Raw genomic sequence first — 56,903 nt, forward strand, 5'->3', positions numbered from 1 at the left:
GTGCAGGAGGCCCGCCTCACCCACTTCAAGCTCTACGCCGCCCTCGCCTACGCCCGGGCCAACCGGCTCAACCGCATCGTCATCGACTCCCCGGCGCCACGCCTGGGCATCATCACCGCCGGCAAGTCCTATCTGGACGTGATGCAGGCCCTGGACGAACTGGGCATCGACCAGCAGCTGGCCGCCCAGATCGGCATCCGCCTCTACAAGGTGGGCATGGTCTGGCCCCTGGAATCGGAAGGGGTGCGCCAGTTCGCCGAGGGGCTGGACGAAATCCTGGTGGTGGAAGAGAAGCGCCAGATGCTGGAATACCAGTTGAAGGAAGAGCTCTACAACTGGCGCGAGGACGTGCGCCCCCGGGTGGTGGGCAAGTTCGACGAGAAGGGCGAATGGGCCCTGCTGCCCGACGGCAAGGGCCACCTGGCCCACGGCGACTGGCTGCTGCCGGCAGCCGGCGAACTGTCCGTGGCCCAGATCGCCCGGGCCATCGCCAGCCGCATCGACCGCCACTTCACCAGCCCGGCCATCAAGGCCCGCCTGGACCTCATCGAGGCCAAGCAGAAGGCCCTGCAGACGCCCCTGATCCTCACCCAGCGCACGCCCCACTTCTGCTCCGGCTGCCCCCACAACACCTCCACCCGGGTGCCGGAAGGCTCCCGGGCCGTGGCCGGCATCGGCTGCCACTACATGGTGACCTGGATGGACCGCAGCACCTCCACCTTCACCCACATGGGCGGCGAGGGCGTCACCTGGGTCGGCCAGGCGCCCTTCACCGAAGAAAAGCACATCTTCGCCAACCTGGGGGACGGCACCTACTTCCACTCCGGCCTGCTGGCCATCCGCCAGTCTGTGGCGGCCAAAACCAACATCACCTACAAGATCCTCTACAACGACGCCGTGGCCATGACCGGCGGCCAGCCGGTGGACGGCATCCTCTCCGTGCCCCGCATCACCCGCCAGCTGGAGGCCGAAGGGGTGGGCCGGATGGTGATCGTCACCGACGAGCCGGAGAAATACGCCGAGGTGACGGACCTGGCGCCCAACGTGCCGGTGCGTCACCGGGACGAGCTGGACGCGGTGCAGCGGGAACTGCGGGAAATTCCCGGCACCACCATCCTCATCTACGACCAGACCTGCGCCACGGAAAAGCGGCGACGCCGCAAGCGGGGCAAGCTGGCCGACGTGGACCGCCGGGTCTTCATCAACGAGGCAGTGTGCGAGGGCTGCGGCGACTGCTCGATGCAGTCCAACTGCCTCTCGGTCATCCCGGTGGAAACCGATTTCGGGCGCAAGCGGGCCATCGACCAGTCCAACTGCAACAAGGATTTCTCCTGCCTCAAGGGCTTCTGCCCCTCCTTCGTCACCCTGGAATGGGCGAAGCTGAAAAAAGGCCAGGCCCTGGCCATGGACGAACAGGACTGGCCACCCCTGCCCGAGCCCGTGCTGCCGCCCACGGCGCGGCCCTACAACCTGCTGGTGACGGGGGTCGGCGGCACCGGCGTGGTGACCCTGGGCGCCCTCATCGGCATGGCCGCCCACCTGGACGGCAAGGGCGTCTCGGTGCTGGACATGACCGGTCTGGCCCAGAAATACGGCGCCGTGTTCACCCACCTGCGCTTCGCCGACCGGCCGGAGGACATCCACGCCGCCCGCATCGCCACCGGCGAGGCGGACGCCATCCTGGGCGGCGACGTGGTGGTGACGGCAGGCAACGAGGCCCTGTCCAAGATGCTGGAAGGGCGCACCCGGGCCGTGGTGAACTGCACGGAAACCCCCACCGCCGAATTCACCCGCAACCCGGACTGGCAGTTCCCCCTGGCCCGCATGCAGCAGACGGTGGCCGCCACCGTGGGCGCCGACCACGCCTGGTTCCTCGACGCCCAGGCCCTGGCCACGGCCCTCATGGGCGACGCCCTGTATACCAACATGTTCCTCCTCGGCTACGCCTGGCAGAAAGGCCTGGTGCCGGTGAGCCTGCCGGCCCTGGGCCGGGCCATCGAGCTCAACGGTACTGCCGTGGCGGCCAATCTCCAGGCCCTCGACTGGGGCCGCCGCGCCACCGTGGACGAGGCCCGGGTACGCCAGCTGGCAACGCCTGCCGCCGACACGCCGCCGCCCCGGCCTGACGCCGCCCTGGAGGAAGTGCTGGCCCTGCGGGAGCAGGAACTGACGGACTACCAGGACGCCGCCCTGGCCCGCCGCTACCGCCAGCGCATCGAAGCCCTGCGCCAGGCCGAGGCGCCCCTGGACCCGGCCCTGCCGGTGACCCTGGCCGCCGCCCGCAACTACTTCAAGGTTCTGGCCATCAAGGACGAGTACGAAGTGGCGCGACTGCATACCCGGCCCGAGTTCTTCGCCCGTCTGCGCCAGACCTTCGCCGGCGAACCGGGCAAGGACTACGCGGTGCATGTGCACCTGGCCCCGCCCCTGTGGGCCAGGCCGGACCCGCGCAGCGGCCAGATCCGCAAGCGGCAGTACGGCCCCTGGATGCTCGGCGCCCTGAAACTGCTGGCCCGCCTCAAGTTCCTGCGCGGCACGGCCCTGGACGTTTTCGGCCACACCGCCGAAAGGCGCATGGAACGGGCGTTGCAGGCCGGCTACGAGGCAGACCTGGAGCGCATTCTGGAGGCCCTGGCCGCCGGCAGCGCCCACCCGGCCCTGCTAGAACTGGCGCGGCTGCCGGAAAGCGTGCGCGGCTACGGCCACGTCAAGGCCGCCAGCGCCGAGAAAGCCCGACAGCAGCGCCAGGAGCTGCTGCGGCAACTGGAAGGGGGCGGAGCGGCCCCGGCGGTCTGAGGTCTGAGGTCTGAGGTCTGAGGTCTGAGGTCTGAGGTCTGAGGTCTGAGGTCCGAGGTCCGAGGTCCGAGGCCGGCGAGCCCGTCCGGGCCGGAACGGCGGGTCGGTTACAATGACCGACCCGCTTTTTTTCAGGCTCCGCCGTGCCCGCTTCCTCCCGCCAACTCGCCCTCCAGTTCGCCGCCGTCCTCCTGGTGCTGTCCCTGGCCTGGCCCTATTACGGCATGAAGGCCGAACTGCTGCCCTGGGATCAGGTGGCCCTGGCCATCGGCGCCACCGCCCTGATCTTCGCCACCCTCAGCCGCCAGGCCTGGTGGTGGCGCCTGATCCACGCCTGCTTCGCCCCCCTGGCCTGGGCCGTGGCCCAGCTCGACATTGCCCCGGGCTGGTTCCTGCAGGCCTTCATCCTCATGCTGCTGGTGTACAGGGGCGCCGTCTCCGGCCAGGTGCCGCTCTACCTCTCCAACCGGGAAACGGCGGCCGCCCTGGCCGACCTGGCCCGGGAGCGGGGCAGCCGGCACATCCTGGACCTGGGGGCCGGCATCGGCAGCCTGCAGGCGCCCCTGGCCCGGGCCCTGCCCGAAGTCCGGGTGGATGGCCTGGAGAACGCCCCCCTCACCTGGCTGCTGGGCCACCTGCGCCTCTCCGGCCAGGCCAATGCCGCCCTGCGCTACGGCGACATGTGGCGCACCGACCTGGCCGGCCACGACCTGGTGTACACCTTCCTTTCCCCCGAACCCATGGACTGGCTGGGCCAGAAGGCCGCCGCGGAACTGCCGGCCGACGGCCTGCTGGTGAGCAACAGCTTCCCCGTGCCCTGGGCCGAGGCGGATCGCATCATCGAAGTGGGCGACCGCCGCCGCACCCGCCTCTACTGCTACACCCCGGAGAGTCTGCGCACCCAGCTGGCCGCCGCAGTTGCCGCGGAAGACGCATCCGGGGACAATCCGGCCTAGCCTAACGTCATCAACCTTCCTACCGACAGCAGCCGCCATCTTGAAAAACTGGGGCATCCAGACCCGCATCCTCCTGCTCGCCCTGGCCCCCGCCGTGGCGGTGGCCGGCGCCCTCAGCGTCTACTTCGTCCTCGCCCTGCTCTCCGACCTGGACCGGGACCTGCGGGACCGGGGCCTGGGCCTGGCCCGGCAGCTGGCGGCCATCGCCGAGTACAGCACCTACTCCGGCGACCGCCAGACCCTGGGCAGCGTGGCCCTGGCCGCCCTGGAGGAAGCCCACGTGAACAGCGTCGAGGTCTACGACCAGGAGGGCGAGGCCCTGGCGGCCAGCGGCGCCCTGCCGGCGCCCCTCTCGCCCCTGCCGAGCCCGACCCAGAGCGACGTCATCCACGAGGATGAAGACCATCTGCGCATCGCCGCCCCGGTGCTGCGCCACCGCTTCGACATCCAGGACCCCTTCCTCGCCGAGTCCCCGGTAGCCGGCCGCCCCGAGCCGCCGCCCCTGCTCGGCTGGGTGGTGGTGGAAATGTCCCGCCAGTCCCTGGAGACCCGCCGCCAGGAAACCATCGCCTTCACCCTGACCCTGGTGCTGCTGACCGTGGCCGCCACCAGTCTGCTGGCCATGATCCTGACGCGCCAGGTGAGCCGCCCCATCGTGCGCCTGGAAAAGGCGGTGGAGCGCATCCGCGCCGGCCAGCTCAACCTGCAGCTGCCCGCCGACAGCGGCGGCGACCTGCAGCGCCTGGAGGAAGGCTTCAACACCATGGCCCAGGCCCTGCAGGAAGCCCGGGACAACCTGGAAGGCAAGATCGCCGACGCCACCCGGGAACTGGAACGCAAGCGGGCCGAGGCAGAGCGCTCCAGCCTGGCCAAGTCCCGCTTCCTGGCTGCCGCCAGCCACGACCTGCGGCAACCCCTGCACGCCCTCAACCTGTTCGCCTCCGACCTGAAGAACCACGCCCGGGGCCCGGACCAGGAAAAGCTGGCCGGCCAGATCGGCACCTCCATCCGCAGCATGTCGGAGCTGCTGGACGCCCTGCTCAACATCTCCCGCCTGGATGTGGCCGGGGTCAATCCCCAGCCCCTGGCCACGCCCCTGCAGGCCATCTTCGACAAGCTGCAGCAGACCTATGCCCGGGAAGCGGAGAACCGGGGGCTGCGCCTGCGCTTCCGCCCCACCCGGGCCTGGGCCCATACGGACCCGGCCCTGGTGGAACGGCTGCTGGGCAACCTCATCACCAATGCCCTGCGCTACACCGAGCGGGGCAGCATTCTGGTCGCCGCCCGCCGCCGGGGCCAGGCCTGGCGGGTCGAGGTGAGGGACAGCGGCGACGGCATCGCCCCCGAGTTTCAGCGGGCCGTGTTCGAGGAATTCGTCCAGGTCGGCAATGCGGAACGGGGCCAGGGCAAGGGCCTGGGCCTGGGCCTGGCCATCGTGGACCGGCTGGCCAAGGCCATGGAGGCCCCCCTGGATCTGCGCTCCGCCCTAGGCCAGGGCTCGGTGTTCGCAGTCCAGCTGCCGGCCTGCGCGGCCGTGGCGGAGACGCCCGCCGCCGAACTGGAACAACGCCCGCCTCTGGCCGCCCTGCTGGCCTACGGCCCGGGCTTCATGGCCGAAAGCGCCGAGCAGCTAGAGGCCTGGCTGCGAGAATGGGGCCTGCGCTGCCGCCGGGTGGAATCGGCCGCCGCGGCCCAGGCCCTGCTGGCCGAGATGGCCGCCGGCAGCGAAGGCCCCTTCCTCTGGCTGGCGCCGGGCAACGGCGTGACCTTGCGCGAAGTGCTGACCCTGGCGCCGGAGCGCCCGGCCGTGATCATCGGCGGGGAAGAGCAGGAGGGAATGGCGGATGGGGGCTGGTACAGCCTGCCCCATCCGGCGCGACCGGCCAAGCTGCGTGCCTTGCTGCAGCGCCTGGCCGGCGAACTGGAAAAGACGGAGAGCGCCTAGGTCAGACCTTGATGCCGAGGCGGCTGACGGCCACCAGGGCCTGGGTCCGGCTGGAAACGCCGAGGGCCTTGAAAATGGCGGTGATGTGGATTTTCACCGTGCCTTCGGAGAGGCCCAGCAGATTGGCGATGTCCCGGTTGGACTTGCCCTTGGTCATCAGCCCCAGCACCTCGGCCTGACGCTCGGTCAGACCGAATTCGGAAGCGGGCGCTTCCTGCACCGCCGGCGTGGGCGCCAGTTCGGCCCCCAGATTCACCGGCATGGTCTGCTCCGGCTTGTGGATGCTGCCCCCCAATACCTGCCGCACCGCTGCCACCAGCTTCTCGGTGGAATAGGCCTTGGGAATGAAGCCCAGGGCGCCGTGCTTGAGCGCCCGGTTAACCGTGTGGGCATCGTCGTAGGCGGAAACGACCACCACCGGAACGGCGGGGAAGCGGCTGCGGAAAAGGTCCAGGCAGGCCAGGCCATCAAGCCCCGGCAGGGCGATGTCCAGCAGCACCAAATCCAGGTCCGCTTCCTTTTCCAGCACGGCGAGGGCGGAATGGCAATCGCCAGCCTCGAAGACGGTCACCTCCGCTTCCAGCTGACGCAGCACGCGAACCAGGCCCTCCCTGACGAGTGCGTGGTCTTCGATGACGAGCAAATTGAGCATAGGGTTATGGGATGACGTTGTTGTTTTGGCGCTAATTTAGCACTCTGGCGGACTCCCGGCTATTCCGGCGCAGAAAATATTCGCTACTATGGCAGGATACGGCGCCAACAAAGGAGACCCACCATGAGCCTCAACAACGGAAGCAACGATCCCCTGGATTTCGTCAAGAACATGTGGGGCAACATGGGCTTCTCCCTCCCCGGCATGGTCACCCCCACCCTGGACACGGACGAGTTGCAAAAGCAGATCACCGACCTGAAGGCGGTGGAAGGCTGGCTGCGCATGAACCTGTCCATGCTGCAGATGACCATCCAGGGCATGGAAATGCAGCACTCCACCCTCACCGCCGTAAAGACCATGGGAGCCATGGCCGCCCAGCAGCGGGAGGAAATGGCCCAGGACACCTCGGGCACGGCCGAAGCCGCCGGTGCCGCCGCCGAAGCCGCGGCCAGCGCTTTTTCCCAGGCTGCCATGTGGCCCTGGAACATGATGAACCAGGTACAGGAACACCTGCAGCAACAGCAGGCCGCCCAGCCGGAAGCCCCGGCCGAACCACCCAAGGCAAAGGCTGCCGCCAAGACGGCAGCCAAGCCGAAAAAGCCCGCCGCCAGCAGCCGCAGCAAGAAAACCCAGTAACTTCTGGCAACAGCACCAATAAAAAAACCCGGGACTAGCCCGGGCTTTTTTATTGGCAGCGAATAGGCGGCACAACGAGGCGCCGCGACGGCAACGCTCAGGCAGCCAGGGCCTTCAGCAGCTTCTGGTGGATACCGCCGAAGCCGCCATTGCTCATCACCAGCACCTGGTCTCCCGGCCTGGCGGCGGCGGCGATGCGGGCCACCAGCCCGTCCAGGTCGTCCAGCACCACGGCCCGCTCGCCCAGGGATGCCAGGGCGGCAGCCGCATCCCAGCCCAGATCCCGGGAATAGCAGAAGACCAGATCCGCATCCACCAGGCTGCCGGCCAGCCGGTCCTTCATCACGCCCAATTTCATGGTGTTGGAGCGGGGCTCCAGCACCGCCAGGATGCGGCCGGAGCCTTTGCCCAGCTTGTGCCGCAGGCCGGCCACGGTGGTGGCGATGGCGGTCGGATGGTGGGCGAAGTCGTCCAGCACCGTGATGTCGCGCACCGTGCCCCGCACTTCCATGCGCCGCTTCACATTCTGGAAGGTGGACAGGGCCTGCAGGCCGTCCTCGGGCCGCACCCCCACGTGACGGGCAGCCAGAATGGCGGCCACGGCGTTCTGCCGGTTATGCTCGCCGGTCAGGCCCCAGGTGGTGCGGGCCACTTCCCGACCATCCTGCATCAGGACCAGGGAACCGTCACCGTCGTCGCCGATGGCGGACCAGCTGTCGCCGCCGAACCACTCCACCCCAGACCAACAGCCCCGGGCCAGCACCCGCTGCAAGCTTTCCTCCCGGGCATTGGCCACCACCAGGCCGGAACGGGGCATGGTGCGCACCAGATGGTGAAATTGTGTCTCGATCGCCGCAAGATCGGCAAAAATGTCGGCATGATCGAACTCAAGGTTGTTCAGCACGGCCGTCCGCGGCCGGTAGTGGATGAACTTGGAGCGCTTGTCGCAGAAGGCCGTGTCGTATTCATCCGCCTCGATGACGAAGAAAGGCAGGTCGGTGAGGCGGGCCGACAGGCCGAAATTCTGGGGCACGCCGCCGATGAGAAAGCCCGGGTTGAGGCCGGCGCACTCGAGAATCCAGGCCAGCATGGAACTGGTGGTGGTCTTGCCGTGGGTGCCGGCCACGCCCAGGACCCACTTGCCTTGCAGCACATGCTCGGCCAGCCACTGGGGGCCGGACACATAGGGCAGTCCCTGGTCGAGAATGGCCTCGAGCAGCGGATTGCCACGGGAAATGGCGTTACCGACGACAAAAATGTCGGGATCGACGGCGATCTGGCCGGCATCGTAGCCCTCGGTCAGTTCGATGCCCTGAGCCTCCAGCTGGGTGCTCATGGGCGGATAGACATTGGCATCGCAGCCGGTGACGCGATGGCCGGCAGCCCGGGCCAGCAGGGCGATGCCGCCCATGAAGGTGCCGCAGATGCCGAGAATGTGAATATGCATGCAATATTCCGCCGGTTAGAATGAGGCCTGATTCTAACAGCCGGGGTCTGCCATGAAGCCATCCTCTCGCCGTGCCGATGCCCAGGCCTCCCGCAACGCCCACCTGCGCCAGCTCATCGCCAGCACCGCCGCCCGCCTCATGGCGGAGGACGGCATCGCCGACTACCCATTGGCCAAGCGCAAGGCAGCCCGGCAGCTGGGCAGCCCGGATACGGACGCCCTGCCCACCAATGCCGAGGTAGAAAGCGAGCTGCGGGCCTACCAGGCCCTCTACCAGGAGCGGGAACAGAAGGAACGGATCGACGAACTGCGGGGAAAAGCGGCGGAAATGATGGAGATCATGACGCCATTCCACCCCTATCTCACCGGTTCCGTCCTGGACGGCAGCGCCGGCCGCTACGCCGAGGTGGACATTCTGCTCTACCCGGACAGCGCCAAGGAGGTGGAGATATTCCTCCTCAACCGGCAAATCCCCTTTGAACACACCACGCCCCGCCACGACCGGGTGGATGCGGTGCTGCAACTGGATATGGAAGGGGACACCATCAATCTGGTGATCTACCCGCCCCAGGACGAGCGCACCGCCGCCCGCAGCCGGGACGGCCGCCTGCGGGAGCGGGCCCGCCTGGAAGCCGTGCGCGCCCTGCTACCGGCAAATCCATGAAACCGACACGTCCCCTGTTAATGCGCCTGGCCCTGGCTATCGGCCTGGCCGCCACGGCCTTCGCCGCCGGCCTCTATTTCGGCCGGGGCGAGCACCCGGCCTTTACCCCCGAACCGCCGGCGGAGGCCGTACGGCAGCTCCTGCAACTGCAGCTGCCGACGGCTGACGGCAAACCCCAGGCCCTGGCCCAGTGGTCCGGGCAGGTGCGGGTCATCAATTACTGGGCCACCTGGTGCCCGCCCTGCCGGGAGGAAATGCCCGAGTTTTCCCGCCTGCAGCAGGAGCTGGGGAGCAAGGGGGTGCAATTTATCGGCATTGCCCTGGATTCTGCCGACAGCGTGCAGGAATTCGCCGCCAAGCAGCCAACCGCCTACCCCCTGCTGATCGCCACCCCGGAAGCCGTGGGCAACCTGAAAAATCTGGGCAACAGCCGGGGCGGCCTGCCCTTCACCCTGGTGCTGGACCGCGAGGGCCAGGCACGCCACGTACGCCTGGGCGGGCTCAACGGCGCCGAACTGGCAGCCATCCTGCAACCCCTGCTATGACTTTCGAAAGAGGCAAACTGGACAAACTGTCGCGAATTGCGGCAAACTTGCTGCCATGAAGAAGCAAACTTCATCTTCCGCCAAAGGCAAGACCCAGGCAGAACAAACCATTCCGCCGCGCCTGCTGGTCCTGCACGGCCCCAACCTGAACCTGCTCGGCACCCGGGAGCCCCAGATTTACGGGAGCACCACCCTGGCCGACATCAACCGGGCTCTGGCCGTGCGCGCCGAATCTGCCGGCGTCGAACTGGAAGCTTTCCAAAGCAACCATGAAGGCGCCCTGATCGAACGCATCCATGCGGCCCGGGAGCAGGGAGTACGCTTCATCCTCATCAACCCGGCGGCCTACACCCATACCAGCGTTGCGCTGCGGGACGCCCTGGCCGCGGTCGGCATCCCCTTCGTCGAAGTGCATCTCTCCAATGTCTTCGCCCGGGAGCCGTTCCGGCACCACTCCTATTTTTCCGATCTGGCGATCGGGGTCATCAGCGGCCTGGGGTCCGAGGGATATTCCCTGGCCCTGGAGTTCCTGCTGAGCCGACTCAACGCCGACTGAGCTGCCACGCCAGACCCGGTTTCCGGTTTTTCACATCTAGCTACTTCCACCGCCAACTCAATAGGGCGGATTTTCGAGGGAGAATTCAATGGATCTGCGTAAACTCAAAAAACTCATCGACCTGGTACAGGAATCCGGCATCTCCGAGCTGGAGGTCACCGAAGGCGAAGAAAAAGTCCGCATTGCCAAGCATGTCGCCGCCCCCATGGGCCAGCCCATGACCTACGCCGTGCCCGCCGCCGCCCCGGCTGCCGCACCGGCCCCCAGCAGCGTGAACCTGGACGACACCGACGACCTGCCGGAAGGCCACGTGGTCAAGTCGCCCATGGTCGGCACCTTCTACCGCGCCTCCTCCCCCGGCGCCGAGCCCTTCGTGCAGGTGGGCCAGACCGTCAAGCAGGGCGACACCCTGTGCATCATCGAAGCCATGAAGCTGCTCAACGAGATCGAAGCCGACGCTTCCGGCACCATCAAGGCCATCCTGCTGGACAACGGCGAACCGGTTGAATTCGGCGAACCCCTGTTCGTCATCGGCTAAGGAGTTTTCTCCATGTTCGAGAAAATCCTCATCGCCAACCGGGGCGAGATCGCCCTGCGGGTCCAGCGGGCCTGCCGTGAGCTGGGCATCAAGACCGTGGTGGTGCACTCCGAGGCCGACCGGGAAGCCAAGTATGTGAAGCTGGCGGACGAATCCGTCTGCATCGGCCCGGCCTCCTCCGCCCTCAGCTACCTCAACATCCCGGCCATCATCTCCGCCGCCGAGGTCACCGACGCCCAGGCCATTCACCCGGGCTACGGCTTCCTCTCCGAAAATGCGGACTTCGCTGAGCGGGTCGAATCCTCCGGCTTCGTCTTCATCGGCCCCCGGGCCGAAACCATCCGCCTCATGGGCGACAAGGTTTCCGCCAAGGACGCCATGAAGGCTGCGGGCGTGCCCTGCGTGCCCGGCTCCGACGGCGCCCTGCCGGAAGACCCCAAGGAAATCATCAAGATCGGCCGCGCCGTCGGCTACCCGGTGATCATCAAGGCTGCCGGCGGCGGCGGCGGTCGCGGCATGCGCGTGGTGCATACCGAAGCCGCCCTCATCAACGCCGTGGCCATGACCCGCCAGGAAGCCCAGACCGCTTTCGGCAACCCCATGGTGTACATGGAGAAGTTCCTGGAGAACCCGCGCCACGTGGAAATCCAGGTGCTGGCCGACGAGTTCAAGAACGCCGTCTACCTGGGCGAGCGGGACTGCTCCATGCAGCGCCGCCACCAGAAGGTGATCGAGGAAGCGCCGGCTCCCGGCATCCCCGCCCGCCTCATCGCCCGGGTCGGCGAACGCTGCGCCGAAGCCTGCCGCCGCATCGGCTATCGCGGCGCCGGCACCTTCGAGTTCCTCTACGAGAACGGCGAGTTCTACTTCATCGAGATGAACACCCGGGTTCAGGTGGAGCATCCGGTGACCGAACTGATCACCGGCATCGACATCGTCCAGGAACAGATCCGCATCGCCGCCGGCGAGAAGCTGCGCTTCAAGCAGCGGGATATCCAGTTCCGCGGCCACGCCATCGAATGCCGCGTGAACGCCGAAGATCCCTTCACCTTCGTGCCCTCTCCCGGCACCATCAGCTGGTGGCATCCGCCCGGCGGCCCCGGCGTGCGCGTGGATTCCCATGCCTATTCCGGCTACAAGGTGCCGCCCCACTACGATTCCATGATCGGCAAGATCATCACCTTCGGCGACACCCGGGAACAGGCCATCCGCCGCATGCGCATCGCCCTTTCCGAGACCGTGGTGCAGGGCATCAAGACCAACATCCCGCTGCATCAGGAACTGATGCAGGACGCCCGCTTCGTCGAAGGCGGCACCAGCATCCACTACCTGGAGCACAAGCTGGCCGCCAAGAACGAAGTGAAGTCGGTGGAAGGCTAAGCGCCGATGGCCTGGCTCCAGCTCCGCTGCGACACCGACGCTGCCAGCGCCGAAGCCCTCACCGACGCCCTGATGGAGGCGGGGGCCCTCTCCGCCGGCATCGAGGATGCGGATGCGGGCACGCCGGAAGAGACGCCCCAGTTCGGCGAACCGGGCATGGACATCGCGGCGGCCTGGGACCATTCCCGCATCGCCGCCCTGTTCGAGGCCGATGCGGACGCGGGGGCGGTGCTTGCCGCCTGCTGCGCCGGGCTGGGTCTGCCGACGCCCCCCTTCACCCTGGAAACGGTGGAAGAGCAGAACTGGGTGCAGCTGACCCAGTCCCAGTTCGACCCCATCCGCGTCTCCGACAAGCTGTGGATCGTGCCCTCCTGGCACGAGACCCCGGCCCCGGACGCCATCAACCTGATCCTGGACCCGGGCATGGCCTTCGGCACCGGCTCCCACCCCACCACCCGGCTCTGTCTGGAATGGCTGGAGCGCTACGTCACCGCCGATTGCAGCCTGCTCGACTACGGCTGCGGCTCCGGCATCCTGGCCATCGCCGCCGCCCGTCTCGGCGCCAACCCGGTGACCGGGGTGGACATCGATCCCCAGGCGGTGGATGCGGCCAAGGCCAATGCCGAGCGTAACGGGGTCAGCGCCCACTTCGCCGATTCCCGCGAGCCCATCGACGGCCAGTTCGACATCCTCATCGCCAACATCCTGGCCAACCCGCTCAAGGCCCTGGCCCCGGCCCTGGCCGCCCACGTCCGCCCCGGCGGCTGGCTGGCCCTGTCCGGCATCCTGGTGGAACAGGAAGAGGAACTGATGGCCATCTACAGCCCCTGGTTCGCCATGGCCGTGGCCGACCGCCGGGAAGGCTGGGTCTGCCTGGAAGGCCGCCGCATATGATCCTCACCCGCTGCCCCCAACCTGAGTGCCAGACGACCTTCCGGGTCACGCCGGAACAGCTCAAGGCCCGGGGCGGCAAGGTCCGCTGCGGCCAGTGCCAGCACGTCTTCAATGCCCTGGAGCACCTGCTGGACGAAGGCGGCGAGGAAGCCGCCTCCCTGCGCCCCGCCGCGCCGCCGGCCGGACCGGCGGAGACGGGCGAGGTGGAACTCGCCACCGCAGCCACCGCAACGAGTACTGCGCCAGCGGGCGCAGTGGAAGCCGATCTCCAGGCGGCCGTACCGGAGAACGGCGACACTCCTGACTCCCAGCCAGACACACTCGAAGACGACCGCCAGGAGCCGATCCTGGACGCCTCCGCCATCGAGGAGCCGAACGACGCGCCGGTGCTGGCCGACGCCGGCGCCGCGCCGGCCGATCTGGCCCATGACCCGGAAGACCCGATCCTGCCCCGGGAAACCACCGCCATTCCCGGCTACAGCAAATGGGCCGAGCGTCCCCTGGCCGGTGGCGGCGCCCTCATGGCCGAACCGGCGCGCAAGCCCCGCTGGCCCTTCCTGCTGGCCATCCTGATCCTCTTCTCCGTCCTCCTCGGCCAGATGGCCCACCGCTTCCGCAGCGACCTGGCCATCGCCCTGCCCTCCCTGCAGCCCCTCATGCTCGCCGCCGGCTGGGACATTCCCCTGCCGCGCAAGGCCGAGCTGGTGAGCATCGAAGCCTCCGACCTGCAGGCCGACGCCGCCAAGGGCCAGCTCATCCTGATGGCCACCCTGAAGAACCGGGCGCCCTACGTGCAGGACCTGCCGGCCCTGGAACTGGCCCTCACCGACACCCAGGATGCGGTGGTTTCCCGCCGCGTCCTGCACCCCGCCGACTATCTCACCGGCACCGCCGCCCCCGCCGGCTTCCAGGCCAACGGCGAAATCCCCGTCAAGCTGTGGATCGAGGCCAAGGATCTGGTGCCCTCGGGCTACCGCCTCTACGTCTTCTACCCGTAATCCCCCGGTAACACGGCCACGGTAGGCTCTGTGGCGTTCGGAATGTTCGGCCCTTCCTGGCGGAAGGGCTTTTTTTCATCCCCGCGCCCCGACCCCATGAGCCACGACTCCCAAAACGAAAGCCCGTTCAAGGGCAAGACCGGCCTCACCCGCCTGTGGAACGCCCTGCACTACTCCATCGACGGCCTGCGTGCCGCCTACCGCCATGAGGATGCCTTCCGCCAGGAGGTGTGGCTGGCCGTGCTGCTCATTCCCGTGGCGGTGCTGCTTCCCGGCAGCGGCATCGGCAAGGCCCTGATGATCGGCAGCGTGCTGCTGGTGCTGGTGGTGGAACTGCTCAACTCGGCGGTGGAAGCCACGGTGGACCGCATCTCCCTGGAAAACCACCGCCTCGCCAAGCGGGCCAAGGACATCGGCAGCGCCGCCGTGCTCATTTCCCTGGCCAACGTGGCCGCCGTGTGGAGCCTCGTGCTGCTGGACTAGGCATGGCCGCCTGCCGCCAACGTCAGCGAAACTTCATCGAACGGTCACACAAAAGTCACCATTGGTCGCCAGCATGGGCTCCATGCACGAAGACGACCTGCCCCCGCTCTGCGTCCACGACTACGCGCCCAGCCAGCCCCAGCTGCGCATCGCCGTGGTGACGGAAACCTACCCGCCGGAAGTCAATGGCGTGGCCATGACCCTGAGCCGCATGGTGGACGGACTGATCCGCCGCGGCCACCGCATCCAGCTGGTGCGGCCCCGCCAGCACGCCCAGGAGCGCCCGGCCAGCGGCCACGCCCTGGAGGAGGTGCTGGCCGCCGGCGTGCCCATCCCCAGCTATGCCGGCCTCAAGCTGGGCCTGCCCGCCAAGCGCGCCCTCACCCGCCTGTGGTCCCTGCAGCGGCCAGATGTGGTGCATGTGGTGACCGAAGGCCCCCTGGGCAGTTCGGCCATCGCCGCCGCGCGCAAGCTGCGCCTGCCCGTCACCTCCGACTTCCACACCAACTTCCACGCCTACAGCCACCACTACGGCATGGGCTGGCTGAAGCGCCCCATCGCCGCCTACCTGCGCCGCTTCCACAACAAGACCGACGCCACCTTTGTCCCCACCGGGCAGCTGGCCCGGGAGCTGGGCGACAACGGCTACGACAACCTGCAGGTGGTGGCCCGGGGCGTGGATACCGCCCTGTTCCACCCGGAGCGCCGCTCCGCCGAACTGCGCCGCTCCTGGGGCGCCACCGACAACAGCCTGGTGGTGCTGTCCGTGGGCCGCATGGCGCCGGAGAAAAACCTCAATCTGGTGCTGGAGGCCTTCGCCGCCATCCAGGCCCGCCAGCCGGAGGCGCGCCTGGTCTTCGTCGGCGACGGCCCGGTGCGGGCGGGGCTGCAGGCCCGCCATCCGCAGCACGTCTTCGCCGGCATGCGCAGCGGGTCCGACCTGGCCAGCCACTACGCCTCCGGCGACCTGTTCCTCTTCCCCAGCCTCACCGAGACCTTCGGCAACGTCACCCAGGAGGCCCTGGCCTCCGGCCTGCCGGTGGTGGCCTACGACTACGCGGCGGCCTCGGAACTGATCGTGCCCGGCCGCAACGGCCTGCTGGCCCCGGCCGGCGACGCGACCGCCTTCGTCACCGCCGCCCGGGAGGCGGCCGAACCCAATACCCTCCGGGTGCTGCGTAACCACGCCCGCATGAGCGTGGTGGGCAACGACTGGGAGCACATCCACGACGCCTTCGCCGCCGCCCTCGGCCAGGCCGTGCGCAGCCACGAGCGCCGCTACCAGGCCGCCACCGCCATCGTCATGGCGCCGGACTAGGGCCGGGCCGCCGGGCGGCGGCCCGGGTATAATTGCGGGCTTAATCCATTTTCCCGACGATTCCCATGCGCGCACTCATCTGCGGTTCCATCGCCTACGACAACATCATGGTCTTTCCGGACCGCTTCAAGAACCACATCCTGCCGGAACAGATCCATATCCTGAACGTGGCCTTCCTGGTGCCCGAACTGCGCCGCGAATTCGGCGGCTGCGCCGGCAACATCGCCTACAGCCTCAAGCTGCTGGGCGGCGAGCCGGTCATCATGGCCACCGTCGGCGAAGATGCCGCCCCCTACCTGAAGCGCCTCGACGACCTGGGCCTGTCCCGGGAGCACGTGCGCCCCGTGGCCAACAGCTACACCGCCCAGGCCTTCATCACCACCGACCTGGACGACAACCAGATCACCGCCTTCCACCCCGGTGCCATGACCTTCTCCCACCTCAACAGCGTGGGCGAAGCCAAGGACATCGGCCTGGGCATCGTCGCCCCGGACGGCCGCGACGGCATGATCGGCCATGCCAAGCAGTTCGCCGAAGCCGGCATCCCCTTCATCTTCGATCCGGGCCAGGGCATGCCCATGTTCTCCGGCCACGAACTGCTGGATTTCCTGGCCCAGGCCGAATACGCCACCTTCAACGACTACGAGGCCAAGCTGCTCACCGACCGCACCGGCAAGTCCTTGGAAGAGCTGGCCAAGCTGGTCAAGGCCCTGGTAGTGACCCGGGGCGGCGAAGGCTCCCATATCTACGTCGGCGGTCAACGCCTGGATATTCCCTGCGTTAAGGCAGAAGAGGTGGTCGATCCCACGGGCTGCGGCGACGCCTACCGCGCCGGTCTGCTCTACGGTATCGCCAACGGCATGGACTGGGACCAGATCGGCCGCCTCGCCGCCCTCGTCGGCGCCATCAAGATCGCCCGTTCCGGCCCCCAGAACCACACCTTCACCCGTGAAGAAATCGGCGAGCAATACCACCAGGCCTTCGGCAGCCGCCTGTGGTAAGCCCCGCCGGCAAGGAGAAAGCATGACCCGTATCCCCTCCCTCGCCATCGCCGGCCTGGCCGGCCTGCTGCTGCTCGGCAGCCTGGCCGGCTGTGCCAACAGCCAGTCCGGCAGTTCCTACGGCCGCAGCAGCACCCGTCAGGAAATGACCGTGCGCCAGGGCGTCGTCGAATCCGTGCGCAAGGTCACCATCGAAGGCGGCAACACCCCGGTGGGCACCGTCGCCGGTGCCGCCATCGGCGGCATGGCCGGCAGCAACGTCGGTAGCGGCCGCGGCAGCACCGTCGGCGCCATCCTCGGCGCCGTCGCCGGCGGCATGGCCGGCAGCGCCCTGGAAGAGAAGATCAGCAAGAAGGACGGCGTCGAAATCACCGTCAAGCTGGACAACGGCAACCTGGTGGCCATCGTCCAGGAAGCCGACGAGGAATTCCACCCGGGCGAACGGGTCCGCATCCTCTCCGGCAACGGCAGCAGCCGCGTCAGCCACTGAGTCCGACCCCGTGCCGGCGCCATGCCGGCACGGCCCCGCTTCATCCAAACTTCACCACGGCGCAACCTCGGCGTAACAGACGCTCTCTAGATTCTGTCCTCATGACTCAAGGAGGACAGACCATGCAGAACGAACAGACGTCGCTGGAACAAAGCCGCCGCATCTACGCCCGCAACCTTTCCGTCGGCCTGGCCGAGAGCGAACGGGAAATCCTCGAAGCCCAAAAACTGCGTTACCGCGTCTTCGGCCAGGAGATGGGCGCCAAGCTGCCCAGCCGGGTGCCGGGCGTGGATCAGGACATCTACGACCCCTATTGCGACCACCTGGTGTGCCGCAACGAGGACAGCGGCGAGATCATCGGCACCTACCGCATCCTGTCGCCGGAAAAGGCCCGCAAGATCGGCGGCTACTACACCGAAAACGAATTCGACCTGACCCGCCTGCAGCACCTGCGCCCGCGCCTGGTGGAAGTGGGCCGCTCCTGCGTCCATCCGGATTACCGCACCGGCGCCACCATCACCCTGCTGTGGTCCGGCCTGGCCCGCTACATGCTGGAAAACGGCCACGAGTACCTGGTGGGCTGCGCCTCCATCAGCATGGCCGACGGCGGCCACGCCGCGGCGGCTCTGTATAATCAGCTGCAGGACCACCTGAGCCCCCTGGAGTACCGCGTCTTCCCCCGCTGCCCCCTGCCCCTGGAGGCCCTGCGCAACGAGGTGAAGGCCGAGACCCCGCCCCTGATCAAGGGCTACCTGCGGGCCGGCGCCTGGATCTGCGGCGAACCAGCCTGGGACCCGGACTTCAACACCGCCGACCTGCCGGTGCTGCTGCCCATGTCCAAGGTGGACGCCCGCTACGCCAAACACTTTCTGGGACGTTGAAACTGGATACATCGCCACCCCGCTGCGGGGCTGAAGCCCATCCCCTGCCCCGCCCCATCCGCTGGTTCCGCCTGTCCCGCCTGATGCTGCACCTGGTGCACGGCATCCTGGTGGTGGCCCTGTGGTATCCCCTGATCGGCACGGAACGGCGCCTGCGCCTGAAGCAGGCCTGGTCGGAGAAGCTGCTCAACATCCTCGGCGTGCACCTGCAGGCCCAGCTACAGGGTCTGCCCCCGGGCAGCCTGCTGGTGGCCAATCATGTCTCCTGGCTGGACGTCTATCTGATCAACGCCGCCCAGCCGGCCGCCTTCGTCTCCAAGGCCGAAGTGCGGCAGTGGCCCGTCATCGGCTGGCTCTCAGCGCGCACCGATACCATTTTCCTGCGCCGCGGCAGCCGCGGCCATGCCCGGATCATCAACGAGGAAATCGGCGCCATCCTGGGCCGGGGCCACATGGTGGCCCTCTTCCCGGAAGGCACCACCACCGACGGCGGCAGCCTGCTGCACTTCCACGGCGCCCTGCTGCAACCGGCCATCGCGGCCGAACGCCCCATCGTTCCCCTGGCCCTCTCCTACCATGACCGCAACGGCCGGCGCAGCACCGCTGCCGCCTACGTGGGGGAGACCAGCCTGTGGCAATGCCTGCAATCCATCCTGGCGGCTGGCTGGCTGGAAGGCCGGGTGGAGGCATGCCCGCCCCTCACCGTGGAGGCCGCGGGAGGGCGCAAGGAACTGGCCCAGCAGGCCCGCCAGCAGATCGCCACGCGCCTCATGCTGGGCAGCAACGAGACAGGGGCAGTCGCGCCCCTGCAGCACGCCGCCTAGGCCAGCCCCAACGTCACCGCTGTCTGCTGCCAGCGCCAGGTGTCGCGGCACGAAGGACATAGATCGTCGAGATATCGAAATAAGCGTGCCACTTACTCAGGCAACGGCGCCTTAGTACTCATTCCTGGAACAGGGGCACAGCCTCGTCGGCGGCGCAGTCCACCTGGAACAGGGCCCGGTCCTCCAGACGCAGGGCGGACAGCTTGCCGCCCCACAGGCAGCCGGAGTCCAGGGCCAGCAGATTGGGCTCCAGGCGCAGCCCCAGGGCCGACCAGTGGCCGGTCACCAGGACCGTCGCGGCGCTACGCCGGCCCGGCACCTCGAACCAGGGCAGATAGCCGGCCGGCGCCTGGCTCAGTTCGCCCTTGGCCTTGAAGTCCATTTCCCCGGCCGGGGAGCAGAAGCGCATGCGGGTCATGGCATTGACGATCACCCGCAAGCGGGGCCAACCGGTCAGGCTGGAGTCCCAGGCTCCCGGTTCGCTGCCCCACATGTTCGCCAGGAACTCCCGGTAATTCTCCGCCTGCAGGGCCTGCTCCACCTCGCCCGCCAGGGCCCGGGCCTCGGCCACGGACCACGCCGGCAGGAGCCCCGCATGCACCATGGCGTAGTCGCCCTGCACATGCATCAGGCGCTGGTACCGCAGCCAGTGGAGCAGTTCGTCCCGATCCGGGGCGGCAAGGATGTCATCGATGGTGTCGCTGCGATGGCGCTTGCCGAAACCCTCCGCGGCCATGAGCAGGGAGAGGTCGTGATTGCCCAGCACCGTGACGGCCCGGTCGCCCAGGCCTTTGACGAAGCGCAGGGTCTCGAGGGAGCGGGGCCCCCGGTTCACCAGGTCTCCCACCAGCCACAGGCGGTCGAATTCGGGGGAAAAGCTGCACTTCTCCAGGAGCGCCTGCAAGGAGGCGAAGCAGCCCTGGATGTCGCCGACGGCGTAGGTGGCCATGTTACTGGGGCCGGTATTCCGGCACGAAACGGGCAAGCCCGGCCTTGATCCCGGCCACGTCCGCCGGCGGGGTTTCCAGCCAGCGGGCCAGGTCGCCGATCCACGCCTCTTCCGGCGCGCTTTCGGCCTTGGCCACCCGCAGCTTGGCGTGGGGGGTGGGCAGGGTCATTTCATTGTCGGCAAGCAGTTCCTCATAGAGTTTCTCGCCGGGACGCAGCCCGGTGAACTCGATGGGAATTTCCTCCTCCGTGAAACCGGACAGCCGGATCAGGTCCCGGGCCAGATCGACGATCTTCACCGGCTCCCCCATGTCCAGCACGAAAATCTCGCCGCCGTTGCCCATCAGACCGGCCTGCAACACCAGCTGGGCTGCCTCCGGGATGAGCATGAAATAGCGGATGATGTCCGGATGGGTCACAGTGACGGGGCCGCCCCGGGCAATCTGTTCGCGGAAGGTGGGAATGACCGAGCCGTTGCTGCCCAGGACGTTGCCGAAGCGCACCACGATGAACTGGGTACCGCCGCCGGCCTGCTCCAGGGACTGCACCACCCGCTCCGCCATGCGCTTGGTGGTGCCCATGACGTTGGTGGGATTGACCGCCTTGTCGGTGGAAATCAGGACCATCTTCTCCACCCCCGCCTGGCGCGCCGCCATGGCCACCCGCCAGGTGCCGAGGACGTTGTTGCGCACCGCCTCCCAGGCATTGGCGCTCTCCATCAGGGGCACGTGCTTGTAGGCGGCGGCATGGAACACCAGAGCCGGCCGGTAGGCGGCGAAGACCTGCTGCAGCCGCGCTTCGTCCTTGACGTCGCCAACGACGCAGACCACATCGAGGCCAGGGAAAGTACGACGGAATTCCTGCTCGATCTGGTACAGGGCGAATTCGGACACTTCGAACAACACCAGCTGGCGCGGCGCAAAACGGGCAATCTGCCGGGCCAGTTCGGAACCGATGGAGCCGCCCGCCCCCGTCACCAGGATCGTGCGCTCGGCGATGAGGCGACTGAGGCCGGCATCGTCCAGCTGCACCGGCTCCCGCCCCAGGATATCCTCCAGTTCCACCTGGCGGATCTGGGACAGGGACACCCGGCCCGACAGCAGGTCGTCGAGGGCCGGCACGGTCAGCACCTTGAGCCCGGCCTGCACGGCCTGCTCCATGGCCCCGCGGCGCACGGCGGCGCTGACGCTGGGCATGGCAACGATGACGTGGCCAACTTCCAACTCCTTGGCCCAATGCACCATGCTGGCGATATCACCCCGGATTTTCACCCCATGCACTTCCCGCCCATGCTTGGCCGGATCGTTGTCCAGCAGGCCAGCCACCCGCCATTGGTGGGACCGTTGCAACTCACGAATCAGACGTTCTCCAGCTTCCTCGGCTCCAAGAATCAGCACCGACTCACCAGACAGGGCGAGGTGGCCGTAGAGACAGCGGTCCTTCCAGGCACGGTAGAGGAAACGGCCACCCCCCATCGCCAGAATCAACAGGATCGGATGCAGCACCAGAACTGAACGGGGCACCCCCGGCATGCCGGTCATGAACACCGCCACCGCCGTGATCAGCCCCCCCAAACTGACAGACACGATGATCCGACGCAAGTCCATGAGACTGGCGTAACGCCAGATACCTCGGTACAGGCCACTGAGCCAAAACAAGGGGACATAGACCGGCACGAGAAGGAGCAGGGAAAACAGACCTATCCACAGGTAATCGTCCGGCAGGGAGAGGTTGAAACGCAGCCAGTATGCAGCCAGCCAACAGACGACCAGGACGGCCAAATCATAGGCGAAAGCAACAAAACGTCGGAGAATGAGGCCCAGAAGGGCCTTCTGGGCGGAATCGCCCTGGTGGGAGTCAGGCATCGGATCATTGTCTTGAGATATGCCGCCATTTTACTGCACCGCGACGCTCTGCACAGCGTCGGGACGACGGAAGGGGCTACGGCCCTGGCCCAGACGGGAACGGGCCGACACCGGGACCGACTTACCGGTAGTAATCCCGGTACCAGCGGACAAACTGGCCAACCCCGTCCTGCACCGAGGTCTTGGGGGCGAAGCCGACGGCCTGGCCCAGCAGGGCCGTATCGGCCCAGGTTGCCGGCACATCACCATCCTGCAGCGGCAGGAGGCGCTTGTTGGCGACCTGACCCAAGGCACCTTCCAGGGCCTCGATGAAGGCCAGGAGATCCACCGGCTGGTCGTTGCCGATATTGAACAAGCAGTAGGGCACATTGCTGCAGGCCGAATCGGGCGCAAGCCCGTCGAAGGACTCGCTGGCCCGGGCCGGTTGGTCGAGGACGCGCACCACCCCTTCGACGATATCGTCGATATAGGTGAAATCCCGCTGCATCTTGCCGTGGTTGAAAACGTCGATGGGTCTCCCCTCGAGAATGGCCCGGGTGAACAGGAACAGGGCCATGTCGGGGCGCCCCCAGGGGCCGTAGACGGTGAAGAAGCGCAGCCCGGTGGTGGGCAGACCGAACAGGTGGCTGTAGGTGTGGGCCATCAGTTCGTTGGACTTCTTGGTGGCGGCATAAAGGCTCACCGGGTGATCCACGGCATCGTGCTCGGAGAAGGGCATCTTCCTGTTGCCGCCATAGACGCTGGAACTGCTGGCATAGACCAGATGCTCCACCTGGGCGTGCCGACATCCCTCCAGGACGTTCACGAAACCCACCAGGTTGGACTGTGCGTAGGCGTGGGGATTGGCCAGGGAATAGCGCACACCGGCCTGGGCGGCCAGATACACCACCCGCTGGAAGCCCTCGGCGGCAAAAAGCTCCTGCATGCCCTGGCTGTCGGCGATGTCGAGGCGGACGAAGCGGAAATTCGGATAGGCGGCCAGGCGTGCCAGGCGTGCTTCCTTGAGGGATACCTCGTAGTAGTCGTTCAGGCTGTCCACGCCCACCACTTCGTCGCCCCGCTCGATGAGGCGCTGGGCGGTGTGCATGCCGATGAAGCCGGCGGCGCCGGTAACCAGGATTTACATGGGAATTCCAGAAGAAAGCTCAGCGCCCGGAGCGCCGCTGCAGGTCGATCATTTTCGCATACTTGGCAAAGCTGTTCGTGCAGCCGATCAGGGTATGCACCAGGCCCGGCAGGCCGTCCAGGAAGCCCCGCCGCACCAGGTAGAACTTGATGAAGCGGAACAGGGGCGACAGCAGCAGACGGCCGCTGCCGGCCCGCTTGCCGGCGCGATGGGCGGCCTCGGCCGCCAGGGTTGTGTAGCGGTTCTGTTTGGCCAGGTAGCTATCCAGGGTTTCGGCCGAGTCGTGCAGCAGATCCCCCGCCAGATCGCCCACGCTTTCCCCGGTCAGCACGTGCTCGTGCACCGCGTCGTCGGACCAGCGGGCATGGCCGCGGTGGAAGAGGCGCAGGTTCCAGTCCGGATAGCCCTCGCCGTGGCGCAGGTAGCGCCCCATGAAACGGTTGCAGCGGGCAACCCGATAGGCGTGATGCCGGGGCCCCTGCAGGGCGGCGCCAATGGCTGCCGCCAGGGCCGGCGTCACCTGTTCGTCGGCATCGATGCAAAAAACCCAGTCGTGGCGCGCCTGGCTGACGGCAAACTGCTTCTGGCGACCGAAGCCCAGCCACTCTTGATGGATAACCCGGGCGCCGTAGTGCTCGGCCAGGGCCACGGTGCCGTCGCTGCTGCCCGAATCCACCACGACGATTTCGTCGGCGAACGCCAGGCTCTGCAGACAGGACGGGAGCGAATGGGCGGCATTCAGGGTGATCAGCACCGCACTGAGGGGCGCCGTCGCGGCGGGAGGAGGGGCAGAAGACATGCGCAAGCTATAATGGAGGCCAGCAGGGATTCTAAATCCCCCCGGCCCCGGCCCCAAGTCAAAAACCACCACCGCCGCCCCGATGCCCCAAATTCTTATGGTAAAGACCTCCTCCATGGGGGATCTGGTCCACAACTGCCCGGCCGTCACCGACATCCTGGCCCGCTTCCCCGAGGCCCGCATCGACTGGGTGGCCGAAGAAGCCTACGTTCCCATTCCCTCCCTGCACCCCGGCGTGCGCCGCGTCATTCCCATCGCCTGGCGCCGCTGGCGCAAGCAGTTGGGCCAGCGCCACGCCTGGCAGGAAATGGGGGAATTCCGCCGTGCCCTGCAGGCCCAGGCCTACGATTTCGTCCTCGACAGCCAGGGTCTGCTGAAGAGCGCCGCGGTGGACAAGCTGGCCCGGCTCGCTCCCGGCGGACGCATCGTCGGCGGCGACGCCCGCAGCATCAAGGAGCCTTTCGCCGCCCGCTTCTACGACCTGTGCCTGCCCATCAAATGGTCGCGCCATGTGGTGGACCGCTGCCGCGCCGTGGCTGCCGGCGCCCTTGGCTATGACCTGGATACGCCGCCGCGCTATGGCATCCAGGCCGAGCCCCTGGTGGCCGACTGGCTGCCCCGCCAGCCTTACGCCGTGCTGATGCACGCCGCCAGCCGCCCGCCCAAGCTGTGGGCCGAGGAGCACTGGGTCGCCCTGGGCCAGCGCCTGGCCCGGGAAGGCATCGTCGCCGCCCTGCCCTGGGGCAGTGCGGAAGAGCGCCAGCGCAGCGAGCGCCTCGCGTCCCGGCTGCCCGGTTCCTTCATCCCGCCCCTGATGGACCTGGGCACGGCCGGCCGCTTCCTGGCCGGGGCCCGGGTGGTGGTGGGCCTGGACACGGGCTTCACCCACTTCGCCGCCGCCCTGGGACGCCCCACGGTCGGCATCTTCTGCGATTCGGACAGCGTGCAAGCGGCCGTCTTCGGCGACGCCTTCTGCGAAAGCTACGGCCAGAAGGGTGCGCCACCCAGTCTCGCCACCATCCTCGATGCCGTCGAGCGGGCCCTGGCCGGCTGACGCGCCATGGTTTCCCGCCTCCTGTACACCCTGCTGCTGCGCCTGGCCACGCCCCTGGTGCTGTTGCGCCTGCTGCGACGCAGCCGGCAGCAGCCGGAGTATCGCCGCCACTGGGGTGAACGCTTCGGCCTTAGCGGCGCGGCCATCCCGGGGCCGGTGATCTGGGTCCATGCCGTCTCCGTCGGCGAGACCCGGGCCGCCCAGCCCCTGCTGGCCGAACTACTGGCCCAGTATCCGCAGCACTCGATCCTGCTCACCGGCATGACGCCCACGGGCCGCGACACCGCCACCCAGGTGTTCGCCGCCCTGGGCCAGGACCACGCCCCGCGCCTCCATTACCGCTACCTGCCCTACGACTATCCCGGCGCCGTCAGCCGCTTCCTGGAGCGCTACCGCCCCAGCCTGGGCCTGCTCATGGAAACCGAGCTGTGGCCCAACCTGCTGCACCAGGCCCGGCACCATGGCGTCCCCATGCTGCTGGTCAATGCCCGCCTCTCGGCCCGTTCGGCCCGCGGCTACAGCCGCTGGCCCGGCCTGTTCGCCCCGGCCCTGGCCGGTCTCGACGGCATCGCTGCCCAGACCCCGGACGATGCAGCCCGCTTGCAAGGCCTCGGCGCCAAGCAGGTCAGCGTCTGCGGCAATCTCAAGTTCGACGTGCAGATCGCCCCGGCATTGCGGCAACAGGGACAGGACTGGCGCCGCCAGCTGGCCGGCCGCACCGTCTGGCTGGCAGCCAGCACCCGGGAGGGCGAGGAGGCCTTGATCCTGGACGCCTGCGCGGCCATGGACATTCCCGACCTGCTGCTCCTGCTGGTGCCGCGCCACCCCCAGCGCTTCAACCAGGTCGAGGAGCTGGTCCGGGCCAGAGGACTCGGTCTGGTGAGGCGCAGCCAGGGCCTGCCGACACCGGAGACCCGGGTCTGGCTGGGGGACAGCATGGGGGAAATGGCGGCCTACTTCAGTTGTGCCGATCTGGCCGTGATGGGGGGCAGCCTGCTGCCCTTCGGCGGCCAGAACCTGATCGAAGGGGCGGCCTGCGGCTGCCCCCTGCTGCTCGGGCCCCACACCTTCAACTTCGCCCAGGCGGCGGAGGATGCCGTCGCCGCCGGTGCCGCCCTGCGTCTCGAGGCCGGCCAATCCCTGGCCAGCACGGCCCAGGCCCTGCTGCGGGACAAAGAAAAACGCCGCATCATGTCCGATGCGGCGTCAGCCTTCGCGGCGGCCCATGGCGGGGCCACCGCCAGGACCATGGACCTGATCCGTTCCCTTATCGCGCCAGCAGGCCGTTAACCCGCTGCAGGTCCTCGTCGGTGAGGCTGCCGACCACGCCCTTGAGGCGCAGCTGGTTCACCAGGGTATCGAAACGGGCCTTGGCCAGGTCGCGCTGGGTCGAATAGACCTGTTGCTCGGCGTTCAGCACGTCGATGTTGATGCGCACCCCCACCTCGTAACCCAGCTTGTTCGAATCCAGGGCCGACTTGGAGGAGACCAGGGCCGCTTCCAGAGCCCGTACCTGGGCCAGGCCATTGACCACACCCAGATAGTACTGACGTGCCCCCAGGGCCGCCTGACGGCGGGAATACTCCAGGGTCGAACGGGTCGCCTCGCGGCTGGCTTCGGCCTCACGCTGCTTGGAGAGCACGGCGCCGCCCTGGAACAGGGGAATGTTCAACTGCAGGCCGATGGCGGTGGAATCCTGCTCGTAGCCAACCCCCGGGAAGAGGGGGTTGGTCTGCACACCATTGGTCTGCACCGCATTGCTGCGGGTGGCCACCAGGTCCAGGGTGGGGAAATGACCGGCGCGCTGCTTGCTCACTTCCTTGTCCGTGATTTCCAGCTGGGCTTCCTGGATCTGCACCGCCAGGGCGTCCTTCTCGGCGGAAGCCACCCAGTCATTCATGTTGGCGGGCTTGGGCGGCTCCAGGGTGGTGTCGGTACGCAGGGTGGCCAGCTCGCCCGCCTCCCGGCCGATGATGGCCTGCAGGTTGCGGCGCTTGATTTCCAGATCGCTTTCGGCGGCAATTTCCTGGGCGGTGGACAGGTCGTAGCGGGACTGGGCTTCGTGGGTGTCGGTGATGGTGGCGGTGCCCACCTCGAAGCTCTTCTTCGCCAGTTCCAGCTGCTGGGCAATGGCTGACTTCTGGGCCTGCAGGGAGCGCAGGTTCTCCTGGGCGTACAGCACATCGAAATAGGCCTGGGCGACGCGCAGGATCAGGTCCTGGCGGGCCTGGAGGAACTGGGCCTCGGCCTGGGCCACCTGCAGCTTGGCCTGGTCGTACTGCATCCAGTTCTGCCAGCGGAACAGGGGCTGGCTGAGGCTAACGCTGTAGCCGTGGCTGTTGTACTGGCCCGTGGCGACGGCCGCACCCGACACCCGGCGCTGGTACTCCACGTCGTTCCACATGGTGTTCACGGACACACCCAGGGTCGGCAGCAGGCCGGCCCGGCCCTGGGGCAGCTTTTCGCGGCCGGCTTCCAGGGTGTGCTTGGCGGCGGTGAACTGGGCGTCGTTGTCCAGGGCCTCCTTGTAGATCTGCAGCAGGTCGGCCCCCTGGGCCGCGGCGGCGATGAACAGGGAGGACAGCAGCAGGGAAACAGCTTTCAGTTTCATGGACAGCCTTCAGTAGGTCGGCATGGACGGGTCCACCACCTGGGCCCAGGCGTGCATGCCGCCGGACAGGTTGTGGATGGCGCTAAAACCGCGGTTCTCGAGGAACATCGCCACCTGCATGCTGCGTCCGCCATGGTGGCAGATCACCACGATTTCCTCGTCCCGGGGCAACTCGTCTGCCCGCACCGGCACCGTGGCCATGGGCATGGCCACCACGTCCGGCAGGGCACAGATAGCAAGCTCCTCCGGCTGGCGCACGTCCAGCAGGAAGGGTTTGGGCCGGGCCGGATCGGCCAGCCAGTCGGCGAGGGAGGAAACGGAAAGCTGGTTCATCAGGGGCAATCAGAAACGGAAACGCTCCTTGGCCGGCGCGTTCTGCAGGGGCGCCACCACGGTTTCGAAAAGGTTGAGGCTGGCGAAAGTGGTCTCGCCGGTACGGGTGATCATCTGGGCTTCCATCACAGGGGCTGCACCGACAAATACGGCCATGCGGCCGCCAACCTTGAGCTGTTGCAGCAGTTCTTCGGGCACCACCGGCAGGGAACCGGAAACGACGATGACGTCGTAGGGGGCACCGACGGCCCAGCCGCGCACGCCATCACCCACTTCGACAGCGACGTTGCTGATACCGGCCTTGGCCAGGTTGGCCTTGGCGGCCTTGGCGATGGCCGGGCTGATTTCGACGCTGGTCACCTGGTCGGCCTTGGCGGCCAACAGGGCGGCCATGTAACCGGAGCCGGTACCGACTTCCAGGACCTTGTCCTTGGGTTGCACGGCCAGTTCCTGCAGCAGCCGGGCTTCCATCTTGGGGGCCAGCATGGCGGCGCCTTCACCCAGGGGAATCTCCAGGTCGGCGAAGGCCAGGGCCTGATGGGCGGCAGGGACGAACTCCTCGCGCCGGACCTCGGACAGCAGGTCCAGCACATCCTGGTCCAGCACGTTCCAAGGCCGGATCTGCTGCTCGATCATGTTGAAGCGGGCTTGTTCCATGTTTTGCACTTGTTCCATCACGAGTCCCCGTCTGCGGTTGTTATATTAGCACTTACTAATATGTGGTTGGCGGAAAAAGGCGATTATAACTGAGGCCCCTGGCGACTGCCGGCCAGGGTTTCGTCCACCGTCTGCAGAGACTCCGCCGGTGCGGCAGGCTTGACCTTGTGCCAGGCGGCGTACAGGGCCGGCAGGAAAATCAGGGTAAGCAGGGTCGCCACGGTCAGGCCGCCCATGATGGCCACGGCCATGGGGCCGAAAAAGGCGCTGCGGGTCAGAGGAATCATGGCCAGGATGGCTGCCGCCGCCGTCAGCACGATGGGCCGCAGACGCCGCACCGTGGAATCGACGATGGCCTCCCAGCGGGGCTTGCCCGCCTTCTCGTCCTGGTCGATCTGGTCCACCAGGATCACCGAGTTGCGCATGATCATGCCGGAGAGGGCGATGGTCCCGAGCATGGCGACAAAGCCGAAGGGCTTGTTGAACAGCAGCAGGAACACGGTCACCCCGACCAGGCCCAGGGGTGCGGTCAGCAGCACCATGGCCACCTTGGAGAAGCTCTGCAGCTGCAGCATCAGTACCGTCAGCACCACCAGGAAGAAGAGGGGCACGCCGGCGGCAACGGAAGCACCGCCCTTGGCCGACTCTTCCACGGCACCGCCCACTTCCAGGGTGTAGCCCAGGGGCAGGGAAGCCTTGATGGACTGCAGGGATTTCTCCACCTGGGCCGACACCACCGGCCCCTGCATGTGGCCGTAGATGTTGCCGCGCACGGTGATGGTGGGCACCCGGTTGCGGCGCCAGACGATGCCTTCCTCGAAGCCGTATTCCAGGGTCGCCACTTGCGACAGGGGCACGGCCTTGCCGGCCCGGGTCGGCAGCATCAGGTCCGGCAGCAGGGAGAGACGCCGCCGCTCCATTTCGGTACCGCGCAGATGCACATCCACCAGCTCGGCGCCGTCGCGGAACTCGGTGACGCTCTGCCCCTTGAGGGCGGTGTTGATCAGGTTGGCGATGTCGCTGGAGGTGACGCCCAGCAGACGGGCCTTGGACTGGTCCACGGTGAGGCGGACCACCTTGGCCGGCTCCTCCCAGTCCAGGTGCACATTGGCCAGGCTGGGATTGGCCCGCATCACCTGGGCCACCTCGTGGGCGTAGCCACGCAGCACGTTGAGATCGGGCCCGGCGATGCGGAACTGCACCGGGAAGCCCACCGGCGGGCCGTTCTCCAGACGGTTGATGGCCGCCCGCAGGCTGGGGAAGTCATGCTCGAAGAGATCGATCAGCTTGCTGCGCAGGGCCTCCCGTTCCGGCGACCCCTGGGTCAGGATGACGAACTGGGCGAAGTTCTTCTGCGGCATCTGCTGATCCAGGGGCAGATAGAAGCGGGGGCTGCCGGTGCCGACGTAGGCCACCACATTGTCGATGCCGGGCTGCTCGGCCAGCCAGGACTCCAGGCGCTTGGCCTCGGCGTCGGCGGCATCCCAGGAGGCGCCCTCGGCCAGGCGCAGGTCCACGATCAGTTCGGGCCGGGTGGAATCGGGGAAGAACTGCTGCTGCACCAGGCCGAAACCGACGATGGAGGCGACGAAAGCCCCCACGGTGATGCCGATCACCAGCCAGCGGCGCCGCACGCAGGCATCCACCAGAGCGCGGAAGCGGCGATAGAAGGGCGTGGCGTAGATGTCGTGCTCGCTGTGGGTGTGGGGCTCCTTGTGCAGCCAGCGTTCTAGCCAGGGCAGGCGGCGCATCAGCCAGCGGCTGAGGCGTCCCGGCTCCTGATGGGCCACCCGGTGGTGGGCGAAATCCGGCAGCAGCTTGTAGCCCAGATAGGGCACGAACAGCACCGCCGCCACCCAGGAAATGAGCAGGGCGATCACCGTCACCTGGAAGATGGAACGGGTGTACTCGCCGGTGGCGGAAGCGGCGGTGGCGATGGGCAGGAAGCCCGCGGCCGTCACCAGGGTGCCGGAAAGCATGGGCATGGCGGTAGATTCGCAGGCGAAGGAGGCCGCCTTGGCCCGGGCCCAGCCCTGTTCCATCTTGGTCGCCATCATTTCCACGGCGATGATGGCGTCGTCCACCAGCAGGCCCAGGGCCAGGATCAGGGCGCCGAGGGAAATCTTGTGCAGGCCGACGCCGAATATCTGCATGAAGAGGAAGGTGATAGCCAGCACCACCGGAATGGTGATGGCCACCACGATGCCAGTGCGCAGGCCGAGGGAAAGCAGGCTGACGCCGAGGACGATGATCACCGCCTCGATCAGGGAGCGCACGAACTCATTGACCGAGCGCTGCACTGCCTGGGGCTGGGAAGACACCGTATGCAGTTCCAGGCCCACCGGCAGGCGCTCCTGGATGGAGGCCACGGCGCCGTCGAGGCCGCTGCCGAGGCGGATGATGTCCCCCCCCTTGGCCATGGAGACGCCGATCAGCACCGCCTCCTTGCCCATGTAGCGGATCTTCTGGGTGGGCGGGTCCTCATAGCCGCGGCCGATGCTGGCGATGTCGCCCAGGCGCACCTCGCGGCCGTTGGCCCGTAGACGGGTTTCCCGCAGGGCCGTCAGGTCGTCGTAACGGCCGCTGACGTCGATGCGGATGTGCTCGCTGGGGGTATCGAAGCTGCCGGCTGCCAGCACCGCATTCTGGTTCTGCAGGGCGGCCACCACGGCGGCGCCGTCGATGCCCAGGGTGGCCAGCTTGGCGTTGGAGAGTTCGATATAGACCCGCTCCTTCTGCTCGCCGAAGAAATCCACCTTGGCCACGTCCTTCACCCGCAGCAGTTCGGCCCGGATGGCCTCGGCCTGGCGCTTCAGTTCCGTATAGCCGAAACCGTCGCCGACCACGGCGTAGAGATTGCCGTACACGTCGCCGAACTCGTCGTTGAAGGTGGGGCCCTCGATACCCTTGGGCAGGGTGTAGCGCATGTCGCCCACCTTCTTGCGCACCTGGTACCAGATGTCCGGCACCGCGGCGGCGGGGGTCGCGTCCTTGGCCTGGAAGAAGATCATGGATTCGCCGGGCCGCGAATAGCTGCGGATGATGTCCGCGTAGGGCACGGACTGCAGGGTCTTCTCGATCTTCTCGGTGACCTGGCGCTCCACCTCCTGGGCGCTGGCGCCGGGCCAGGCGGTGCGCACCACCATGACCTTGAAGGTGAAGGGCGGATCTTCCGACTGGCCCAGCTTGGAATAGGCCAGCAGACCCACCAGGGTCAGGGCCACCATGAAATAGAGCACCAGGGCCGGATGCCGCAGGCCCCACTCGGAAATATTGAAGCGCTTCACTTGGCGGACTCCGCCGTCTTGGCCGCCGCGGGGGTCGCGGCTACGGGGCCAGCCCCGCCGCCGCCCACCATGGGCAGGGGCACGTTGCTCGGCTCCACGGCCCGCACCAGTTGGCCGGGTTGCAGCTTGTGCACGCCGGCGATGACCACCCGCTCACCCCGGGCCAGGCCCTTTTCCACCACCACGCCGTCCTCCCGGAAGGGCCCGGTGGTGACGCTGCGGGGCTGCACCTCGCCGCTCTGGGGATTGACCACCCACACCGTGTTCTTGCCGTCCTGACGGGTCAGGGCCGCGGTGGGTACCAGCAGGGGCGCCTCGGCGCTGCCGATGAGCACGCCGGCGGTCATGCCCAGGCGCAGGCCGGCATCCGGCTCCAGCACGGTGACCTTGACCTGGAAGCTGCGGGTGGCGGCGTCGGCTGCCGGCGCCACTTCCCGCACCCGGGCGGCGTAGGACTGGTCCTGGTTGGCCCACAGGCGGATGACGGCGCTGGTGCCGGGCTCGATGCCCTTCATGCGACCTTCCGGCACCGCCACCACCACCTCCTTGTCGCCCGCCAGGGCCAGACGGATGGCCGGCTGGCCGGCGCTGACCACCTGCCCCGGTTCCACCTTGACGTCGGTCACCACCCCGTCCTTTTCCGCCACCAGGTCGGTGTAGCCGGCCTGGTTGCCCGTCACCGCGGCCTGGGCCCGGGCCTGGTCGAGGCGGGCCTGGGCGGCCTTGAACAGGGCCTCGCGGCTGTCGAAGGCGCTCTGGGAGATGAACTGTTTTTCCAGCAGCTTCTTCTGCCGCTCGTATTCCGCCTTGGCCACCAGGAAGTCGGCTTCTGCCGCCTTGGTCTGGGCATTGGCGGCGGCCGCCGAGAGGCCCGCATCCACCGGGTCCAGGCGAGCCAGGATCTGGCCCTTCTTCACCACGGCGCCGATATCCACCTTGCGTTCCACCACCTTGCCGCCGATGCGGAAGCCCTGGTCGGTCTCGTAGCGGGCCCGCACCTCGCCCACCCACAGCATGTCGCTCTGGCCGGCGGCGCCCACCACCTGGGTCAGGGCCGGGCGGGGCTCGGGCGCCTTGGGCGCCTCCTTGCCGCAGGCGGCCAGGACCATGGCCGTGACGGCCAGCAGCGCGAAGGAAGGAATGGTTTTCATGGGGAGGACTCCGGAAGGGGCGGCGCTCACGGCCGCAGGCCCTTGATCAACAAATCGAAATGGGTGTCGAGGAAACGGACGGGGTCCCGCTCCTCCTCGGCGCAGCAGGGGCCGATGGAATAGCGCCACACGGCCAGCATCAGGATGGGGGCGAAGATGACGTCCACCGCCATGCCCACATCCACGGGGCGGAACTCGCCCTGATCCATGCCGCGCTGCAGGGCCTCCCGCAGCAGGGCGCGGCCCGGGTCGATGACGTTCTCCCGGTAGAACGCCGCCACCTTGGGGAAGTTGCCGGCCTCGGAAACCATCAGCTTGGGCACGCCGCCCAGGGGACTTTCCCCCAGCAGCTCCCACCAGCCGAGCAGCAGGCAGCGCAGTAGTTCGCTGGCCGAGCCCTGATGTTCCTCCAGCATGGTGCGCCCCTCGTTCATGGCCGGGATGATGCCTTCCCGGATCACCGCCTCGAACAGGGCTTCCTTGCTGTCGAAATAAAGGTACAGGGTGCCCTTGGAGACGCCGGCCCGGGCGGCGATGTCCTCCAGCCGGGTGGCGGCGAAACCGCGTTCGGTAAACAGCTCCAGGGCAGCAGCCGTCAGCTCCTGGGGGCGGGCTTCCTTGCGGCGGCGGCGGGGTGGATCGGCGGAATCACAGAGAGACATGGGAATACATTACTGACTGACCGGTCAGTAATGTATTGAAAAGAAAAGGCCCGGTCAACCCACCACCAGCCCGCCTCTTTCCCCTTGCTGCCGCCCATTCCTTTCGCTGGCAAAGGGCCGCGCCCCCAAGGCCGGCCGTACGGCCAATGACGGAACCTGGCCTAGCACCTAAGCAGTGATCTTCTCCGGGCATGCGCCCCGTCCAGGTGCATCTTGCATGCAAGTCTCGGTAGGAGCGTCACTGCGGCGAGAAAAACAATTTGCCAACTAGCAACAAACATTCAAGCGATTAGGAAATACATCGAGGCTCCGGCCCGGTCTGGCACGTTGCATGCAACTTCACGACTGTCTCCCCAACCTAGGAGTAGTCGATGAAACCCCGCAATTTCAAGCTTCGCCACTGGCTGGCGGCCCTCCCCCTGAGCTTCGCCCTGCATGCAGGACTGCATGCAGAAACGGTGGCCCGCTACGGCATTTCCATGGCCGACATTCCCCTCACCACCGGCCAGCCGGACCGGGGCGCCGGCGCCTACCAGTTCACCGGCCACACCCTGTACGACCCCCTGATCGCCTGGGAAGCCAACGTGGGCAACCGCCCCGGCAAGCTGGTGCCCGGCCTGGCCACCGAGTGGAAGGCAGATCCGAAGGACAACAAGAAGTGGCGCTTCACCCTGCGCAAGGGCGTCAAGTTCCATGACGGCTCCGAATTCACTGCCGATGCGGTGGTCTGGAACCTGGACAAGGTCCTGGCGGAAAAATCGCCCCAGTTCGACGCCAAGCAGAGCGCCCAGGTACGCCCGCGCATTCCCTCCATCGCCTCCTACCGCAAGGTGGGCCCCTACGAGGTGGAGATCACCACCAAGGACGTGGATGCCCTGTTCCCCTACCAGTTGCCCTGGTTCCTGGTCTCCAGCCCGGCCCAGTGGGAAAAGCTGGGCAAGGACTGGAACAAGGTGGCCAGCCAGCCCTCCGGCACCGGCCCCTTCAAGCTGGACAAGCTGGTCCCCCGGGAGCGGGCCGACCTGGTGAAGAACGCCGCCTACTGGGACAAGAGCCGCCTGCCCAAGACCGACCGCATCGTCCTGCTGCCCATCCCCGACGCCATGACCCGGGCCAACGCCCTGCTCAACGGCCAGGTGGACATCATCGAGACGCCGCCCCCGGATGTGCTGCCCCAGCTCAAGGCCGGCGGCTTCAAGCTGGTGCAGAACGTCACGCCCCACGTCTGGCCCTACCACTTCTCCACCTATCCGGGCTCGCCGTGGACCGACATCCGGGTGCGCAAGGCGGCCAACCTGGCCATCGACCGGGATGCGGTGGTCAAGCTGATGAGCGGTCTGGCCACCCCGGCCAAGGGCCAGGTGGACGCTACCAGCCCCTGGTTCGGCAAGCCCGGCTTCAAGATTGGCTACGACCTGGCCGCCGCCCGTGCCCTCATGGCCCAGGCCGGCTACGGCCCCTCCAAGCCCCTCAAGGCCAAGGTCATCATCGCCCAGGGCGGCACCGGCCAGATGCTGTCCCTGCCCATGAACGAGTTCGTGCAGCAGAGCCTGGCGGAGATTGGCATCGAGGTGACCTTCGAGGTGGTGGAGCTGGAGAACCTGTACCGCCACTGGCGCGCCGGGGCCAAGGCCGACATCAACGCCGGCAAGGGTATCACCGCCATCAACCTGGGCTACGTCACGGCCGACCCGTTCTACGCCATCACCCGCTTCACCGACAGCCATTACGTGGCGCCCAACGGGGTGAACTGGGGCGGCTACAACAACCCCAAGGTGGACGCGGCCCTGGAGAAGATCCGCACCACCTTCGACAGCAAAACCCAGGACGGCCTGCTCGCCTTCGTGCACCAGAGCATGGTGGACGACGCCCAGATGCTGTGGGTGGTGCATGACGTGAATCCCCACGCCCTGTCGCCCAAGGTCAAGGAGTTCATCCAGGCCCAGCACTGGTTCCAGGACCTCACCACCATCCGCATGTAATCCCCACCGGGCCGGGGTTAGCCCCGGCCCATGACGGAAAGCCCGCCATGTTTGCCTACATCCTGAAACGGCTGATCTACGCCATCCCCATCGCCCTCAGTGTGACGGTGGTGTCCTTCGTCCTCGTCTATCTGGCCCCGGGCGACCCCCTCAACGCCATTGCCCCGGCCGACGCGCCGGAAGAGGTGATCCAGGCCTTGAAGAGCGCCTATGGCCTGGACAAGCCGGTGCCCGTGCAGTACGGCCTGTGGCTGATGCGCGCCGTGCAGGGCGACCTGGGCCTGTCCATCGCCTCGGGCCGGGAAGTCACCGCCGAAGTGCTCAGCGCCGTCAGCAACACCCTGCTCCTGGCCGGCATGGCCGCCGCCATCGGCGTCGTGCTCGGCTGCATCCTCGGTGCCCTTGCCGGCTACCGCCACGGTACCTGGATCGACAAGGCGGCCACCGCCCTCTCCGTGGTCGGCGTCAGCATCCCCCACTACTGGCTGGGCCTGGTCCTGACCATCCTCTTTTCCATCTGGCTGCCCTGGTTCCCGGCCATGGGCGCCGGCCCCGGCGGCTCCGGCGAATGGCTGTGGGACCTGGAGCACCTGCGCTACCTGGTGTTGCCGGCCCTGACCCTGTCGGTGATCCCCATGGGCATCATCACCCGTACCGTGCGGGCCCTGGTGGCCGACATGCTGGGCCAGGAATTCGTGACCGCCCTGCGCGCCCGGGGTCTCTCCGGCGGCGCCGTCTTCCGCCACGTGGCCAAGAACACCGCCCCCACCGTGCTGGCCGTAGCCGGCCTGCAGATCGGCTACCTGATGGGCGGCTCCATCCTGGTGGAAACCGTCTTCGCCTGGCCCGGCACCGGCTTCCTTCTCAACACCGCCATCTTCCAGCGGGACATCCCCCTGCTCCAGGGGACCATCCTGGTGCTGTGCATGTTCTTCGTGGTGCTCAACCTGCTGGTAGACATCCTGCAACCCCTGATCGACCCGCGCATGGGCCGCAGCTGAAAGAGGAACGACCATGTCCGCAACCCTTCCCCTCCCCCTGCCGGCCGCTGCGGCGCCGGCCCAGCCCAGCCGCAGCTACTGGACCGTGGTGTGGCGCCAGCTGCGGCGCGACCCCATGGCCATGGCCAGCGCCGCCGTGCTGCTGCTGATCGTCGGCGCCGCCGTGTTCGCGCCCTGGCTGGCCCCGGCCGATCCCTACAAGGCCAGCATGATCAAGCGCCTGCTGCCCATCGGCAGCCCCGGCTTCCTTCTCGGCACCGACGAGCTGGGCCGCGACCTGCTCAGCCGCCTCATGCACGGCGGCCGCCTCTCCCTGCTCATGGGTGTGGTGCCGGTTCTGGCGGCCTTCGGCATCGGCACCACCATCGGCCTCCTGGCGGGCTACGTCGGCGGCCGGGTGAACATGGCCATCATGCGCGTGCTCGACATCTTCTACGCCTTCCCCTCGGTGCTGCTGGCGGTGGCCATCTCCGGCGCCCTGGGGCCAGGCATGAGCAACAGCCTGATCGCCCTGACCCTGGTCTTCGTGCCCCAGGTGGTGCGGGTGGCCGAGAGCGTCACCACCCAGGTGCGCCAGCTGGACTACATCGAGGCGGCGCGCATGAGCGGCGCCGGGGCCTTCTCGATCATCCGCACCCACGTGCTGGGCAATGTGCTGGGACCGGTCTTCGTCTATGCCACCGGCCTCCTCAGCGTCAGCATGATCCTGGCCTCGGGCCTGTCCTTCCTCGGTCTCGGGGTGAAGCCGCCGGAACCCGAGTGGGGCCTCATGCTCAACACCCTGCGCTCGGCCATCTACAGCAATCCCTGGGTCGCCGCCCTGCCCGGCGTGCTGATCTTCGTCACTTCCATCGCCTTCAACCTGCTCGCTGACAGCGTGCGCTCCGCCATGGACATCCGCAAATGAACGCCGCCCTCGCCCCCACGCCCGCCCCCCACGACATGGGCGGCCCCGCCCAGCCCCTGCTCATCGTGCGCGACCTGAAGAAGCACTTTCCCGTGCGCAGCAGCCCCCTGGACCGGGAACGCAAGTTCGTCCACGCCGTGGACGGGGTCAATTTCTCCGTCCCCAAGGGCAAGACCCTGGGCATTGTCGGCGAATCCGGTTGCGGCAAATCCACCACCGCCCGCCTGGTGGCCCGGCTGATGCCCGCCGATGCGGGCGAGCTGATCTTCGACGGCGAGGGGGTGGAGGAATTCCGCGGTCTGCGCCTCAAAGAGTTCCGCCGCAACCTGCAGATGGTGTTCCAGGATTCCTTCGCCTCCCTCAATCCCCGCCTCACCATCGCCGAAACCATCGCCTACGGGCCCAAGGTGCACGGCATCGCCCGGGCCGACCACCAGGCCAGGGAACTGCTCGACCGGGTGGGGCTGGACCCGAGCCACTTCGCCGGCCGCTATCCCCACGAGCTGTCCGGCGGCCAGCGGCAGCGGGTGAACATCGCCCGGGCCCTGGCCTTCGACCCGCGCCTGGTGATCCTGGACGAGGCCGTGGCGGCCCTCGACAAGTCGGTCCAGGCCCAGGTGCTCAACCTGCTGCAGGAGCTGAAGGCGGAGCGCCAGCTCACCTATCTCTTCATCTCCCACGACCTGCACGTGGTGCATTACCTGTCGGACTACGTGATGGTGATGTACCTGGGCCAGGTCATCGAGAGCGGCCCGGTGGAGCGCATCTACGGCCATCCGGCCCACCCCTACACCCGGGCCCTGCTCTCCGCCGTGCCCTCCATGGACCCGGAGCACCGCACCCAGGCCTCGCCCCTGGCCGGCGACCCGCCCAACCCGATCAACCCGCCCAGCGGCTGCCGCTTCCGCGACCGCTGCCCCCACGCCCACGCCGTCTGCGCCAGCGCCACGCCGGCCCTGCGGGACATGGGCCGCCATAGCGAGCACCTGGCGGCCTGCCATCTCAACGATCCCGCTTCCGGCCACCCGGAAGCCCACCAGGAGCAACGTCCATGACTACCCCGCTCGTCTCCATCCAGGATCTGACCGTGCAGTTCCACGGCGCCCGCCGCGCCAGCGCCCTCAACCAGGTGAGCCTGGAACTGGGCCAGGGCGAGGTGCTGGGACTGCTGGGGGAATCGGGCTCGGGCAAGAGCGTGACCCTGCGCACCCTGCTGCGCCTGCACCCGGAGCGCCACACCCGCACCGCCGGCCGCATCCGGGTGGACAGCCAGGACGTGCTGGCCCTGCGCGGCCGGGAGCTGGACCGCTACCGGGGCGGCACCGTCTCCATGGTGTTCCAGGAGCCGGGCCTGGCCTTCGACCCGGTGTACACCATCGGCCAGCAGATCAGCGAGGCGGTGCGGGTGCACGAGGGCGTGGACCAGGCCACCGCCGCCGCCCGGGCCCTGTCCATGCTGGAGCGGGTGCAGATTCCCCAGGCCCGCCGCCGCTTCGACGCCTATCCCCACGAGCTGTCCGGCGGCATGCGCCAGCGCGCCATGATCGCCCTGGCCCTGGCCTGCAAGCCCAAGCTGCTGCTGGCGGACGAGCCCACCACCGCCCTCGACGCCACGGTGCAGATCCAGATCCTGCTGCTGTTGCGGGAGCTGCAGCGGGAAACCGGCATGTCGGTGATTTTCGTCACCCACGACATCGGCGCCGCGGTGGAGGTGGCCGACCGCATCGCCGTCATGTACGCCGGCCGCATCGTCGAGCAGGGCCCGGTGGGGCAGCTGGTGCGCCAGCCCTGTCACCCCTACACCCGGGGCCTGCTGGCGGCCACCGTCGGCCACGAGCACCGGGGCCGCCCCCTGGAGGCCATCCCCGGCTCGCCGCCGGACCTGGCCGCCCTGCCCCCGGGCTGCAGCTTCGCCCCCCGCTGCAGCCACGCCAGCGAGCGCTGCCACCGCGACATCCCGCCCCTGGAGCAGCAGGGCGCCCGCACCCTGGCCTGCTGGCATCCGGTGCGCCTGCTGGGGGAGGCCGCCTGATGGAAAGCGCCATCCACACCGCCGCCCCGCCGGAGGCCGGGCGCAGCCGGGGCAGCCTGGCGGAGGATGTCTGCCGCAGGATTGCCGACGAGATCGTCCTCGGCCAGCTGGCCCCCGGCACCCGCCTGGACGAAGTGACCCTGGCCGCCCGCTTCGCCGTCTCCCGCACCCCGGTGCGGGAAGCCCTCAAGCAGCTGGCCATCATGGGCCTGGTGGAGACCCGCCCCAACCGGGGCTCGGTGGTGGCCGCCCTGTCGGTGGAACAGCTCAACCACATGTTCGAGGCCATCGCCGAACTGGAGGCCGCCTGCGCCCGCCACGCCGCCCTGCGCATGAGCGAGGCGGACCGGGCCGCCATGCGCCAGCACCACGCCGAGGGCCGGGCCGCCATGCAGGCCGGCGACATCGAGCGCTACGAGGCGGCCAACGTCGCCCTCCACGCCACCATCATCCGCGGCTGCTACAACCCGGTGCTGATCGACATGGCCACCAGCCTGCGGGACCGGGTCTCCAGCTTCCGCCGCACCCAGTTCCGCAACCTGGAGCGCATGAGCGAATCCTTCGAGGAGCACTCGGTGATCGTGGAGGCCATCTTGGCCCACGACGTCATCACCACCTACCGGGAAATGCGCTCCCACCTCATCTCCGCCCGCAGCGCCACCACCCGGGCGGCGCCGGCCTGGGGCAACGCCCCGGCCACTGCCGCCGCCCCCCTCCCGCCCGACCCCCTGCCCTGATCGCGAAAGGCCATTCCATGAATCCCGTACTCGGAACCCGCGGCGCCGTCGTCGCCTCCCATTCCCTGGCCGCCCAGGCCGGGCTCGACATCCTGCGCGAAGGCGGCAACGCCATCGAGGCCACCATCGCCGTGGCCGCCACCCTGGCCGTGGTCTATCCCCACATGACCGGCATCGGCGGCGACGGCTTCTGGCTGCTGCACGCCCCCGGCCAGCCGGTGCGCTCCATCGACGCCTGCGGCGCCGCCGGCGCCCAGGTCACCCCGGAGCTCTACGGCAACCTGGAAAGCATTCCTTGGCGCGGCCCCCTGGCCGCCAACACGGTGGCCGGCACCGTCTCCGGCTGGGCCGCCGCCCACGCCCACAGCCGGGCGGCCTGGGGCGGACGCCTGCCCCTCTCCCGCCTGCTGGAAAGCGCCATCCACTATGCCCGCCACGGCTTCCCCGTGACCCGCAGCCAGCAGGACAACACCCGGGCCAAGCTGGCGGAACTGCGGCAGCAGCCGGGCTTTGCCGCCGCCTTTCTCAACCACGGCCAACTGCCGGTGTACGGCCAGCAGCACCGTTTCCCCCGCCTGGCGGAGACCCTGGAGCAGCTGGGCCGGGCCGGGGCGGAGGACTTCTACCGGGGTGACCTGGCCGGCGTCATCGCCCGGGACCTGGCCCGGGTGGGCAGCCCCGTCAGCGGCGCCGACCTGGCCGCCCACCGGGCCTCCCTGCAGGACCCGCTGGCAGTGAAGCTCTCCGTCGGCACCGTGTACAACCAGGCGCCACCGACCCAGGGCGTGGCCTCCCTGCTCATCCTCGCCATCTACGACCGCATCCGCCGGGAGGGCTGGAATCCCGACAACGCGGAGGGCATCCACGCCCTGGTGGAGGCCACCAAGCAGGCCTTCCTGCAGCGGGACCGCCACGTGGGCGACCCGGGCTCGATGCAGATAGATCCCCGGGAGTTGCTGGCAGACGGATTGGTGGAACGCCTGGCCGCCGCCATTCCCCTGGAACAGGCCAGCCCCTGGCCGGCCCCCATGTCGGATGGCGACACCACCTGGATGGGCGCCATCGACGGCGCCGGCCGGGCGGTGAGCATGATCCAGAGCATCTACTTCGAATTCGGCAGCGGCGTGGTGCTGCCCGAGAGCGGCATCTGGTGGCAGAACCGGGGCTGCTCCTTCGACCTGCGCCCGGGCCGGCTGCGCACCCTGGCCCCGGGCCGCAAGCCCTTCCACACCCTCAATCCGGCCCTGGCCCAGCTGGACGACGGCCGCCTGCTGGTCTACGGCACCATGGGCGGCGAGGGCCAGCCCCAGACCCAGGCCGCCGTCTTCTCCCGCTACGTCTGGGGCGGCCACAACGTGCGTTCCGCCGTGGCGGCGCCGCGCTGGCTGCTGGGCCGCACCTGGGCCGAGCAGAGCACCACCCTGAAACTGGAATCCCGCTACGACCCGGCCCTGGTGGAACGACTGCGGGCCATGGGGCATCCGGTGGAAATGGCCGGCGACTTCGACGAACGCATGGGCCACGCCGGCGCCCTGGTGCTGCACCCGGAGGGCTGGATCGAGGGCGGCGAGGACCCCCGCAGCGACGGCTGCGTGGCGGCCTGGTAAGGCGCCACGGACATTTCCCCAGGGAGACAACACGATGGGATTCAAATTCGACTGGTTCATGAAGGGCATGCTGGGGGCGGTGCTGCTGGCCTTCCTCTGGCCCGAGCCCGGCGCCAAGGGCGGCTTCCTGCAGCCGGAGCTGCTCAACAAGCTGGGGGTGGCCCTGGTCTTCTACCTCAACGGCCTGGCCCTGTCCCTGGCCTCGATGAAGGACGGGGCCCTGCGCTGGCGGGTGCACCTGCTGGTCCAGTGCAGCACCTTCCTCCTCTTCCCCCTGCTCGGCGTCGCCCTGCTCTGGGGCAGCGCCGGCTGGATGGCGGCGCCGCTGCAGATCGGCTTCTTCTACCTGTGCGCCCTGCCTTCCACCGTCTCCTCCTCGGTGGCCCTGACCATCGCCGCCCGGGGCAATGTGGCGGCGGCGGTGTTCAACGCCACCCTCTCCAGCCTCATCGGCGTGCTGCTGACGCCCCTGTGGATGGCCTGGGTGCTGCACCAGAGCGGCGGCAATTTCGCCGTCGGCCCGGTGATCGTGGACCTGCTGCTGTGGGTGGTGCTGCCCCTGGTCCTGGGCCAGTTCAGCCGCCCCTTGCTGAAGGATTGGGCCAGCAGGCACAAGGGACTGCTGCAGAAGGTGGACCGCATCACCATCCTACTGCTGGTCTACACCTCCTTCGCCGACACGGTGAAGGAAGGGGTGTGGTCCCGCTACAACCCCCTGCTGCTGCAGACGGTGGCCGGCTGCGCCCTGCTCTTCCTCCTCGTGCTGGCCCTCACCCAGTGGGGCGCCCGGCTGCTCGGCATGCCCCGGGGAGACCGCATCGCCAGCGTCTTCTGCGGCTCGAAGAAGACCCTGGCTTCGGGCGTGCCCATGGCCCACCTGATCTTCGGCGCCAATCCGGCCATCGGCCTCATCCTGCTGCCGATCATGATCTACCACCCGCTGCAGCTGCTGGCCGGCGGCATGCTGGCCCAGCGCTGGAGCAGTGCCGAGGCGGCCCCTAGCTAGCCCGGCGCACCTGCCAGGCGGGGCGGCCACCGGCCATCAGGTCGGCGGCGCCCAGGCGGTACTCGGCCCCGTCCGCCGCCAGCACGGCCAGGGGACGGGAGGGCGACGTCCCCTCCAGCAGGGACTGGAAGGCCACCCCGGCGGGAGCCGGCCAGTGGCCCAGCAGCACCTGGCTGCGGGCATCGTAGAGGCTGAGGCCGGCCACATCCAGCACCCACAGGCGCTCCGCGGCCCCATCCAGGCCCAGGGCGCGGATGCTGCGCCGGGGGCCCGGCGCCAGGGTGGCCACCGGCACCGGCAGGTCGCCCCGCAGGCGGAACACCCGCACCTGGCCGTTGCGCTGGTCCGCCAGGTAGAGCAGGCCAGCCTCCCGCCACTCCACCCGGCTCATGCCCGGCATCGTCTCCACCGTACCGGCACCGCCCGCCCCGATGCCGGCCCCCAGCAGCAGGGCGGCGGCGGCAATGGCCAGGGCACAGCCCACCAGCAGCAGGGGAAGGGGCAGACGGGGATGGAGGTGCTCGTGACAGGCCATGGCGGGCTCCTTGGGCCAAGCGACAATGGGAGACCTGACAATAGCGAACACTTTTTCCCATCGGAATATACAATCAGCCCATCCGACCGCGACACTGTTCCGGTGAAAACACCGGGCCAATCCCGTCCCAGGAGCGAACAGATGCTGAACCTCTCCCTCAATCCCGATTCCCCCCAGCCCCTGGTGGACCAGATCGTCGCCGGCGTCCGCGCCCGCATCGAGGACCGGCTGCTGCGCCCCGGCATGCGCCTGCCGCCCATCCGCCACTTCGCCGACAACCACGGCGTCAGCCGCTTCACCGTGGTGGAGGCCTACGACCGGCTGGTGGCCCAGGGCCTGCTCAAGTCCCGCCGCGGTTCCGGCTTCTATGTCGAGGCCCGCAGCCTGCCCCAGGCCGCGGCGGAGCCGGTGGCCGGCCAGGTGGCCCGGGCCTTCGACAACGCCGGGGTGCTGCACCAGAGCCTGGAGGATTCGCCCAACCGGCTCAAGGTGGGCGTCGGCTGGCTGCCGCCGGAATGGCACGACCAGGAAGGGGTGCGGCGCCAGCTGCGGGCCCTGGCCCGGCGCGACGAGGTCAAGCTGACCTGCTACGGCACGCCCCTGGGCTTCGCCCCCCTGCGGGAACAGGTGCGGCTCAAGCTGGCGGACCTGGGCATCGCCGCCCAGCCCGGCCAGATCATGCTCAGCCACGGTGCCACCCAGGGCCTGGACCTGCTCATCCGCCTGCTGCTCAAGCCCGGCGACTGCGTCTTCGTGGACGACCCGGGCTACTGGAACCTGTTCGCCAACCTGCGCCTGCACGGGGTGCAGCTGGTGGGCGTGCCCTGGGGCCAGGACGGCCCCGATCCCCAGGCCCTGGAATCCCTGCTGGCGGAACACCGGCCCCGGGCCTTCTTCACCCATTCGGTGCTGCAGAATCCCACCGCCTGCAATCTCTCGCCGGCCAACGCCTTCCGCATCCTGCAGCTGGCGGAAAAGCACGATTTCCTGCTGGTGGAGGACGACACCTACGGCGACTTCCACCCCGGCGGCGCCACCCGCCTGTCCACCCTGGACCAGCTGCAGCGGGTGGTCTACGTCGGCAGTTTCTCCAAGACCCTCTCGGCCAACCTGCGGGTGGGCTTCGTCGCCGGCCGGCCGGACCTGATGGCGGCCCTCACCGACGTCAAGATCGTCAGTTGCGTCTCCACCTCGGAAGTGGCGGAACAGCTGGTCTACGAAATGCTCACCGCCGGCCACTACCGCAAGTACCTGGAGCGCATCCACGGCCGCCTGCGGGAAGCGGCGGACAAGACCCTGCGCCTGCTGGAACGGGTGGGCATGGAGGCCTACGCCGAACCGGCCGGCGGCATGTTCGTCTGGGCCCGGGCGCCTGGTCTGGAGGACGCGGCGCGGCTGGCCACCCAGGCCGCGGCGGCGGACATCATGCTGGCCCCGGGCCACATCTTCCGGCCCCAGCTGCAGGCCTCGCCCTGGATCCGCTTCAACGTGGGCTACACCCAGGACCCGCGCCTGGAACGCTTCCTCGGCGAGACCCTGGGCCGGGGCTGAAACGACGCCGGGCGCCCTCAGGCGCCCGGCGGTCAAACATCCATGAAGAAACCGGCGCCTAGCGCGATTCCTTGATCAGGCGGCCGTTGGAGGGCTGCACCGGGCGGGCGTTGTTGCGGTAGAGGCGGGAGAAGATGGCGATCTGCTGGGCCGAAACCTGCACCGGCTGCTGCATCACCAGCCACAGCACGCCTTCGCTGCAGGGCGGCGTGGTGAGGGAACCCATGTAGGTGTAGTAGCCGCGCTTTTCCGGCAGCAGCTGGTTGAGATCCACCGCCGCGTCGGGCGGCAGCACTTCCTGGTTCTTCTCCAGGGGAATGTAGTTCCACAGGGTCTGGATCACCGGGTGTTCCTGGGCGCCCTTCTCCAGCAGCACCGCCACCACCGCCAGCTGGTTGTCGTCGGAGCGGTGCACCATGTGGGCCACCATGTCGAAGGCCTTGCCGTTCACCCGCTCTTCCGAGGGCCGGTGGAAGTGCACCTGGACCAGGTCGTAGGTCTTGCCCAGATGGGTCAGGCTGCCGTGGCCGAAGGAGGCTTGAAGGGTGTGGCCGTTGTCCACCAGGCGGAAGCGGGTGGGCCGGTAGGAAAACTCGATGGGCGGCAGATCGACGCGGATGCCGTCCCAGATGTCGATGGGCGACTGGCGCCGGCCCTTGTCGCAGGTGGCGAAATCGGGCTTGAGGCGGCCCCAGAAGTCCGGCCCGCCTTCCCCTTCGTAGGACCAGTGGATGGCGTGGTGCTGCTCGACCCCCTCCAGCCCCTCCGGCTTGGCAGCGGGGCGGGGCTTGGCTGCCCGGGGTGCCGCCGCCGTGTAGGGCGCCGGACGCGGGGCGTAGGCCGGGGCTGCCTGGGGCTTCTGGATTTCCATGTGCTCCAGGCTCTTCACCGGGGTCGGCGCCTGGGTGGATTCCCGTTGCACCGCCTTCTTCACCATCTCCTCGTTGGCCTTCTTCAGCTCCTCGGCCGCCACATTGGCCTTAGCCACGGTGGCCTGGGTCAGCTTGCGCATGTCCGCCGCCGTGGTGGGCCGGCAGATGTCACGCAGCAGCTTGTCGTCCAGGGTGTTGGCGCGCACCGGCATGTCGGTGGCCACCTTGATTTCCTCTTCCCGCAGCAGCTCGCCGTTGGCCTTCACATAGACCCGCTTCATGGTGGCGTAGGTGCGGTTGCTGCAGTCGTAGCGGCCCAGGGCCTCGATGCTGCGGTAGGTGCTGGCGCTCTGGGCGTCGGGCAGGTCCTTCTCCAGGACGATGCGGCCCCAGGCCGAGACCTTGCCCGACTCGTCCCGCTTGATGCTGGCCCGGTCCACCTCGATGCGCTTGCCGGGCTCGGTAGAGATGGCCTGCCAGGTGCGGCCGTCGTCGCCCACCTTGGTCGGCGCCGCACTCGGAGCGGCCTGCAACAGGCCGGCCGCCAGCAGCAGGGCCGTGGTCAGCACTCCCCGGGTCAGGGAGGCGGGGGCGGAAATGGGATCTGTCTCGAGGGCGGGCATGGCGCGTCTCTCTGCTCGTTATTTTGGGCTAACGCTACTCTCACGGAAAACAAAAGAGAAACTTTAGGCCCGGCTCGGCTTTTCTTGCATTTTCCCAGGCTTTCCAGTAACTTGCGCCCGTACCTTGGGGGTGCCTGAAAGCCTTGGAAACACTGGCTTCCGGCTGAGAAATACCCTTATGACCTGTACGGGTAATGCCGTCGTAGGGAAAGCGTCGCCGGGCCGCCTTCGCGCCCTCCCCCGCCCCTCCTTGCACCTTTGCCTGACCGGGTCCGTCCCGCCGGCCTCCTGGCCGCGCTACCGCACCCCCTCCCCAGCAAGGAGACACCATGAACGCCAACGACAAATTCATTGCCACCGCCGCCCATGTGGACGAAGCGGCGGTCCAGCCCCTGCCCAATTCCCGCAAGATCTACGTGGAAGGCTCCCGCCCCGACATCCGGGTGCCCATGCGGGAAATCTCCCAGGACGACACGCCCACCGGCTTCGGCGGCGAGAAAAATCCGCCCATCTACGTCTACGACTGCTCCGGCCCCTACACCGACCCCAACGCCAAAATCGACATCCGTTCCGGCCTGCCGGCCCTGCGCCAGCAGTGGATCGAGGAGCGGGGCGACACCGAGGTGCTGCCCGACCTGACCAGCGAATACGGTCGCCAGCGGGCCGCCGATCCGGCCCTGGACGAACTGCGTTTCCCCGGTCTGCACCGCAAGCCCCGCCGCGCCAAGGCCGGCGCCAACGTCAGCCAGATGCACTACGCCCGCAAAGGCATCATCACCCCGGAAATGGAATACGTGGCCATCCGGGAAAACCTGAACCGCCAGCAGTACCTGGAAAACCTGCGCAACACCGGCCCCATGGGCGAGAAGATGGTCAAGCTGCTGGGCCGCCAGCACAAGGGCCAGGACTTCGGCGCCGCCATTCCCTCCGAGATCACCCCGGAATTCGTGCGTTCCGAAGTGGCCCGGGGCCGCGCCATCATCCCCAACAACATCAACCACCCGGAAAGCGAGCCCATGATCATCGGCCGCAACTTCCTGGTGAAAATCAACGCCAATATCGGCAACTCCGCCCTGGGCTCTTCTATTTCCGAGGAAGTGGACAAGATGACCTGGTCCACCCGCTGGGGCGGCGACACGGTGATGGACCTGTCCACCGGCAAGAACATCCACGAAACCCGGGAATGGATCATCCGCAACAGCCCCGTGCCCATCGGCACCGTGCCCATCTACCAGGCCCTGGAGAAGGTGAATGGCAAGGCCGAGGAGCTGACCTGGGAAATCTTCCGCGACACCCTGATCGAGCAGGCCGAGCAGGGCGTGGACTACTTCACCATCCACGCCGGCGTGCTGCTGCGCTACATCCCCATGACCGCCAACCGCATGACCGGCATCGTCTCCCGCGGCGGCTCCATCATGGCCAAGTGGTGCCTGGCCCATCACAAGGAAAGCTTCCTCTACACCCATTTCGAGGACATCTGCGAAATCATGAAGGCCTACGACGTGGCCTTCAGTCTCGGTGACGGCCTGCGTCCCGGCTCCATCTACGATGCCAACGACGAGGCCCAGCTGGGCGAGCTGGAAACCCTGGGCGAACTCACCGACATCGCCTGGAAGCACGACGTGCAGACCATCATCGAAGGTCCCGGCCATGTGCCCATGCACATGATCAAGGAGAACATGGACCTGCAACTGAAGCACTGCAAGGAAGCCCCCTTCTACACCCTGGGCCCCCTGACCACCGACATCGCCCCCGGCTACGACCACATCACCAGCGGCATCGGCGCCGCCATGATCGGCTGGTACGGCACCGCCATGCTCTGCTACGTCACGCCCAAGGAACACCTGGGCCTGCCGGACAAGAACGACGTCAAGGAAGGCATCATCACCTACAAGCTGGCCGCCCACGCCGCCGACCTGGCCAAGGGGCACCCGGGCGCCCAGATCCGGGACAACGCCCTGTCCAAGGCCCGCTACGAGTTCCGCTGGGACGACCAGTTCAACCTGGGCCTGGACCCGGACAAGGCCAAGTCCTTCCACGACGAGACCCTGCCCAAGGAATCGGCCAAGGTGGCCCACTTCTGCTCCATGTGCGGCCCCCACTTCTGCTCCATGAAGATCACCCAGGACGTGCGCGACTTCGCCGCCCAGCAGGGTATCGGCGAAGCCGAGGCCCTGGAGAAGGGCATGGAGACCAAGGCAGTGGAATTCGTGAAGAGCGGCGCCGAGCTGTACCGCAAGGTCTGAGGCCGCGGCGGCAACTCACCCGGAAACGGCGGCCATCAGGCCGCCGTTTTTCATTCCCGGGGCATGCCTTCCGCCAGGCCGGCGGTCCATTCGGTCATCAGCCGGTAGCCCACCGCCAGCAGGGTGGGGCCGAGGAAGACGCCGATGAAGCCGAAGGCGAGAACGCCGCCGAGGACCCCCAGCAGCACCAGGATGAAGGGCAGGCTGGCGCCGCGGCTGATGATGAGGGGCTTGAGCACGTTGTCCACGGTGCTGACGACGAAGAAGCCCCAGGCGGCAACGAAAATGGCCCAGCCCAGCTCCCCCTGCTGGAACAGCCAGAAGGCGGCCGGCCCCCAGATCAGGGGCGGACCCACGGGCACGGCGGAAAGGAAGAAGGTGGCCAGGCCCAGCAGCAGGGCGCCGGGCACCCCGGCCACGGCGAAGCCGATGCCGGCCAGGACACCCTGGGCCAGGGCGGTGCCGATGATGCCGTACACCACGCCGCCCACGGTGCCGTGGGCCAGGTGCAGCAGGCGCCGCCCCCGGGCCCCGGCCAGGCGCTCCAGCACGGCGGTGAGATGGGCGGTGACGGCCTCGCCGTCGCGGAAAAGGAAGAAGACGATCAGCACCGACAGCATGAGGTGGAAGACCCCCATGCCGATGGCCCGGCTGCCGTTCAGCACCAGGCCCTTGGCCGGCTCCACCAGCTGGCCCAGTTCCGCCACCAGGCGCTGGCCGTTGTGGGCGAAGCCCTGCCAGTAGGCATGCAGGCGTTCGCCGACGAAAGGGATGTCCTGCAGCCACTGGGGCGCATCGGGCAGGCCGCCCTCCAGCAGGGTGCGGGTGGCGGCGGCCAGTTCGGCCACGTTGCTGCCCAGGCCCACCGCCACCACGATGAAGGGCGCCACCAGCACCAGGGCGGTAGCCAGGGTGGTGAGCAGGGCCGAGGTGTTGCGCCAGCCCGGCAGGCGCTGGTCCACCCAGTGGAACACCGGCCACACCGTGGTGGCCAGGATCGCCGCCCAGAGCACGGCGGAAAGGAAGGGGCGCAGCACCAGGAAGCAACCAACGATGAGGAAACCCAGGGCGGCAAAACCGAGGATGCGGTCAGAACGGAAGGGCTGCATGGACAGGATTTCCAGGAAAGCGTGGTCGAAACGGTGGTCGAAGCGGTGCTCGAGACGAAAAAACGCAGTGCCGGGCCGCACCGCATCCGACGGCTATGCTAACAAATCGGCATGACGATTACCCGCCTTCCCCGCCCGGCGGACCGCGCCCGGCAAGGCCCGGACTGTAAGCCGGGGCGCCAATGGCCTACCATGGCGCCATTGCCCTTGCTCATGTCCGCCATGCCTGCCTCCGCCGCCCCCACCCCGCCCCGCGCCACCGTCGCCATCGACGACGCCGAACTGCAGCAGCTGGATGCCTTCTGGCGCGCCGCCAACTATCTGGCCGGGGCCATGATCTACCTGCAGGACAACCCCCTGCTGCGCCAGCCCCTGGCGCCGGAGCACATCAAGCAGCGACCCCTCGGCCACTGGGGCGCCAGCCCCGGCCTGGCCTTCGCCTACGCCCACCTGACCCGGCTGATCCGCCACCACGACCTGGACGCCATCTTCCTCGCCGGCCCGGGCCACGGCGCCCCCGGCATCCTGGGCCCGGCCTGGCTCGAAGGCAGCCTGGGCGACCGCCAGCCGCAACGGGGCTGGGGTCTGGCCGGCCTGACCCGCTTCTGCCGCGACTTCTCCTTCCCCGGCGGCCTGGGCAGCCACTGCACGCCGGAAGTGCCGGGCTCCATCCACGAAGGGGGCGAGCTGGGCTACAGCCTCTCCCACGCCTTCGGCGCCGCCTTCGACAACCCGGAGCTGCTGGTGACGGTGATGGTGGGCGACGGCGAGGCCGAGACCGGCCCCCTGGCCACCGCCTGGCACTCCAACAAGTTCCTCAACCCGGCCCGGGACGGGGCGGTGCTGCCCATCCTGCACCTCAACGGCTACAAGATCGCCAACCCCACCATCCTGGCCCGCATCCCCCGGGAGGAACTGCTGGCCCTGTTTACCGGCTACGGCTGGGCCCCGAAAATCGTCGAGGGCCATGAGCCGGCGGCCATGCACCGGGCCATGGCGGCGGCCATGGACGAATGCCTGGCGGAGATCCAGGCCATTCAGCAGGCGGCCCGCAGCGGCAAGGGGCCGGTACAACGACCCCGCTGGCCCATGATCGTGCTCGTCTCGCCCAAGGGCTGGACCGGGCCCAGGCAGGCCGACGGCCATCAGGTGGAAGGCACCTGGCGGGCCCACCAGGTGCCCCTGGCCGATCCGCGCAACAACGAAGAAAACCGCCGCCTGCTGCAGGAATGGCTGCAGTCCTACCGGCCGCAGGAACTGTTCACCGAGGACGGCGAACCGGCGCCCCTGCTGCAGGACTTCGCCCCCCGGGGCCGCCGTCGCCTGGGCGCCAATCCCCACGCCAACGGCGGCCTGCTGCGCCTGCCCCTGGACCGGCCCGACTGGCGCCAACAGGCGGTCACCTTCGCCGCCCCGGGCAGCCGCCGCCACAGCAACACCGATCCCCTGGGCCGCCACCTGGGGCAGATCATGCAAAAGAACCCCAGCAATTTCCGCCTCTTCGGCCCGGACGAAACCGCCTCCAACAAGCTCGGCGCCGTCTTCGAAGTCACCGGCAAGGCCTGGCTGGCGGAATCCCGCCCCGAGGACGCGGACGGCGGCCATCTCGCTGCCGACGGCCGGGTCATGGAAATGCTCTCGGAACACACCCTGGAAGGCTGGCTCGAAGGCTATCTGCTGACCGGCCGCTACGGCCTCCTCTCCACCTACGAAGCCTTCGCCCACATCATCGACTCCATGTTCAACCAGCACGCCAAGTGGCTGGAGATGTGCCGGGACGTGCCCTGGCGGGCGCCGGTGGGAGCCCTCAACCTGCTCATCACCTCCACCGTGTGGCGCCAGGACCACAACGGCTTCACCCACCAGGACCCGGGCTTCCTCGACCTGGTGGTGAACAAGAGCCCGGCAGTGACCCGCATCTACCTGCCGCCGGACGCCAACTGCCTGCTGGCGGTGGCCGACCGCTGCCTGGGGGAAACCGACGTCATCAACGTCATCGTCGCCGACAAGCAGGCCCACCTGCAGTACCTGGACGCGGAAGCCGCCGCCCTGCACTGCGCCCGGGGCATCGGCCTGTGGGACTGGGCCAGCAGCGATGACGAGGCGGGCACCGAGCCGGAGGTGGTGTTGGCCAGCTGCGGCGATGTGGCCACCCAGGAGGCCCTGGCGGCGGCGGAACTGCTCTACCGCCACTTCCCCGACCTCAAGCTGCGCTTCGTGAACGTGGTGGACCTGTTCACCCTGACGCCGCCGGAGGAGCACCCCCACGGCATCAGCGAGCGGGACTGGACCGGCCTGTTCACCGCCGACAAACCCATCATCTTCAACTTCCACGGCTACCCCTGGCTGATCCACCGCCTCGCCTACCGCCGCCCCAACCACGCCAATCTGCATGTGCGCGGCTACAAGGAGCGGGGCAGCATCTGCACCCCCCTGGAACTGGCCATGGACAACCAGATCGACCGCTACTCCCTGGCCATCGACGTCATCGACCGGGTACCGCGCCTGGCCGTGGCCGGCGCCCACGTCAAGCAGGCCCTGGAACAGAAGCAGCAGCAATGCCGGGCCCATGCCCACCGCCACGGGGTGGACCCGGAGGAGATCAACACCTGGACCTGGGGCGGCCAGCCGTGAGCGAGACAGTCCTGGAATGCCGCCCGGGCTGCGGCGCCTGCTGCATCGCCCCTTCCATCTCCTCCCCCATTCCCGGCATGCCCCAAGGCAAGCCGGCGGGAGTGCGCTGCATCCAGCTGCTGGAAGACAATCGCTGCGCCATCTTCGGCCGCCCGGAGCGGCCCGCCGTCTGCGGCGGCCTGCAACCCTCGCCGGAAATGTGCGGCGCCAGCCAGGGCGAAGCCCTGGCCTGGCTTACGCGGCTGGAGCAGGCCACCCACCCGGGCGCCTGACGGCCCTCAGGGCTCCTCGGGGAAGCACTCCCGGTCGGCGAAGAATTCCACCAGCCGGTCGAACACCAGGCGGATGCGGGCCGCCACCGGGCCCCGCTGGGGCCGATAGACGTAGAGATTCCACGGGTCCGGCTCCAGCTGCGGCAGCACCCGCCGCAGCTCGCCGCTGCGCAGCAGGGGAATGGTGAGCAGACTCACCACCTGGCCGAAGCCCAGGCCGGCCCGCACCGCGGCGAACTCGGCCAGGGTCTCGTCGGTGGCGAAGGCCCAGGTCTGGGGCAGCCACTCCTCCCCGTCCTTGAGGAACCAGGGCCAGGGCTTGCCCGTGGCCGGGTCCATCACCACCGTCACCGGCCGCTGCTGCAGGTCCGCCAGGCTGCGGGGCTCGCCCATGGCATCAAGCAGGGCCGGGCTGGCCACGGTGTGGAAATGCACCTTGGCCACGGCCCGGGCGACGAAGCGGCTGTCCCGCAGAAAGCCCACCCGCACGCCGATGTCGATCTGCTCGTCCACCACGTCCGCCGGCCGGTCCGAGAGGCGCAGGTCCAGGCGCAGGCCGGGGAATTCGCGGCCCAGCTCGGCCAGCAGGGGCATGACGAAATGCTGGCCCAGGGCCTTGGGCGCGGTGAGGCGCACCAGGCCGGCGAGCTCGTTGTCCGGCAGGGGGCTGGCGCGCTGGAACAGGGCATCGACGCCCTGCACGGCGCCGCGGGCCTCCGCCGCCAGACGGGCGCCAAAGTCGGTGATGCGGTTGGCCCGGGTGTTGCGGTGAAAGAGCAGCTCCCCCAGGTGTTCCTCCAGCTCCTGCACCGCCCGGGTCACGGCCTGGGGTGAGACGTGCAGGCGCAGGGCTGCCTCCTTGAAGCTCTTGGCTTCGGCGGCGGCGACGAAGAGGCGCAGCATTTCCAGGCGGTTGAGCATGACGGGAGCCCCGCTTTCGGTTCCGATATTTGGAATTGTGAAATCAAAACACTTTCATTTATTGGATTCAAGTCCTGGCGGATACTGCTCGGCGTACACCCCATTTCCCCGGAGGACTCTCCATGACCAGCCAACTGTTCACCCCCTACGCCCTGGGCGGCCTGACCCTGCCCAACCGCATCGTCATCGCCCCCATGTGCCAGTACTCCGCCGCCAACGGCGTGGTCGGCGACTGGCACCTGATGCACCTGGGCAACCTCTCCCACAGCGGTGCCGGCCTGCTCATCGCCGAAGCCACCGCCGTCAGCCCGGAAGGCCGCATCTCCGACCGCTGCCCGGGCCTGTGGGACGACGCCACGGAAAGCGGCTGGGCCCGGGTCATGGCCGGCATCCGCCAGTATTCGGCCATGCCCATCGGCATCCAGCTGGCCCACGCCGGGCGCAAGGGCGGTTGCGCCGCGCCCTGGCTAGGCGGCAAGCAACTGCCCCTGAGCGAAGGCGGCTGGTTCAACGTGGCCCCCTCGGCCATTCCCTTCGATCCCAGCGATGCGGCGCCCCAGGCCCTGGACGCGGCCGGCATCAAGCGCCTGGTGCAGGCCTTCGCCGACGCCGCCCGCCGCGCCGACCGCATCGGTTTCGACGCAGTGGAACTGCACGCCGCCCACGGCTACCTGATGCACGAATTCCTCTCCCCCCTGACCAACCGGCGCAGCGACGAGTACGGCGGCAGCCTGGCCAACCGGCTGCGCTTCGTGCTCGAAGTGTTCGACGTCGTGCGCGCCGTGTGGCCCCGCCACAAGGCCCTGGGCATGCGGGTCTCGGCCACGGACTGGGTGGACGGCGGGTGGACGCCGGAAGAGACGGTGGAGCTGGCCAAGGAGCTGAAGGCCCGGGGCGCCGATTTCATCCACGTCTCCAGCGGCGGCCTTTCCCTGGAACAGAAGATTCCCGTGGGCCCCGGCTACCAGCTGCCCTTCGCCCGCCAGGTGAAGGAAGCCAGCGGCCTGCCCACCATCGGCGTCGGCCTCATCACCGAAGCCAAGCAGGCCGAGGCCGTGGTCACCGAAGGCGATGCGGACCTGGTGGCCGTGGCCCGGGCCATGCTCTACGACCCGCGCTGGCCCTGGCATGCCGCCGCCGAGCTGGGCGCCCAGGTGCAGGCGCCGCCCCAGTTCTGGCGCGGTGCGCCGCGAGGGGCCGAAGGGGTGTTCTCGCCCCTGCCCTGAGGCAGCGGCAAGGCGGGCGGCAGTAAAGCCGCCATGAAAAAAGGGGACGCCTGGCGTCCCCTTTTTTGTCGATACCAAGCACCTGGCCTGGGATCAAGCAGGCGCGAGCATCTCCGGCATGGCGACCCGGAGAAGTCCGTCCCACCTAGGCCCTGGCGCTGCCCGCTCCGTCCTCCCGACCCACCCGGAAGAAGTGCATCAGGCGCTGCAGTTCCTCGGCCTGGGCACCCATTTCCTCGGCGGTGGCGGCCAGCTCTTCGGAGGCGGCAGCATTCTGCTGGGTGGCCTGGTTCAGCTGGCCCATGGCGCTGTTGATCTGGGCGATGCCGTGGGACTGCTCCTCCGAGGCGGCGGCGATTTCCCGCACCAGATCGGAAGTGCGGCCGATGGCCGGGACGATGCGCCCCAGCAGTTCGCCGGCGTGCTCCGCCTGGTGCACGGTCTGGGCGGCGACGGTGCCGATCTCCCCGGCCGCCACCTGGCTGCGCTCGGCCAGCTTGCGCACTTCCGCCGCCACCACGGCGAAGCCCTTGCCGTGTTCCCCGGCCCGGGCCGCCTCGATGGCGGCGTTGAGGGCCAGCAGATTGGTCTGGTAGGCGATGTCGTCGATGATGCCCACCTTGCCGGCGATCTGCTGCATGGCCGCCACGCTCTCGGCCACGGCGGCACCGCCGGCCACCGCTTCCTTGGCGGCGGTGCCGGCCATGCTCTCGGTGTTGCGGGCGCTCTCCGTGTTGTTGGCGACGGAGGCGGTGGACTGCTCCAGGGTGGCGGAAATCTCCTCCACCGAGGCCGCCTGCTGGCTGGAGGACTGGGACAGGCTCTGGGCCGTGGCCGAGACCTCCTCGGAGGCGGAGGAAAGGTTGTCGGCGGCGCCCCGCACCTGGCGGATGATGTCCCCCAGGCGCCGCACCATGCGCTCCATGGATTGCAGCAGACGGCCGATCTCGTCGTCCCGCTCGGCCCGCAGATGCACCGTCAGGTCGCCCTCGGCCAGGGCGTCGGCGGCCCGCACCGCCTGCCGGATCGGGCCCAGCACCACCCGGCGCAAAACGAAGGTAAGCAGGGCCAGCAGGGCCACGGTGATGGCCAGGCCGCCCAGCAGCACCGGCAGGGCGGCGCGGCGGGCGGCCCCATCCACTTCCGCCTGGCTGTAGACCACCGCCACCTTGAAGCCCCAGGCCGGGAAGGGCCGGAAGATGGCTTCCCAGTTGTGGCTGGCGCCGGCCTCGCCGGCGGCCTCCTGCAGCCGGGCCGGGATGGATTCGGGGCTGACGCCGTCGGAATGGAGGAAGGGCTTGCCCTGGCCGTCCAGCAGGACGACGAAGCCGGAGCCGAAGGAGACGGACTTGCCGATCAGTTCCTTGAGCCCCGCCAGATCGGCCTTGAAGCCCACGTACCAGGCGCCCACCACCTTGCCGCCGGCGTCCACGATGGGCTCGTAGCCCGTCAGGTAGGGCGCACCGAGGATGTCCACCTGGCCGTAGAAGGCCTCGCCCCGGGCCAGGGCGGCGTAGGCCTTGCCCTGGGGATTGAGCAGGGTGCCCACGGCCCGCTGGCCCTCCGGCGTCTTGACGTTGGTGGCGATGCGCACGAAGTCCTGGCCCTGGCGCGCGAAGAGGGTGGCGGTGCCGCCGGCGATGCCGCTGACGCTGTCCACCAGGGCCGTCTCCAGGGCCTGGGGGCGGCCGCCGAAGCGCAGGTTGAGGGGATGCTGGCCGCCCACGGCGACAGCCTCGCCCAGGCTCACCGGCCCCAGCTGGGCGCTCTTTTCCCGGAACAGCTTCATGGCGCTGTGGGTCTGTTCCCCCATCAGGCTGTCGCTCATCTGCAACAGCTGGATGACGCCGGCGGCGGTGGCTTCCGAACGCAGGCGCACGTCGGCCTTCAGGCGCCGGGATTCGTTGGCCGACAGGGCCAGGGAACCGACGATGAGGGCGACGACCAGGGGGGCGAAACCGAAGAGGGCGAAACGGGCTTGGAGTCCCAGTCCTTTCATCTTGCATCCTTATGGGGGCAGGTTGGCACGGAGCGTCCGCTGCGGCCGGATGGGCCGGCAACGGCGCGAACGCAACCGTAGCAACAAGCGGGCCGCAATCCCAGTCGGAGTTTCCACAGGAGGCGGGCGCCGGCAAGGCCCGGGAA

General features: G+C 68.3%; 49 protein-coding genes (1 of these 49 cut by a window edge). 32 read left to right on the forward strand and 17 right to left on the reverse strand.

What is annotated here, in order from left to right:
- From AZSP09_RS09975 to AZSP09_RS09985, 3 genes are all read left to right on the forward strand, one after another.
- Positions 1-2,796: the 3' portion of an indolepyruvate ferredoxin oxidoreductase family protein gene (locus AZSP09_RS09975; protein ID WP_152089929.1), read on the forward strand. Its footprint begins 756 nt before the window's first position; only the last 2,796 of its 3,552 coding nucleotides appear in the window; its start codon lies off the left edge, out of view; the stop codon is at positions 2,794-2,796.
- Positions 2,797-2,939: 143 nt separating this feature from the next.
- On the forward strand, positions 2,940-3,752 hold the full coding sequence (locus AZSP09_RS09980) for a class I SAM-dependent methyltransferase (protein ID WP_152089930.1): 813 nt from the start codon (positions 2,940-2,942) through the stop codon (positions 3,750-3,752).
- Between the two features lie 40 nt (positions 3,753-3,792).
- The gene (locus AZSP09_RS09985) at positions 3,793-5,697 is read left to right on the forward strand and encodes an ATP-binding protein (protein WP_172974737.1); all 1,905 of its coding nucleotides are present in this window, start codon (positions 3,793-3,795) and stop codon (positions 5,695-5,697) included.
- Position 5,698: 1 nt separating this feature from the next.
- On the opposite strand, the gene AZSP09_RS09990 is transcribed toward AZSP09_RS09985, so the two are convergent.
- A complete protein-coding gene (locus AZSP09_RS09990; protein ID WP_014235497.1) occupies positions 5,699-6,349 on the reverse strand; it encodes a response regulator in 651 nt (216 codons plus the stop codon).
- 123 nt (positions 6,350-6,472) lie between these two features.
- Here AZSP09_RS09990 and AZSP09_RS09995 point away from each other — a divergent pair, with 123 nt between their 5' ends.
- Positions 6,473-6,985 (forward strand): PhaM family polyhydroxyalkanoate granule multifunctional regulatory protein, encoded by a 513-nt coding sequence (locus AZSP09_RS09995; protein ID WP_152089932.1) that lies wholly within the window; start codon positions 6,473-6,475, stop codon positions 6,983-6,985.
- 97 nt (positions 6,986-7,082) lie between these two features.
- On the opposite strand, the gene mpl is transcribed toward AZSP09_RS09995, so the two are convergent.
- The gene (gene mpl, locus AZSP09_RS10000; protein WP_152089933.1) at positions 7,083-8,432 is read right to left on the reverse strand and encodes a UDP-N-acetylmuramate:L-alanyl-gamma-D-glutamyl-meso-diaminopimelate ligase; all 1,350 of its coding nucleotides are present in this window, start codon (positions 8,430-8,432) and stop codon (positions 7,083-7,085) included.
- Positions 8,433-8,484: 52 nt separating this feature from the next.
- Here mpl and AZSP09_RS10005 point away from each other — a divergent pair, with 52 nt between their 5' ends.
- The 13 genes from AZSP09_RS10005 to AZSP09_RS20595 all read left to right on the forward strand — a co-directional run bounded on the left by AZSP09_RS10005 (position 8,485) and on the right by AZSP09_RS20595 (position 19,004).
- Positions 8,485-9,096, forward strand: a complete 612-nt coding sequence (locus AZSP09_RS10005; RefSeq protein WP_152089934.1) for a hypothetical protein — start codon at positions 8,485-8,487, stop codon at positions 9,094-9,096.
- Positions 9,093-9,641, forward strand: coding sequence for a TlpA family protein disulfide reductase (locus AZSP09_RS10010; protein WP_152089935.1), 549 nt, complete (start codon positions 9,093-9,095; stop codon positions 9,639-9,641). The genes AZSP09_RS10005 and AZSP09_RS10010 overlap by 4 nt, the downstream gene beginning before the upstream one ends.
- A 55-nt stretch (positions 9,642-9,696) precedes the next feature.
- Positions 9,697-10,197 carry a type II 3-dehydroquinate dehydratase gene (gene aroQ / locus AZSP09_RS10015; protein ID WP_014235502.1) on the forward strand — a complete coding sequence of 167 codons (501 nt, stop codon included), beginning with the start codon at positions 9,697-9,699 and terminating at the stop codon, positions 10,195-10,197.
- 88 nt (positions 10,198-10,285) lie between these two features.
- Positions 10,286-10,735 (forward strand): acetyl-CoA carboxylase biotin carboxyl carrier protein, encoded by a 450-nt coding sequence (gene accB, locus AZSP09_RS10020; RefSeq protein WP_014235503.1) that lies wholly within the window; start codon positions 10,286-10,288, stop codon positions 10,733-10,735.
- A 12-nt stretch (positions 10,736-10,747) separates the two neighbouring features.
- A complete protein-coding gene (accC, locus tag AZSP09_RS10025; protein ID WP_014235504.1) occupies positions 10,748-12,115 on the forward strand; it encodes an acetyl-CoA carboxylase biotin carboxylase subunit in 1,368 nt (455 codons plus the stop codon).
- A gap of 6 nt (positions 12,116-12,121) precedes the next feature.
- Positions 12,122-13,009: a 50S ribosomal protein L11 methyltransferase gene (gene prmA / locus AZSP09_RS10030; protein ID WP_014235505.1), complete on the forward strand. Its 888-nt coding sequence runs from the start codon at positions 12,122-12,124 to the stop codon at positions 13,007-13,009.
- Entirely contained in the window at positions 13,006-14,007 is a 1,002-nt protein-coding gene (locus tag AZSP09_RS10035) for a DUF3426 domain-containing protein (protein ID WP_152090876.1), read from the forward strand. The genes prmA and AZSP09_RS10035 overlap by 4 nt, the downstream gene beginning before the upstream one ends.
- A 96-nt stretch (positions 14,008-14,103) precedes the next feature.
- Positions 14,104-14,490, forward strand: a complete 387-nt coding sequence (locus AZSP09_RS10040) for a diacylglycerol kinase (protein ID WP_014235507.1) — start codon at positions 14,104-14,106, stop codon at positions 14,488-14,490.
- 82 nt (positions 14,491-14,572) lie between these two features.
- Positions 14,573-15,808 (forward strand): glycosyltransferase family 4 protein, encoded by a 1,236-nt coding sequence (locus AZSP09_RS10045; RefSeq protein ID WP_232058780.1) that lies wholly within the window; start codon positions 14,573-14,575, stop codon positions 15,806-15,808.
- Between the two features lie 65 nt (positions 15,809-15,873).
- Positions 15,874-16,809, forward strand: a complete 936-nt coding sequence (locus AZSP09_RS10050; protein ID WP_014235509.1) for a carbohydrate kinase family protein — start codon at positions 15,874-15,876, stop codon at positions 16,807-16,809.
- A gap of 22 nt (positions 16,810-16,831) precedes the next feature.
- Positions 16,832-17,299: a glycine zipper 2TM domain-containing protein gene (locus AZSP09_RS10055; RefSeq protein WP_014235510.1), complete on the forward strand. Its 468-nt coding sequence runs from the start codon at positions 16,832-16,834 to the stop codon at positions 17,297-17,299.
- A 122-nt stretch (positions 17,300-17,421) separates the two neighbouring features.
- On the forward strand, positions 17,422-18,180 hold the full coding sequence (locus AZSP09_RS10060) for a GNAT family N-acetyltransferase (RefSeq protein WP_014235511.1): 759 nt from the start codon (positions 17,422-17,424) through the stop codon (positions 18,178-18,180).
- Positions 18,177-19,004, forward strand: a complete 828-nt coding sequence (locus tag AZSP09_RS20595) for a lysophospholipid acyltransferase family protein (RefSeq protein ID WP_152089937.1) — start codon at positions 18,177-18,179, stop codon at positions 19,002-19,004. The genes AZSP09_RS10060 and AZSP09_RS20595 overlap by 4 nt, the downstream gene beginning before the upstream one ends.
- A 118-nt stretch (positions 19,005-19,122) precedes the next feature.
- On the opposite strand, the gene AZSP09_RS10070 is transcribed toward AZSP09_RS20595, so the two are convergent.
- The 4 genes from AZSP09_RS10070 to AZSP09_RS10085 all read right to left on the reverse strand — a co-directional run bounded on the left by AZSP09_RS10070 (position 19,123) and on the right by AZSP09_RS10085 (position 23,742).
- Positions 19,123-19,953 carry a symmetrical bis(5'-nucleosyl)-tetraphosphatase gene (locus tag AZSP09_RS10070; protein WP_152089938.1) on the reverse strand — a complete coding sequence of 277 codons (831 nt, stop codon included), beginning with the start codon at positions 19,951-19,953 and terminating at the stop codon, positions 19,123-19,125.
- 1 nt (position 19,954) lies between these two features.
- Complete coding sequence (locus AZSP09_RS10075) at positions 19,955-21,817, reverse strand: nucleoside-diphosphate sugar epimerase/dehydratase (RefSeq protein WP_152089939.1); 1,863 nt, start codon at positions 21,815-21,817, stop codon at positions 19,955-19,957.
- 121 nt (positions 21,818-21,938) lie between these two features.
- Positions 21,939-22,937 carry an NAD-dependent epimerase gene (locus AZSP09_RS10080; protein WP_269473832.1) on the reverse strand — a complete coding sequence of 333 codons (999 nt, stop codon included), beginning with the start codon at positions 22,935-22,937 and terminating at the stop codon, positions 21,939-21,941.
- 25 nt (positions 22,938-22,962) lie between these two features.
- On the reverse strand, positions 22,963-23,742 hold the full coding sequence (locus tag AZSP09_RS10085; RefSeq protein WP_152089940.1) for a glycosyltransferase family 2 protein: 780 nt from the start codon (positions 23,740-23,742) through the stop codon (positions 22,963-22,965).
- A gap of 97 nt (positions 23,743-23,839) precedes the next feature.
- Here AZSP09_RS10085 and waaC point away from each other — a divergent pair, with 97 nt between their 5' ends.
- Positions 23,840-24,796, forward strand: coding sequence for a lipopolysaccharide heptosyltransferase I (gene waaC, locus AZSP09_RS10090; protein WP_269473814.1), 957 nt, complete (start codon positions 23,840-23,842; stop codon positions 24,794-24,796).
- Between the two features lie 6 nt (positions 24,797-24,802).
- Complete coding sequence (gene waaA / locus AZSP09_RS10095; RefSeq protein ID WP_152089942.1) at positions 24,803-26,086, forward strand: lipid IV(A) 3-deoxy-D-manno-octulosonic acid transferase; 1,284 nt, start codon at positions 24,803-24,805, stop codon at positions 26,084-26,086.
- Here waaA and AZSP09_RS10100 read toward each other — a convergent pair.
- The 6 genes from AZSP09_RS10100 to AZSP09_RS20600 form a co-directional block, all read right to left on the reverse strand.
- On the reverse strand, positions 26,064-27,407 hold the full coding sequence (locus tag AZSP09_RS10100; protein WP_014235520.1) for a TolC family outer membrane protein: 1,344 nt from the start codon (positions 27,405-27,407) through the stop codon (positions 26,064-26,066). The genes waaA and AZSP09_RS10100 overlap by 23 nt on opposite strands.
- A gap of 9 nt (positions 27,408-27,416) precedes the next feature.
- Complete coding sequence (locus tag AZSP09_RS10105; RefSeq protein WP_152089943.1) at positions 27,417-27,740, reverse strand: rhodanese-like domain-containing protein; 324 nt, start codon at positions 27,738-27,740, stop codon at positions 27,417-27,419.
- Positions 27,741-27,749: 9 nt separating this feature from the next.
- Positions 27,750-28,415, reverse strand: coding sequence for a protein-L-isoaspartate O-methyltransferase family protein (locus AZSP09_RS10110; protein ID WP_152089944.1), 666 nt, complete (start codon positions 28,413-28,415; stop codon positions 27,750-27,752).
- Between the two features lie 65 nt (positions 28,416-28,480).
- On the reverse strand, positions 28,481-31,684 hold the full coding sequence (locus AZSP09_RS10115) for an efflux RND transporter permease subunit (RefSeq protein WP_152089945.1): 3,204 nt from the start codon (positions 31,682-31,684) through the stop codon (positions 28,481-28,483).
- The gene (locus tag AZSP09_RS10120) at positions 31,681-32,835 is read right to left on the reverse strand and encodes an efflux RND transporter periplasmic adaptor subunit (protein WP_152089946.1); all 1,155 of its coding nucleotides are present in this window, start codon (positions 32,833-32,835) and stop codon (positions 31,681-31,683) included. Before AZSP09_RS10120 ends, AZSP09_RS10115 begins: the two co-directional genes overlap by 4 nt.
- A gap of 26 nt (positions 32,836-32,861) precedes the next feature.
- Entirely contained in the window at positions 32,862-33,497 is a 636-nt protein-coding gene (locus AZSP09_RS20600; protein ID WP_014235525.1) for a TetR/AcrR family transcriptional regulator, read from the reverse strand.
- A gap of 371 nt (positions 33,498-33,868) precedes the next feature.
- Here AZSP09_RS20600 and AZSP09_RS10130 point away from each other — a divergent pair, with 371 nt between their 5' ends.
- From AZSP09_RS10130 to AZSP09_RS10165, 8 genes are read left to right on the forward strand one after another with little or no spacing between them, the layout of a single operon-like run.
- Positions 33,869-35,479, forward strand: a complete 1,611-nt coding sequence (locus tag AZSP09_RS10130; protein WP_152089947.1) for an ABC transporter substrate-binding protein — start codon at positions 33,869-33,871, stop codon at positions 35,477-35,479.
- A 47-nt stretch (positions 35,480-35,526) separates the two neighbouring features.
- The gene (locus AZSP09_RS10135; protein WP_014235527.1) at positions 35,527-36,480 is read left to right on the forward strand and encodes an ABC transporter permease; all 954 of its coding nucleotides are present in this window, start codon (positions 35,527-35,529) and stop codon (positions 36,478-36,480) included.
- Positions 36,481-36,493: 13 nt separating this feature from the next.
- Positions 36,494-37,387, forward strand: coding sequence for an ABC transporter permease (locus tag AZSP09_RS10140; RefSeq protein ID WP_130459891.1), 894 nt, complete (start codon positions 36,494-36,496; stop codon positions 37,385-37,387).
- Positions 37,384-38,442, forward strand: coding sequence for an ABC transporter ATP-binding protein (locus AZSP09_RS10145; protein ID WP_152089948.1), 1,059 nt, complete (start codon positions 37,384-37,386; stop codon positions 38,440-38,442). Before AZSP09_RS10140 ends, AZSP09_RS10145 begins: the two co-directional genes overlap by 4 nt.
- Positions 38,439-39,419: an ABC transporter ATP-binding protein gene (locus tag AZSP09_RS10150; RefSeq protein WP_152089949.1), complete on the forward strand. Its 981-nt coding sequence runs from the start codon at positions 38,439-38,441 to the stop codon at positions 39,417-39,419. The genes AZSP09_RS10145 and AZSP09_RS10150 overlap by 4 nt, the downstream gene beginning before the upstream one ends.
- On the forward strand, positions 39,419-40,156 hold the full coding sequence (locus AZSP09_RS10155) for a GntR family transcriptional regulator (RefSeq protein WP_152089950.1): 738 nt from the start codon (positions 39,419-39,421) through the stop codon (positions 40,154-40,156). The genes AZSP09_RS10150 and AZSP09_RS10155 overlap by 1 nt, the downstream gene beginning before the upstream one ends.
- Before the next feature lie 17 nt (positions 40,157-40,173).
- Positions 40,174-41,763, forward strand: a complete 1,590-nt coding sequence (locus AZSP09_RS10160) for a gamma-glutamyltransferase family protein (RefSeq protein ID WP_130459887.1) — start codon at positions 40,174-40,176, stop codon at positions 41,761-41,763.
- 34 nt (positions 41,764-41,797) lie between these two features.
- Positions 41,798-42,769 (forward strand): bile acid:sodium symporter family protein, encoded by a 972-nt coding sequence (locus AZSP09_RS10165; RefSeq protein ID WP_152089951.1) that lies wholly within the window; start codon positions 41,798-41,800, stop codon positions 42,767-42,769.
- Here AZSP09_RS10165 and AZSP09_RS20605 read toward each other — a convergent pair.
- Positions 42,762-43,304: a hypothetical protein gene (locus AZSP09_RS20605; protein WP_152089952.1), complete on the reverse strand. Its 543-nt coding sequence runs from the start codon at positions 43,302-43,304 to the stop codon at positions 42,762-42,764. The two genes, AZSP09_RS10165 and AZSP09_RS20605, sit on opposite strands and share 8 nt — an antisense overlap.
- 141 nt (positions 43,305-43,445) lie before the next feature.
- Here AZSP09_RS20605 and AZSP09_RS10175 point away from each other — a divergent pair, with 141 nt between their 5' ends.
- On the forward strand, positions 43,446-44,855 hold the full coding sequence (locus AZSP09_RS10175; protein ID WP_014235535.1) for an aminotransferase-like domain-containing protein: 1,410 nt from the start codon (positions 43,446-43,448) through the stop codon (positions 44,853-44,855).
- A 58-nt stretch (positions 44,856-44,913) separates the two neighbouring features.
- On the opposite strand, the gene AZSP09_RS10180 is transcribed toward AZSP09_RS10175, so the two are convergent.
- A complete protein-coding gene (locus AZSP09_RS10180; RefSeq protein ID WP_152089953.1) occupies positions 44,914-46,350 on the reverse strand; it encodes a carbonic anhydrase in 1,437 nt (478 codons plus the stop codon).
- Between the two features lie 329 nt (positions 46,351-46,679).
- On the opposite strand from AZSP09_RS10180, the gene thiC reads away from it, so the two are divergent.
- Positions 46,680-48,596, forward strand: coding sequence for a phosphomethylpyrimidine synthase ThiC (gene thiC / locus AZSP09_RS10185; protein ID WP_152089954.1), 1,917 nt, complete (start codon positions 46,680-46,682; stop codon positions 48,594-48,596).
- A 50-nt stretch (positions 48,597-48,646) separates the two neighbouring features.
- Here thiC and AZSP09_RS10190 read toward each other — a convergent pair whose 3' ends face one another.
- Positions 48,647-49,705 (reverse strand): AI-2E family transporter, encoded by a 1,059-nt coding sequence (locus AZSP09_RS10190; protein ID WP_014235538.1) that lies wholly within the window; start codon positions 49,703-49,705, stop codon positions 48,647-48,649.
- A 213-nt stretch (positions 49,706-49,918) separates the two neighbouring features.
- On the opposite strand from AZSP09_RS10190, the gene AZSP09_RS10195 reads away from it, so the two are divergent.
- Both AZSP09_RS10195 and AZSP09_RS10200 read left to right on the forward strand, forming a co-directional pair.
- Positions 49,919-52,339 carry a phosphoketolase family protein gene (locus AZSP09_RS10195; RefSeq protein WP_152089955.1) on the forward strand — a complete coding sequence of 807 codons (2,421 nt, stop codon included), beginning with the start codon at positions 49,919-49,921 and terminating at the stop codon, positions 52,337-52,339.
- 11 nt (positions 52,340-52,350) lie between these two features.
- Positions 52,351-52,611 carry a YkgJ family cysteine cluster protein gene (locus tag AZSP09_RS10200; protein WP_197739092.1) on the forward strand — a complete coding sequence of 87 codons (261 nt, stop codon included), beginning with the start codon at positions 52,351-52,353 and terminating at the stop codon, positions 52,609-52,611.
- A gap of 6 nt (positions 52,612-52,617) precedes the next feature.
- Here AZSP09_RS10200 and AZSP09_RS10205 read toward each other — a convergent pair whose 3' ends face one another.
- Positions 52,618-53,532 carry a LysR family transcriptional regulator gene (locus AZSP09_RS10205; protein ID WP_152089957.1) on the reverse strand — a complete coding sequence of 305 codons (915 nt, stop codon included), beginning with the start codon at positions 53,530-53,532 and terminating at the stop codon, positions 52,618-52,620.
- A 122-nt stretch (positions 53,533-53,654) separates the two neighbouring features.
- On the opposite strand from AZSP09_RS10205, the gene AZSP09_RS10210 reads away from it, so the two are divergent.
- On the forward strand, positions 53,655-54,758 hold the full coding sequence (locus AZSP09_RS10210; RefSeq protein ID WP_152089958.1) for an NADH:flavin oxidoreductase/NADH oxidase: 1,104 nt from the start codon (positions 53,655-53,657) through the stop codon (positions 54,756-54,758).
- Positions 54,759-54,903: 145 nt separating this feature from the next.
- Here the strand turns inward: AZSP09_RS10210 and AZSP09_RS10215 are convergent, their stop codons facing one another.
- Complete coding sequence (locus AZSP09_RS10215; protein WP_232058781.1) at positions 54,904-56,757, reverse strand: methyl-accepting chemotaxis protein; 1,854 nt, start codon at positions 56,755-56,757, stop codon at positions 54,904-54,906.
- Positions 56,758-56,903: the final 146 nt, after the last annotated feature.

The sequence above is a fragment of the Azospira sp. I09 genome, assembly GCF_009177135.1.
GTDB classification, from domain to species: Bacteria; Pseudomonadota; Gammaproteobacteria; order Burkholderiales; family Rhodocyclaceae; genus Azospira; species Azospira oryzae.

Excerpts from the sequence above, each read along its gene's own strand:
- AZSP09_RS10205 (WP_152089957.1), bottom strand. The coding sequence starts at position 53,532 with ATGCTCAACCGCCTGGAAATGCTGCGCCTCTTCGTCGCCGCCGCCGAA.
- AZSP09_RS20600 (WP_014235525.1), bottom strand. The coding sequence starts at position 33,497 with ATGTCTCTCTGTGATTCCGCCGATCCACCCCGCCGCCGCCGCAAGGAA.
- AZSP09_RS10060 (WP_014235511.1), top strand. The coding sequence starts at position 17,422 with ATGCAGAACGAACAGACGTCGCTGGAACAAAGCCGCCGCATCTACGCC.
- waaC (WP_269473814.1), top strand. The coding sequence starts at position 23,840 with ATGGTAAAGACCTCCTCCATGGGGGATCTGGTCCACAACTGCCCGGCC.
- AZSP09_RS10085 (WP_152089940.1), bottom strand. The coding sequence starts at position 23,742 with ATGTCTTCTGCCCCTCCTCCCGCCGCGACGGCGCCCCTCAGTGCGGTG.
- waaA (WP_152089942.1), top strand. The coding sequence starts at position 24,803 with ATGGTTTCCCGCCTCCTGTACACCCTGCTGCTGCGCCTGGCCACGCCC.
- AZSP09_RS10150 (WP_152089949.1), top strand. The coding sequence starts at position 38,439 with ATGACTACCCCGCTCGTCTCCATCCAGGATCTGACCGTGCAGTTCCAC.
- AZSP09_RS10165 (WP_152089951.1), top strand. The coding sequence starts at position 41,798 with ATGGGATTCAAATTCGACTGGTTCATGAAGGGCATGCTGGGGGCGGTG.
- AZSP09_RS10120 (WP_152089946.1), bottom strand. The coding sequence starts at position 32,835 with ATGAAAACCATTCCTTCCTTCGCGCTGCTGGCCGTCACGGCCATGGTC.
- AZSP09_RS10140 (WP_130459891.1), top strand. The coding sequence starts at position 36,494 with ATGTCCGCAACCCTTCCCCTCCCCCTGCCGGCCGCTGCGGCGCCGGCC.
- AZSP09_RS10055 (WP_014235510.1), top strand. The coding sequence starts at position 16,832 with ATGACCCGTATCCCCTCCCTCGCCATCGCCGGCCTGGCCGGCCTGCTG.
- AZSP09_RS10210 (WP_152089958.1), top strand. The coding sequence starts at position 53,655 with ATGACCAGCCAACTGTTCACCCCCTACGCCCTGGGCGGCCTGACCCTG.
- AZSP09_RS10195 (WP_152089955.1), top strand. The coding sequence starts at position 49,919 with ATGTCCGCCATGCCTGCCTCCGCCGCCCCCACCCCGCCCCGCGCCACC.
- AZSP09_RS10155 (WP_152089950.1), top strand. The coding sequence starts at position 39,419 with ATGGAAAGCGCCATCCACACCGCCGCCCCGCCGGAGGCCGGGCGCAGC.
- AZSP09_RS09995 (WP_152089932.1), top strand. The coding sequence starts at position 6,473 with ATGAGCCTCAACAACGGAAGCAACGATCCCCTGGATTTCGTCAAGAAC.
- AZSP09_RS10135 (WP_014235527.1), top strand. The coding sequence starts at position 35,527 with ATGTTTGCCTACATCCTGAAACGGCTGATCTACGCCATCCCCATCGCC.
- AZSP09_RS10040 (WP_014235507.1), top strand. The coding sequence starts at position 14,104 with ATGAGCCACGACTCCCAAAACGAAAGCCCGTTCAAGGGCAAGACCGGC.
- AZSP09_RS10145 (WP_152089948.1), top strand. The coding sequence starts at position 37,384 with ATGAACGCCGCCCTCGCCCCCACGCCCGCCCCCCACGACATGGGCGGC.
- AZSP09_RS10180 (WP_152089953.1), bottom strand. The coding sequence starts at position 46,350 with ATGCCCGCCCTCGAGACAGATCCCATTTCCGCCCCCGCCTCCCTGACC.
- AZSP09_RS10100 (WP_014235520.1), bottom strand. The coding sequence starts at position 27,407 with ATGAAACTGAAAGCTGTTTCCCTGCTGCTGTCCTCCCTGTTCATCGCC.
- AZSP09_RS10215 (WP_232058781.1), bottom strand. The coding sequence starts at position 56,757 with ATGAAAGGACTGGGACTCCAAGCCCGTTTCGCCCTCTTCGGTTTCGCC.
- AZSP09_RS10075 (WP_152089939.1), bottom strand. The coding sequence starts at position 21,817 with ATGCCTGACTCCCACCAGGGCGATTCCGCCCAGAAGGCCCTTCTGGGC.
- accB (WP_014235503.1), top strand. The coding sequence starts at position 10,286 with ATGGATCTGCGTAAACTCAAAAAACTCATCGACCTGGTACAGGAATCC.
- prmA (WP_014235505.1), top strand. The coding sequence starts at position 12,122 with ATGGCCTGGCTCCAGCTCCGCTGCGACACCGACGCTGCCAGCGCCGAA.
- AZSP09_RS10190 (WP_014235538.1), bottom strand. The coding sequence starts at position 49,705 with ATGCAGCCCTTCCGTTCTGACCGCATCCTCGGTTTTGCCGCCCTGGGT.
- AZSP09_RS10130 (WP_152089947.1), top strand. The coding sequence starts at position 33,869 with ATGAAACCCCGCAATTTCAAGCTTCGCCACTGGCTGGCGGCCCTCCCC.
- AZSP09_RS10050 (WP_014235509.1), top strand. The coding sequence starts at position 15,874 with ATGCGCGCACTCATCTGCGGTTCCATCGCCTACGACAACATCATGGTC.
- AZSP09_RS10110 (WP_152089944.1), bottom strand. The coding sequence starts at position 28,415 with ATGGAACAAGTGCAAAACATGGAACAAGCCCGCTTCAACATGATCGAG.
- AZSP09_RS10160 (WP_130459887.1), top strand. The coding sequence starts at position 40,174 with ATGAATCCCGTACTCGGAACCCGCGGCGCCGTCGTCGCCTCCCATTCC.
- accC (WP_014235504.1), top strand. The coding sequence starts at position 10,748 with ATGTTCGAGAAAATCCTCATCGCCAACCGGGGCGAGATCGCCCTGCGG.
- AZSP09_RS10105 (WP_152089943.1), bottom strand. The coding sequence starts at position 27,740 with ATGAACCAGCTTTCCGTTTCCTCCCTCGCCGACTGGCTGGCCGATCCG.
- AZSP09_RS20605 (WP_152089952.1), bottom strand. The coding sequence starts at position 43,304 with ATGGCCTGTCACGAGCACCTCCATCCCCGTCTGCCCCTTCCCCTGCTG.
- AZSP09_RS10070 (WP_152089938.1), bottom strand. The coding sequence starts at position 19,953 with ATGGCCACCTACGCCGTCGGCGACATCCAGGGCTGCTTCGCCTCCTTG.
- mpl (WP_152089933.1), bottom strand. The coding sequence starts at position 8,432 with ATGCATATTCACATTCTCGGCATCTGCGGCACCTTCATGGGCGGCATC.
- aroQ (WP_014235502.1), top strand. The coding sequence starts at position 9,697 with ATGAAGAAGCAAACTTCATCTTCCGCCAAAGGCAAGACCCAGGCAGAA.
- AZSP09_RS09990 (WP_014235497.1), bottom strand. The coding sequence starts at position 6,349 with ATGCTCAATTTGCTCGTCATCGAAGACCACGCACTCGTCAGGGAGGGC.
- thiC (WP_152089954.1), top strand. The coding sequence starts at position 46,680 with ATGAACGCCAACGACAAATTCATTGCCACCGCCGCCCATGTGGACGAA.
- AZSP09_RS10005 (WP_152089934.1), top strand. The coding sequence starts at position 8,485 with ATGAAGCCATCCTCTCGCCGTGCCGATGCCCAGGCCTCCCGCAACGCC.
- AZSP09_RS10010 (WP_152089935.1), top strand. The coding sequence starts at position 9,093 with ATGAAACCGACACGTCCCCTGTTAATGCGCCTGGCCCTGGCTATCGGC.
- AZSP09_RS10045 (WP_232058780.1), top strand. The coding sequence starts at position 14,573 with ATGCACGAAGACGACCTGCCCCCGCTCTGCGTCCACGACTACGCGCCC.
- AZSP09_RS10035 (WP_152090876.1), top strand. The coding sequence starts at position 13,006 with ATGATCCTCACCCGCTGCCCCCAACCTGAGTGCCAGACGACCTTCCGG.
- AZSP09_RS10175 (WP_014235535.1), top strand. The coding sequence starts at position 43,446 with ATGCTGAACCTCTCCCTCAATCCCGATTCCCCCCAGCCCCTGGTGGAC.